Genomic DNA, 49467 nt, shown 5'->3' on the forward strand with positions numbered 1-49467 from the left:
TAAAAGAGTCATTACCATTATGGTAGTGGCTTTTTTTGTTTTTGCAAAATGCGGACAGATCGGGTAACTACCTTTATAATAGAAATATGGAAAAGGAAGTGAATGTTAAGTGGATGCAAATCGACCGCTTGTCCATAAATTAATAAAATTTAAAGAAGCGAACCCTGTTTCTTTTCATGTTCCAGGACATAAAAATGGTGCGTTATCAGGACTGCCAGACGAGATGCGTTCGGCACTCGCGTATGACTTTACTGAACTTGATGGGCTCGATGATCTTCATCAAGCAGTGGGTGTAATTAAAGAAGCAGAGCAGAAGCTAACTGAACTTTATCAATCAGATAAAAGTTTTTTTCTTATAAACGGGTCGACTGTTGGAAACTTGGCGATGATCTATGCAATATGCACTGAAGGCGAAACGGTCATTGTACAGCGAAATGCACATAAGTCTATTTTTAACGCAATAGAGTTAACAGGTGCAAATGCTGTTTTTATCAGCCCAAAATGGGATAGTGTTTCAAAAACTAGTGGAGCGGTATCAGCGAAACAAGTTGAGAAAGCATTATCAAGTTATCCAGAAGCGAAGGCGGTTATATTAACCTATCCAACGTATTATGGAAAAACGGACACAGACTTGGAAGAAGCGATTCGCCTGTGTCACGAGAAAGAAATCCCCGTACTTGTAGATGAGGCGCACGGCGCACATTTTGTTGTTGGAGAACCATTTCCCAAGTCTGCACTTGAACTCGGTGCAGATGTAGTTGTCCATTCAGCACATAAAACATTACCTGCAATGACGATGGCCTCATATTTACATATACGCTCAAAATTGGTTATCCCAGATAAAATAGCTTATTATTTGCAAATGCTACAGTCTAGCAGTCCTTCCTATCTTCTCATGGCATCCCTTGATGATGCGAGAGCATATGCAGAATCCTATGATAAAGAAGATATTGAAGGCTTTATGATAAAGAGAGAGAGCTTCATGAAAAAACTAAATCAAATCGCTCATTTGGAAATAATTGAAACAGAAGATCCACTAAAGCTGATGCTACGAGTGGATGGATATTCAGGATATGATCTTCAGGCTGCGCTAAATCAGGTTGGTGTGTATGAAGAGCTTGCGGATTTATATCAAATCCTTTTAATGCTGCCATTACTAAAAAAAGAACATACTTATGACTTTGAGGAAGTTAGCGAAAAAATTGAAACAGCTATCAAAAATATGATGTCCTCAAATAAAAAAAATGTTCATTTTCCTGAATTGCCAATATATAACGAGGTAATATCGAAGCCCTCTTATAGAAAGAAAGAACTTGATCAATTACAAAAGATGTGGATTCCTTATAAGGAAGCATTAGGGAAAATAGCTGCTGCTTCACTAATCCCATATCCTCCAGGCATCCCATTACTGTTAGCGGGTGAAAGAATCACAGAGTATCATGTGCAAGACCTTTCAAGACTCCTCGAAATTGGCGCAAGATTTCAAGGCTCAGTCCGAATACAAGAAAAACAAATATTTGTCGTAACTAACGAGGCGGAGGAATAAAATGAAACAGAACGGAACATTTATTACTTTTGAAGGACCTGAGGGGGCTGGTAAAACAACAGTTATTTCAAAAATATATGATTTATTGAAAGCAGAAGGTAGACAAGTTATTCTGACACGCGAACCAGGTGGCATTCAAATTGCTGAAAAGATACGAACCGTTATTCTTGATCCAAATAATACGAAAATGGATGCAAAAACGGAAGCCCTTTTATATGCAGCGGCCAGGCGACAACATCTTGTTGAAAAAGTGATTCCCGCATTAAAAGATGGATGTATTATTTTGTGTGATCGATTTATTGATAGCTCACTTGCTTATCAGGGGTACGCAAGGGGACTCGGGATTGATAATGTTCTGCAGATCAATCAATTCGCGATTGGTGAAACGATGCCGGATCTCACTGTGTTTTTCGATATAAATCCAGAAGAGGGTCTGGCGCGAATTGCACAGAATAATAATCGTGAGCTGAATAGATTAGATAAAGAAAATATTAGTTTTCATGAAAAAGTTTATGAAGGTTATCAAGAATTACTTAAAAGGTACCCGAATAGAATTGTCAAGACGGATGCGAGACTTACGGAAACGGATGTAATAGAGAATGTTTGGAAAATTGTAAGGTCGCAACTGATGTAAGTGATGGATTCATGTTATAATAGAGGGAAAGAGGGAAAAAGGAGAGATGACCGTGAAATTAATAGTAGCAGTTGTTCAGGATCAGGATAGTAACCGTCTATCAGCAGCATTGACCAAAAGCGACTTTAGGGCGACTAAACTTGCGAGTACAGGTGGTTTTTTGAGATCGGGAAATACGACATTCTTAATCGGAACAGACGATAGTCTGGTTGACAAAGCTTTAGAACTTATCCGAGAAAATTGTCGTTCACGTGATCAGATGGTTGCACCAGTTTCCCCAATGGGTGGCAATGCAGATTCTTATATTCCTTATCCTGTTGAAGTGGAAGTTGGAGGAGCAACTGTATTTGTTTTGCCAATTGAACATTTCCATCATTTTTAATCCCAATTGATATCTCATAACATAATGAAAACAGCAAATTACGAGACTTCAACTGTTTCTTTATTTTCTTGTCTCGTAATTTGTTGCTTAAGAAAAATATCGATTCCGTGTGTTCGTGAGTAAACACGGTTTTTTAAACACGGAGGTGTGTTATTTTGCAAAGTGATGAGCAAGATTATATGATTATTAATCGCCAAAAACCTGTCATTGATCGGATTTGCGCATCTTATAAGAATGGTAGAATAGGACATGCTTATTTGTTTGAAGGCGACCATGGGACAGGAAAGAAAGCAACTGCGTTGTTTTTTGCTAAATTGCTTCTGTGTAAAAGCCCTATATTGTTTCATCCATGTGAGACGTGTAGTTCCTGTCGTCGGGTTTCGAATGGTAATCATCCAAACGTGAAAATAACTAAACCTGATGGACAACAAATTAAAAAAGAACAAATAGATGATTTGATTATAGAGATGACAAAAAAAGGTTTTGAACAAGGCAGGAAAATTTATATCGTTTCACGTGCAGACCGGATGAATAATTCATCAGCAAATACGCTATTAAAGTTTCTGGAAGAACCAGAGGGTGACGTTACGGCGATTTTGTTGACTGATTCCTATCAGTCTATATTGCCAACAATTCGGTCTCGTTGCCAGCGTATTTCGTTTCTTCCGCCTTCTCGGGAAATGATGATTTCAAAACTTGTTGAAAAAGGAATAACAACTTCGATGGCAGCTACTGTTACAATGGTAACTGCGGATATAGAGGAAGCGATTGTCATCGCGCAAGATGATGCATTTGCGCTAATGCGAAAAACAGTGTTAAAATTGATTATAGCATCAGAACGAAATGTTCATGAGGCATTGTTGTTCATACAATCGGATTGGTCTCGTCATATAAAAGAAAAAGATGATACAGACCGTGCGCTTGATTTATTGTTATATGCATATCGAGATATTGTTGTATTTAAAGCGGGATTGGATTCACTCCATACGTACCCGGACCAACAAGATTTATTTAAAGGTCTGGCAATGAAAATGACGTATAACGAATTATCCGTCGCAATGGAAGCTATTTTACAGGCGAAGCGACAGATGCATGGCAATATGAATCGAATGCTCCTTATGGAACAACTGGTGCTCAAGATGCAGGAGGGGTTACTCGTTGTATAAAGTAGTAGGTGTCCGCTTTAAAAAAGCGGGTAAAATATATTATTTCGATCCATTGGATTATGAGTTAAACGTTGACGAATATGTAATCGTCGAGACGGCACGTGGCGTCGAATATGGAAAAATAGTTATACCTGTAAGAGAAGTTGGTGAAAATGATGTTGTCCTACCATTGAGAAAAGTTGTTCGTCCTTCTTCAGAAGGCGACAACGAAAAGGTAGATGAAAATAGACATGAAGCCGAAAAAGCTTTTAATATAGGTGCTAATAAAATTTCCGAACATAAATTAGATATGAAGCTCGTTGATGTTGAATTTACTTTTGATCGAAACAAGATCATTTTTTATTTCACAGCTGAAGGCCGGGTTGATTTTCGGAATCTCGTCAAAGACTTGGCATCTATTTTCCGGACGCGTATCGAATTGCGACAAATCGGCGTGAGAGATGAAGCAAAAATGCTTGGTGGGATTGGTCCTTGTGGACGAATGCTGTGCTGTTCAACATTTCTCGGTGATTTTGAACCCGTTTCTATTAAGATGGCGAAAGATCAGAATTTATCATTGAATCCATCAAAAATCTCTGGATTATGTGGGCGTCTCATGTGTTGCTTGAAATATGAGAATGATGAATATGAAGAAGCCAAACAACTAATGCCTGATATTGGCGCGCGTATTGACACACCAGAAGGTCCAGGTAGGGTTGTTGGATTGAATTTATTAGAACGTCTATTACAAGTTCAGTTATCAGATGAAGAACATGTTCTTGAGTATACATTGGAAGAGATTATGGATCCGAAAAATAAGATGGCTCATTTAGTAAAATGATGGAGGTGGAATAGTTGAAAGAAAGGAATTTCCTTGACAGGGTAATGGAGTTTGAACAGCAATTGGACTCCATGAGTATACAATTCCGCGAATTGATAGGGTTCATCGCAGAGATGACAGAAGAGAACCATTCGCTTCAACTTGAAAACCATCATCTAAGAAAACGGCTTGAAGATATGGATAAACAAGATGAAAAAAACTTTCAAGAAGAGCAAGTGGAGAAAAAAACGAATGTGGTTGATGTAGGCGAAGGCGTTGATAACCTAGCACGTCTTTATAATGAAGGGTTTCATGTGTGTAATGTTCATTATGGAAGTATTCGCAAGGGTGAAGATTGCCTGTTCTGTCTATCGTTTTTAAATAAACAAAATGTATGAAACTAGCCGATCCTATTGAAATGTAGGCATCGGCTTTTTCTTTTGGAGGGCGTTGGGTTTGACGGTATTAATAGGTGATGAGCGATTGGATTACTTGCTAGCGGAGAATTTGAGGATTATTCAGAGTCCGTCGGTGTTTTCATTTTCGCTTGATGCGGTATTACTTTCTAGATTCGCTCATGTTCCGGGACGATTGGGCAAAGTTGTTGATCTTTGCGCTGGAAATGGTGCAATTCCACTGTTTCTGAGTGCGCGGACGAAAGCGCAGATTACAGCTGTTGAATTACAAGAGCGACTAGCGGGGATGGCTGAAAGAAGTGTTCAGTATAATAAACTTGAGGCTCAAATTGAGATTGTAAATGATGATGTCATCGGAATTGGTAAAAAAATCGGGTATGATCAATATGATTTGGTCACCTGTAATCCGCCATATTTTCCCGCACATGAAGCAAGTGATAAAAATTTAATCGAACCTATTGCCATTGCGCGCCATGAGATTTATTTAACGCTTGATCAAGCGATAGAATCGGCCAGCAAACTCTTGAAACAAGGTGGGCGCGCGGCATTTGTCCATCGACCTGGTCGTTTACTTGATATAATTACGTCCATGCGTGCGCATCGTATTGAACCGAAACGAATTCAACTTGTCTATTCAAAAGCAGGGAAGGACGCGAATACTTTATTGATTGAAGGAACAAAAGATGGGAAGCCTGATTTGAAAATACTCCCACCACTTTATGTATATGACCAAGAAGGTAACTATACTGAAGAAGTGAGGCGTTTACTATATGGAGAAAATGCCTGAACATCTTTTTTACGTACTTGAATGTAATGACGGTTCGTTCTATGCAGGATATACGAATAACTTAGCGCGTAGAATTCGGTTTCATAATGAAGGAAAAGGCGCAAAATACACAAGAGCGAAACGTCCAGTACGATGTATTTTCCTGGAAGCATTTGAAACGAAAAGTGAGGCAATGCAAGTTGAATATCGGTTTAAACAATTAACTAGGAGTGCGAAAGAACGTTATATTAAAAAGGAGGTTATTTGCAATGAAATCACAAAAAAGCGCTGAAATAAACGGTGGAAAGCTATTTTTAGTGGGTACACCCATTGGTAATCTCGAAGATATAACCATCAGGGCTCTCCGAATATTAAATGAAGTCGATGTGATTGCGGCAGAAGACACACGAAATACGATTAAATTATGTAATCATTTTGAGATAAAAACACCATTAATAAGCTATCATGAACATAATTTAGAATCTGGCGGAGAAAAAATTCTATCGATGCTTTCCAATCAACAATCTATCGCGCTCGTTAGCGATGCCGGAATGCCGTGCATCTCTGATCCGGGGGCAGATATTGCCAGTAAAGCAATTCGCGCAGGATTCGACGTTGTTCCAGTTCCAGGAGCAAACGCTGCAATCAGTGCACTTGTGGCATCAGGACTCTCCCCACAACCCTTTTTGTTTTACGGGTTCCTATCACGCGGTAAAAAGGAACGCCGAGTACAAATAGAGGCGTTAAAAATACGACAGGAAACTATATTACTATATGAAGCACCTCACCGGTTAAAAGAGACTTTGCTCGCATTAAGGGAACAAATTGAGGGGACACGAAATATTGTGTTAGCACGTGAATTGACAAAGCGATTTGAGGAGTTTTTACGTGGAACGCTTGAAGAGGCGATTGATTGGGCACAATCTAATACAATACGTGGAGAATTTTGTATTGTTCTCGAAGGAAACGACGGGACAAGCGTGGAAAGTTCCGAAGCAGCGTGGTGGGAAGGACTCAGCATTTCTGAACATGTCGATGCGTTAATTAACGAAAAAGGGATTAGGTCAAAAGAAGCTATTCGAAATGTGGGAGCAGAACGATCCATGAGTCGTCGGGATGTTTATCAGGCCTATCATGTCGAAAAAGATTAAAAAATCCGAAACGAAGATTCCGTCTCGGATAAACATCTTACTTATTTAAACTCTCTTGAATCTGTGTGACGAGTTGTTCGGCACCTTCAGGGCTTAATATCAAGTTTCCATCAAGGAGACTTAAATTATCATCTGAGACAGTACCGGTGATAGAGCATGTCATATTCGGCATATATTTCTTCAAAATAATCTTATCTTCATCCACGTATATTTCTAGGGCATCTTTTTGTGCGATTCCTAGAGTTCTACGTAATTCGATAGGGATAACTACGCGCCCGAGTTCATCGACCTTTCTTACAATACCAGTAGATTTCATTAGAAGAACTCCTTCCCCAACAGTTAGACTGAATTTGTTATTTGGACAATTCTGCATTTGTTATTGTCTGTCATCAATCATACCAATTCATCCAAATATCGTCAATGGTAAAAGCTTAAATTCAGAGTATTATTTTGGAAAAATTAATATCCTAATAATAATGATTATCAAGACTATGAACTATATTTAATTGATAATATGAACCAAATGATTAACATTGTATCCGTTTAATTATTTCGATAGAATAGAATTACATACAACTTTACTGGAGGAATCTTTGTGGTTAAACAAAAAGAAACGTTTTATATTACAACGCCGATCTATTATCCGAGTGGAAAATTCCATATTGGCACGGCTTATACGACAGTTGCATCTGATGCAATGGCGCGTTATAAAAGACTTCGTGGGTATGATGTTCGCTTTTTAACAGGTATGGACGAACATGGACAGAAAATTCAAGAGGTTGCTGAAGCAGCAGGACTCCCGCCTCAAGAGTTTGTAGATGGAATTGCAGAATCGGCGAAAAAGGTTTGGCGCCTGATGGATATTTCTTATGATGATTTTATCCGAACAACCGATCCACACCATAAAGCAAGCGTTGAAAAGATTTTCCAGAAGTTCTTGGATAACGGTGATATTTATAAAGGTGAGTACGAAGGTTGGCATTGTACACCTTGTGAATCCTATTTTGCGGAAACACAGTTAGAAGATGGGAATTGTCCAGATTGTGGTCGCCCTGTTCAAAGAGTAAAAGAAGAGTCTTATTTCTTTAATATGAAAAAATATGCCGATCGACTATTAGCTTACTATAATGAAAATCTCGAATTTATTGAGCCTGCGTCACGGAAAAATGAAATGATTAATAACTTTATTAAACCGGGTCTTGAAGATTTATCGGTTTCAAGAATGTCATTTGATTGGGGCATAAAAGTTCCAGGAGATCCCAAACATGTTATTTATGTATGGGTTGATGCACTGACAAATTATATTACGAAACTCGGTTATCTTTCTGACGATGATTCGTTATTCAACAAATATTGGCCTGCTGATGTACATGTTGTCGGAAAAGATATCGTTCGATTCCACACAATCTATTGGCCAATCTTTTTAATGGCACTTGATTTACCGTTGCCAAAAAAAGTTTTTGCACATGGATTTATTATGATGAAGGATGGAAAAATGTCGAAATCTAAGGGGAATGTTGTGTATCCCGAGATGCTTGTTGAACGCTATGGGCTAGATGCGACACGTTATTTCCTGCTTCGCGAATTGCCGTTTGGACAAGATGGTGTTTTTTCACCAGAATCATTTGTTGAACGAACAAATTATGATCTTGCGAATGATTTAGGGAATTTGTTAAATCGAACGGTTTCAATGATCAATCAATACTTCGGTGGCACAATTCCAACTGAAGGGTTAATCGCTACGGATTATGATCAGTTATTAACTGACTTTATCACGTCAACTGTAGAAAAGTATGAAGCTTCTATGGAAGAGATGCAATTTAGCAATGTACTTGGCGACTTGTGGGCGCTTGTTTCACGGACGAATAAGTATATTGATGAAACGACCCCGTGGGTCTTGGCAAGAGATGAGAATAAGCGCGGGGAGCTTGCGTCTGTCATGAACCATCTTGTGACTTCATTGCGACATATTGCAGTTTTACTACAACCATTTATGACAAACTCTCCAAAGAAGATTGTTGAGCAACTTGGTCTTCCAGAGGAATCATTGAAATGGGAGACGCTTGGTGATTTCAATCATGTTGGCGCAGGTATAAAAGTTGTTGACAAAGGAGTTCCTATCTTCCCAAGACTTGATGCAGAGGTGGAAATCGAGTTTATTCGCGGGGAAATGGCAATTACAGCTCCAAAAGAAGTGAAAGAGACAAAAAAAGATGATTTTCCAGAAGTGAGTGAAGAAATCACGTTCGAAGATTTCATGAATGTGGATTTGCGCGTTGCTACGGTGACTGCATGTGAAAAAATTCCGAAAACCGATAAATTATTAAAAATACAACTAGATCTTGGATTTGAACAACGTCAAGTTGTATCAGGTATTGCTGAATATTACGAACCAGATGCTTTGATTGGTGAGAAGGTAATTGTGGTTGCCAATTTAAAACCGGTCAAGTTGCGCGGCGAATTATCTCAAGGAATGATCTTGGCAGGGAAATCAGAAGGCGTTCTAAAGCTTGCTACGGTTGATCAGGCACTAGAAAACGGAGCGCCAGTAAAATAAGTTAAGGATATTTTATGGTAAATGACGGCGACTATTTCTATGTGGAAAAGTCGCCGTTTTTTATTTTCTGTTTTAATTGTGACGGGATAATACAATCAATTATAAAAACTGTAATGTAAATGTAATATAAATGAGAAGAAAGAAATATTTCGCTAGACTATGATTATTATTGTTATGAGGAGAGAAAAGTATGTATATAGATACGCATGTGCATTTAAATGCAGATCAATTTGAAGAAGATGTGGCCGAGGTTATTACACGCGCACTCGATGCTGGTGTAACGAAAATGGTCGTCATCGGATTTGATCGGAAAACAATTGAGAAGGCAATGGCGTTAACGGAGCAGTATTCGTTTATATATGCTGTTGTTGGCTGGCATCCAGTTGATGCAATTGATTGTACAGAAGAAGACTTAAAATGGATTGAATCGCTTGCAGCGCATCCTAAGGTTGTTGGAATTGGAGAAACTGGGCTTGATTATCATTGGGATAAGTCTCCAAAGGACATTCAACAAGAAGTCTTCAGAAAGCAAATTCGACTCGCTAAAAAAGTCAATCTGCCAATTATCATTCATAATCGAGATGCGACTGCAGATGTTGTTCGTATTTTGAAAGAAGAAGAGGCGGAAACGACGGGTGGCATTATGCACTGTTTTGGTGGAAGTGTTGAAACGGCAAAAGAATGCATTGCCATGAATTTTATGATTTCACTTGGTGGTCCTGTAACTTTCAAAAATGCAAAAACACCAAAAGAAGTTGCAACAGAAATTCCTTTGGACAAGTTATTAATCGAAACAGATGCACCCTATTTGGCGCCGCATCCATACCGTGGAAAGCGCAACGAGCCAGTGTTTGTAAAGCTGGTAGCAGAAGAAATTGCAAGGTTAAAAGGATTGCCGGTTGAAGTAATAGCAGAAGCAACAACAAAAAACGCATTAAAAGTATTTAATATAGATGAATAAAATGGAAATATAATTTCCATACTTTGCATATAAGGGAATTCCTTATTCTACTAATTTAAGAATCTCTATTGGTTGACATGCAAAATAGTAACCTATATAATCACACAGGTGATAGAGGAGGAGTTTTTTTCATGCTAAGTAAAATTATGAAAAGCCTATTCTTAAAGTCATTGAGGAGTAAACAAATCGCAACTTTTATCATTATTCCAACGATATTTGTTACGGTTGTTTCCTTAGCGCTATTTGAAGGTAATAAAAAATCGGTAACAATAGTTGTTAACGGTGAAACCGAAGAAGTGAAGACATATGCATCAACTGTCGGTAAACTTCTATCTGAAAGTGAATTTAAAGTTTCAGAACATGATAGTGTTAGTCCCTCAATAGAATCCCCAATCGAAAATGGTTTATTGGTTAGGTTGGAACAGGCAAAGAAAGTTGCAATTCAAATTGATCAGAAAGAAGACATATATATATGGACGACGGAAAGCACGGTAGGCGATGTATTAGAAGAAGCTGATATCGCGTTAACTGAGTATGATCAGGTAAGTCCGAGTTTAGATGCACCAGTGAAAGACAATATTTCTGTTGCTAAAGCGTATGACTTTACGTTAATCGATGGAAGTGAAAAGAAAAAGTATTGGTCAACTTCGACTACGGTCGCTGACTTTTTAAAGAGAGAAGATATTCAATTGAACAAGTTTGACCGTTTGGAAGGTCAGAAAGATGACATCATTCAACCAGGTTCAACTGTTGAGATTGTTCGCGTAGAAAAGGTCACCGATGTAGTGGAAGAGTCAGCAGATTTTGCGATTGAAACGCGTAATGACCAAAACTTGCTTAAGGGACACGAAAAAGTTGTCCAAGAAGGAAAAAAAGGAACGGTTACAAGGGAATTTGAAGTCGTCATGGAGAACGGAAAAGAAGTTTCCAGAAAATTGGCGAGCGAAAAAACCATTAAAGAACCAGTGAAAAAGGTTGTCGCAATTGGTACAAAAGTTGTTGTCGCAAGTGCAGCGCCAGCCAAAGCGAGTAGTAACAGTGTGAGTGTATCAAGAAGTAAAACACCAGCTGAACCTACTAGTGGAAAAGAGTTTTATGTATCAGCAACTGCATACACGGCTTATTGTAACGGTTGTTCAGGAATCACAGCGACAGGGATCAATTTAAAAAACAATCCAAATTTAAAAGTGATTGCAGTTGACCCATCTGTTATTCCGTTAGGTTCCAAAGTTTGGGTTGAAGGCTATGGCTATGCGATTGCTGGAGATACCGGTGGGGCTATTAAAGGGAAGAAAATCGATTTACATTTCCCAACAAAAGAAGCTGCCTATAAATTTGGACGAAAACAAGTGAAGATAAAGATTATCGATTAAAGATATCCGCCGTAGGACGTTATCGTGTCCTGCGGCTTATTTTGTCTTTTCTTTTACATCTTCCTGTATGCAAGGTAGAATTATGTGAAGAATGGTATGGAAAGAGGACGGCTTGTGAATATAAAAGAAGTGATTGTTGTCGAAGGAAAATCAGATACTGTTGCTGTTAAAAGAGCAACAGGTGCAGACACGATTGAAACAAATGGCTCCGCAATTAATGAAGATACACTTAGACGCATTGAGCACGCTGTGGAAGTTCGTGGCGTCATCGTGTTTACTGATCCAGATTATCCGGGAAGACGAATTCGCGCGATTATAGAAGAGCGCATTCCAACAGTGAAACATGCATTTCTTGCTAAAAAGAAAACTATTGCAAAGAATGGAAAGGGCCTCGGGATTGAACATGCTTCTGATGAAGATATCCGCGAAGCGATTCAGACCGTCTATACAGTAGAAGAACATACAGTGGCTGATATCTCCTTATTAGACTTAATGGAGGCTAAGCTCATTGGACATCCAAATGCTCGTAGAAGAAGAGGTCGACTGAGCGAGTTACTACAGATTGGTCAAGTGAATGGCAAGGGGTTAAAAAAACGGCTTGAAATGTTTCGAATAAGCAAAGAAAGATTTGAAGCTACCTTGACAGTTCTCGATGAGGAGGAAGAAGAGAAATGATGAAAGATATAGCGACTCCGATGAGGACGAAAGAAATTTTAGAACGACATGGTTTTTCATTTAAAAAAAGTTTGGGGCAGAACTTTTTAATAGATCCTAATGTGTTGGAAAATATAGTCGGTACCGCACAGTTATCTGAACGTACAGGGGTGATTGAGGTTGGTCCAGGTATTGGTGCGCTTACAGAACACTTGGCAAGAGCCGCCAAGAAAGTAGTTGCGTTTGAAATAGATGGGCGCTTGTTGCCTGTACTAGAAGATACAATGTCACCTTATGATAATGTGACCGTAATTCACCAAGATATACTGAAGGTGGATCTCGGGCAAGTAATGGCAGAACAGTTTGCGGAATTTGATGAAGTTGTCGTTGTTGCAAACCTGCCATATTATGTGACAACCCCGATTATCATGAAGTTTTTGCTTGAAAAAGTTCCCGTTACAGGCATGATTATTATGATGCAAAAAGAAGTTGCTGATCGAATTACAGCCAAGCCTGGAACAAAGGCGTATGGTTCATTGTCAATTGCTATTCAATTTTATATGGATGCAGAAGTAGCAATGATTGTTCCGAAAACGGTATTTATGCCCCAACCAAATGTTGAGTCTGCAGTTCTTCGTTTGACTAGAAAAGAAACACCGCCAGCAGAAGTCATTGATGAAAACTTCCTTTTTCGGATTTCGCGAGGCTCTTTTGTGCAACGACGCAAAACAATTTTAAACAACTTACAATCCTCATTGGAAGATGGGAAATTGAAAAAAGATTTAATTGTTGAAGCGCTACAGCGTGCAGATATTGATCCAACAAGACGCGGGGAGACCTTATCGGTCGAAGAATTTGCGTTGTTATCAAATGAACTTTATAACGATTTTTTTGTGGATTCGAAGTAAATTCAATTCGGATAGAGGCTCTTTTTGCCTTGTCGAATAAAAATAATGATTGACAAAGATGTTATGATATTGTTAAAATGATTGAATTAATTGACAGAAATCTTAGAATGTGTTATGCTTTTATGTAGTGAGGTGTTAGCGAAATGCCAAAAACATTAGCGGACATTAAGAATTTATTGGATTCTCATCTTGGGAAACGTTTGCACTTAAAGGTAAACGGCGGACGGAGAAGAACGATTGAAAGAACTGGTGTCTTGAGTGAAACGTACCGAGCAGTATTTGTTGTGGAACTGGACCAGGAAGAAAATGCATTTGAACGAGTCTCTTATAGTTATGCAGATATTTTAACCGATGCGGTTGAAATAACTGTGATGGATGGAACAGATCAAACAGCATTTATCGTCAAATAATTTCAGCACTCATGAATTGACTATTATTTTTAAAAGTTTAAAGCACTTATCAAGCATTCGATTTTAGGATGTCTTTGATAGGTGTTTTTTATTTGGTTAGGTTCATACTACGATTGTCAGCCGAAAAGGAGGAAAACCGAATGGCGAAAAAACGCGGAATAATGTCTGAGCAATTGAAAGTAGAAATTGCGAAAGAGCTTGGATTTTACGATGTTGTTGAGCGAGAAGGTTGGGGCGGCATAAAGGCAAAGGATGCTGGAAATATGGTGAAGCGTGCAATTGAAATGGCTGAGCGTGGCGTTTCTGAAGGCAAAGGATCATCATCGTAACATACCCGAAATCCCAAAGCGGTTGACATGAATGAGGACTGTACCAAAGTTGTCGATTGACAACATTGGTACAGTCCTTTTATAAAAAGTCTGAACTACTTAATGCATTCCTAGCATCGTGTGGTAAAATGGGAAACAAAGACATTCAATACTGGAGGGAGCCCGATGCTGCTCTATGAGAAGGCGCCAGCTAAAATTAATTTAACACTCGATGTTTTACATAAACGCGAGGACGGCTTTCATGAAGTTGAAATGGTAATGACAACAGTCGATTTGGCGGATAGTGTTTGGCTCCGATCCACAGAAGACGGTGTAATAACCATTAAAACGTCCGAGCCTTTCATCCCAAACAATCGAAAAAACTTGGCGTATCAAGCTGCAGAATTAATAAAGCGAGAGTATCAGATTACAAAAGGGGTAGAAATCACGCTGGATAAAAGTATTCCAGTCGCTGCAGGACTTGCTGGCGGCAGTTCTGATGCTGCAGCGACATTGCGAGGGCTAAACAGACTATGGAAGCTTAATCTGGACTTAGATAGGCTTGCAGAGCTGGGTGCTGAAATTGGCTCAGATGTATCGTTTTGTGTTTACGGAGGAACGGCCCTTGCAACGAGCCGGGGAGAAGTTATTCAAAATCTACCTCCCCCTCCAAATTGTTGGGTTATTTTGGCGAAACCTACAATTTCAGTTTCAACAGCAGATATCTATGGGAACTTGAAAATCGACAAATTAGCACATCCCGAAACAGCAGAAATGATCGAAGCACTAAAAACTGCTAATTACGAGTTGATGTGCGAGACGCTTGGCAATGTGTTAGAACCGATAACGATGAATCTTTATCCTGAAGTCGTTACATTAAAAGAGCAAATGAAAAAATTTGGCGCAGATGCGGTGCTCATGAGCGGGAGTGGCCCAACGGTTTTTGGATTGGTCAAACACGAATCAAGAGTACCAAGAATTTACAATGGATTAAAAGGATTTTGCCATGAGGTCTATGCGATACGCATGATTGGAGAACGGCATTCTCTTGATTAAACACGTATGTTTATGATAATGTACCAATAAACATTCGTGCTTGAGGAGTAGGTCATATGAAATGGAAAAGAAGTGAAAGGCTCGTTGATATGACACAGCATTTGCTGGATAGTCCACATGAATTAATTCCACTTACGTTTTTTTCAGAACGCTATCAATCAGCAAAATCATCAATTAGTGAGGATTTAACAATTATTAAAGAAACATTTGAGAAAAAAGGTACTGGGAAGTTGATGACAGTCACCGGTGCAGCAGGCGGTGTAAAGTACATACCGCAAATGGACGGGGCGGATATCCGAAATGTCATGTCTTTACTGATGAGTGAACTCAGTCATTCAGATCGACTGTTACCAGGTGGCTATCTATTTATGGCAGATTTGCTTGGAAATCCACGCCTAATGAATCAAATTGGAAAAGTATTTGCAACGGCATTTGCCGATAAAGACATAGATGTGATTATGACAGTTGCTACAAAAGGGATACCCATCGCAAATGCGATTGCACGACATCTGAATGTTCCTGTTGTCATTGTTCGTCGCGACAGTAAAGTAACAGAAGGGTCGACGGTTAGCATCAACTACGTTTCGGGCTCTGCACGTCGAATACAAACGATGGTATTATCTAAAAGAAGTATGTCTAGCGGACAAAATGTACTTCTAACTGATGATTTTATGAAAGCCGGCGGGACAATGTTGGGCATGAAAAGCCTGGTGGAAGAATTCGATTGTCACCTTGCAGGAATTGCCGTACTTGTTGAAGCAGAACATCACGAGGATGTTCTTGTCGATCATTATCATTCGTTTCTCAAATTATGTGAAGTAAATGAGGGAAATCGTACGATTAAAATAAGTGAAGGTAACTATTTTGAGAAAGGTGGAATTTAATATGAAATACGTAGCAACAGACAAAGCGCCAGCAGCTTTTGGTCCTTATGCACAAGCAGTAAGTGTCAATGGATTTATTTACACATCAGGTCAAATCCCAGTCACAACAGATGGGTTGCTTGTTGAGGGGACGATTGAAGAACAAACACATCAAGTATTTGCAAACTTACGTGCCGTGTTAGAAGAAGCAAATTCTTCATTTGATCGAGTCGTAAAGGCGACCGTTTTTTTAACAAACATGGATCACTTTGTTGCCGTAAATGATATTTACGCGGAATATTTCGGAACTCATACACCTGCGCGTTCTTGCGTACAAGTTGCTAGATTACCTAAAGATGCTCAAATTGAAATTGAAGTCATTGCTTTAGCGGGTAAATAAGAAAAAACAGCTCCATCCAGTTTCTTGTCTGGGTGGAGCTGTTTTTATGTTAAAAAAGACGAAAGTTCAGTTTGAAGAGAAAGCTAAGTGTTTTTGAAAAAACTTTAAACGATTTTCACGTTTTAGAAGGAGTTATCCTTCTTCTGTTGAATAGTGTGTAATGGGACTGTAAATAGAACAAGGGAGTGGGAATGAGATGAAAGTAACAGATGTTAGACTAAGGAGAGTAGACACAGAGGGAAGGATGAGAGCGATTGCATCGATAACTTTTGAAAATGCATTCGTTGTTCATGATATTCGAGTGATTGACGGGAATGATGGGTTATTTGTCGCGATGCCAAGCAAACGCACACCAGATGGTGAATTTCGCGATGTTGCTCATCCGATTAATCCAACGATGCGCCTAACAGTACAGGACGCGGTACTTGCGGCGTATCACTTATCATCTGGGGAAGAAAGTTCAATACTCGAAGAAGCAAATGTTTAACGCTATATTATCCACGAAATAATATAGCGGGGGTTAGTATTGTCCTTTCTAAAAGATTAACTATCTACTAAAAGGTTCATTTTTACGTGCGTCGTCTTTTCAGACGAATCTAGAGATTTCATAATCATTATAGAAAAAAGAGGTTTTGGAAAATCATGGCGATTTCCTTAACCTCTTTTTTTATTGCTTATCGGACGGCCGATTCTGTTAATGAAAAAGACGGAAAATCGAATTTATGAATAAAAAATGACAATCATAAATGGCTTAAATGGAATTGTCAATAGAGGAGGGTTGAAAAAAAGGTGAAATTCAGCTATAGTCAAGAGTGAATAAAGTGGGATTGTTTTCGATTTTTATCCCGAAATATAGAGGGATTCTTTCATACATTCCTTTCAATTTGGAGGCTAGTCTATGTCGAATACATTTGCCATCGTTCTTGCAGCAGGTCAAGGAACACGAATGAAGTCCGATTTGTATAAAGTGCTCCACCCTGTCTGCGGAAAGCCGATGGTTGCACATGTAATAGATAATATAAGAAAACTGGAAGCAGAGCGAATTGTTACGATTGTCGGTCACGGGGCTGACAAAGTTGAGGAAACGCTTGGTACTAAAAGCGAATATGTCTTGCAGGATCAGCAACTAGGAACTGCACATGCCGTTTTACAAGCTGAAAGTGCACTAGGAAATCTCGAAGGGACAACCATCGTTGTTTGTGGAGATACACCACTAATCCGCTCAGAAACAATGGCCTCCCTTATAGCCCACCATAAAGAGAGAGGGGCGAAAGCGACCATTTTAACAGCGCATGCCGATGATCCAACAGGCTACGGACGAATCGTTCGTGCGGATAACGGCGAAGTTCTACGGAACGTCGAACACAAAGACGCAAACGAGGCCGAACAATTAGTAACGGAAATAAATACGGGAACGTATTGTTTTGATAATCAAGCTCTTTTTGAAACATTGAAAAAGGTGACGAACAACAATGCACAGGGAGAGTATTATCTTCCAGATGTTATTGGGATTTTACAAGCTGAGGGTGAACGTGTTTCTGCCCATGTTACTGGTGATTTTAGTGAAACTCTTGGTGTGAATGATCGAGTCGTATTATCGCAAGCAGAAACCGTTATGCGAAAGCGTCTAGCAGAGATGCATATGCGAAACGGTGTCACTATTATCAACCCAGAGAACACGTATATTAGTGTGGATGCTGAAATTGGCCGAGATACGATTATACAACCAGGCACGATGATCGAAGGGGCAACAGTAATTGGTGAAAGATGTACGATTGGTCCGAACAGCCAAATCGTAGATAGCCATATCGGCGACGAAACGAAAATCACTTCTTCTGTCATTGAAGAAAGTACAATTGGTTCAAATACAACAGTTGGTCCATTTGCACATATTCGTCCAGAATCTAATTTGGGTAACCATGTGAGAATTGGTAACTTTGTAGAAATTAAAAAATCAACATTCGGAGACGGCAGTAAATCGGCGCATTTAAGTTATATTGGAGATGCAATTGTTGGTAAAGATGTCAATTTCGGATGTGGCACAATTGTTGTCAATTACGATGGCAAGAAAAAACATACGACAATTGTTGAAGACGATGCGTTTATTGGTTGTAATTCAAATCTAATTTCACCAGTAAAAGTCGGAAAAGGTGCTTACGTTGCTGCCGGTTCGACGATAACAAAAGATATTCCTGAAGACTCACTAGCAATTGCTCGAGCGCGTCAAGAAAACAAAGACGGGTATGTTTCAAAACTAAAACTCAACTAAACGGGGGACCATAATGGCTAATCATTATTCAAATGGCAAACTAAAGATATTTTCTTTGAATTCCAACGAAACGCTTGCACGGGAGGTTTCTGAAGAAATTGGACGTCCACTAGGAAAATGTTCTGTTAAACGATTTAGTGACGGTGAAGTCCATATCAATATTGAAGAAAGTATCCGCGGCTGTGATGTCTTTGTAATCCAATCTACGTCGGACCCCGTCAATGAAAACTTGATGGAACTATTAATCATGATAGATGCATTGAAACGCGCTTCTGCTCGTACAATTAATGTTGTCAATCCATATTACGGTTATGCGCGCCAAGACCGAAAAGCACGTCCGCGTGAGCCAATTACAGCAAAATTAGTAGCAAACTTGCTTGAAACAGCAGGAGCAAATCGAGTCATTGCCATCGATTTACACGCCCCTCAAATTCAAGGGTTCTTCGATATTCCAATTGATCATTTAGTTGCAGAACCGATTTTGACAGAATACTTCGAGCAAAAAGGCTTTAAAAAAGATGAGCTTGTCATTGTCTCACCAGATCATGGCGGCGTAACACGAGCTCGAAAAATGGCAGATCGAATGAAAGCGCCAATTGCGATTATCGACAAACGCCGTCCGCGTCCGAATGTTTCAGAAGTGATGAACATCGTTGGACAAGTGGAAGGTAAAACAGCTATTTTGATTGATGATATAATTGACACAGCTGGTACAATAACAGTAGCAGCAGATGCACTTATAGAAAGTGGTGCAGTTGCAGTCTATGCATGTTGTACGCATCCTGTTTTGTCTGGGCCAGCAATCGAACGTATCGACAACTCGCAAATTAAAGAACTGGTCGTAACTAATTCGATTGAACTTCCTGCACATAAACAATCGCCAAAATTGACACAGCTTTCAATTGCCAAACTTTTGGCAAATGCAATCATTCGTGTCTTTGAAAAGAAATCAGTAAGTATCTTATTTGATTGACAACTAAAGGTGTATGCTGTAACCTATAGAACAGTCTAAAATATACAAGAATAAATTAATATACTAACATATTTGAAAGGTGACTATGTAAAATGAGTACTACAATTCAGTCCGAACTTAGAGTAAAAGGACAACATTCTACAATTACTCAACTAAGAACTGCTGGCTTCGTTCCAGCTACTGTTTATGGCTATAATACGGAGGCAACTTCGATTTCTGTAAATGAGCGTGACCTACTAAAAACATTACGCGTAACTGGGCGTAACGGAGTTATGAAACTTCTAGTTGAAGGCAAAGAAGTAAACGTTGTATTAAACGATTACCAATCTGACGCGTTAAAAGGCACAGTCCTTCACGCAGATTTCCTTGCAATCAATATGACAGAAGAACTTGAAGTTAGTGTTCATATTAATCTTATTGGCGATTCTAAAGGCGAAAAAGAAGGCGGAGTTATTCAACAACCAAACTGGGAGTTGGATATCAAAGTTAAACCGTCTGAAATTCCGGAAACATTCGACCTTGATATTTCAGAACTAGAAATTGGTGACACGCTAACAGTAGCGGATATCCGTGAAAAATCTAAGTTTGAAATTCTAAATGATGATGAATACGCACTTGTTACAATTTCAGCTCCACGTACAGAAGAAGAACTAGAAGCACTTGATGAAGCTACTGAAGATGTAAGTGCAGAGCCTGAAGTAATTGGCGCAGACAAAGACGAAGACTAATAATAAGAAATGGCGTGCGGTTTCCCGCACGCCTCTTTTCTATTTAACGAGAAGTTGATGAGTCGAGTTGTCTTGGTTCATCTACTTGATAATTACTTACTTAATATGACTTGCAAAAAGGAAGAGATTATTGATGAAAATGATTATTGGGTTAGGAAATCCGGGAAAGCAGTATGAAAAAACTCGGCATAATATTGGTTTTCATGTCATCGATGAACTTTCAAAAAGATTAAACTCGCCGCCAATGCAATCAAAGTTTAATGGCATGTATTCGGTTATCCATCACGCGGGTGAAAAAATAATTCTTGTAAAACCGCTTACTTATATGAACTTATCCGGTGAATGTGTCCGACCTTTAATGGACTATTATCAGGTTGAACTTGATCAAATCACAGTAATTTATGATGATTTAGACTTTTCACCTGGTGAAATTCGACTTCGCCAAAAAGGTAGCGCAGGTGGTCACAATGGCATGAAGTCAATCATTTCCCATCTTGGAACCGATAAGTTTAACCGCATTCGCATGGGTATTGGTAGGCCGATAAGTGGCATGAAAGTTTCTGACTATGTACTCTCCTCTTTCCGTAAAGACGAAGAATCGATTATTCGTGAAGCAATCTTAAAAAGTGCGGATGCTTGTGAAGCATGGATTGACGCACCATTTCTGGATGTTATGAATAATTATAATGGTAAATAAAGAATAATACAGTCCTTAACCGCCTATACTTTGAGAAAAGGGAGCAGGTGACAAAGTGACAATTCGTTATCATTGTAGACATTGTGAATCAGAAATTGGTTCACTTCCGTTTGAATCGGCAAAAGAGACATTTCGTTTGTTGGAAAAATTGGATCAAGAAGAAAATGATCAATTTCTAACGGTAAGAAAAGACGGTGCTTTGTCTGTGCGTTGCATATGTGAAGAGTGCGAGCGAACGCTTCAAAGCAATCCGGATTATTATACAGTTACTAAGTGGATTCAATAAGATTTCGCTTTGGCGCCTAAAAGACGACCAGAGCTTTTTCTGATTTATATTCACAGAAGCATATGGGATTTGAATAAAATAAAGTGTTCATACCCCTTTATTATGAAAGTTAGGTGTGTACTATTGGAAGCGCTTGTTAATTTATATTTACAAAACAATGAGATTACGAGTCTTGTAGAAGAACTAAGAAAAGGTGAAGACCGTCAACTGATTGCAGGGCTATCAGGCGGAGCCAAGCCAGTATTTTTTGAATCTCTACAGCGATCTATTGAAAAACCGATTCTCATCATCTCACCAAATCTTTTGCAGGCACAGCGCACGTACGAAGATTTGGTGAAAATGCTTGGGGCTTCTTCCGTTCGTCTTTATCCTGCTGAAGAACTAATCGCGGCTGAACTGTCAGTTTCCAGTTATGAATTACGGGCACAGCGGATTGAGACATTAGACCATATGGCGCGTGTCGGCAGCGGTGTCTATATCACTCCAATTGCTGGTATGAGAAAGCTTTTACCAGATAAAGTTCATTGGTTGAAAGATAGTTTACTAGTTGAAGAAGGCGCGACGCTTGATGTTGAAGCGTCGTTGAATAAGCTCGTGACAATGGGTTATGTGAGACAGCCAATGGTTACAGCTCCAGGCGAGTTCGCACTACGCGGTGGCATTTTGGATTTGTACCCAATCCATATGGATGATCCTGTACGCATCGAATTATTCGACACAGATGTCGATTCGATTCGTACATTTTCTGCTGAAAATCAACGGTCAACTGGAAAATTGGCTTCTCTATCCATTCTTCCTGCTTCAGAATATGTTTGGTCAGAAGATGACCTAAAGATAATGGCAGATAAGCTTGAAGTTGAACTTGCAGAAAGTCTCAAGAAAATGAAAGATGTTGAAGCTAAAGAACGATTACGACAAAATGTTACAGCTGATATCGAGCAATTAAAAGATGGTCGTGCGCCAGAAGAAATGTTGAAATATGCATCATTTTCACCAAATCCACCGACGACATTGGGTACTTACTTCCCACCAGACGGTTTAATCATATTTGATGAAATCGGTCGCATAATGGAAGTGCTAGAATCTCTTGAAGTTGAGGAAGACCAATGGTTTGCCTCATTACTCGAGGAAGGCAAAATTGTGCATTCCGCAAAACTCTCGTTTTCCTTCAATGAAGTAAACAAGCAACTATCTCAAGAAAAAATTTATTTATCACTATTTATTCGAACGATGCCTGGAATTGTTGTAAAGAAAACAATTACAGTTTCTTGTAAACCAATGCAACAATTTCATGGCCAAATGCACTTTTTAAGGAATGAGATGGATCGATGGCGGGAAGGGAACTACCATGTATTCCTCATTGCCGACGGAGACGACCGAATGAAAAAAGTTCAATCCATCTTAAAAGATTACGATATGGAAGCGGATTTTTCGGCGGATACTTCAAGCGGTGCGAGTGTCCAAATCATCAACGGTGATTTGTCTGCGGGATTTGAATTGCCCTTCCATCGGATTGCGGTAGTCACCGATGCTGAATTATTTAAAGGAAAACCAAAACGAAAAGCACGTCCTCAAAAAATGTCGAACGCTGAACGGATAAAAAGTTATTCTGAGATTAAACCAGGCGACTATATCGTCCATGCTCACCACGGCATCGGGCGGTATAAAAAACTTGAAACACTTGAAGTCGCCGGTATCTATAAAGACTATCTATACATTGAATATCGCGGAACGGATAAGTTGTACGTCCCAACAGATCAAATCGATCTCATTCAAAGATACATTGCTTCTGGTGAAAGGGAGCCAGCTCTTCATAAACTTGGCGGAGCAGCATGGAAACGTACGAAGAGTAAAGTCTCCGCAGCCGTCAAAGACATTGCGGACGACCTTATAAAACTCTATGCTAAGCGGGAGTCAGAAGAAGGCCATGCGTTTCCAAAAGATGATGATTTACAGCGGTCATTTGAAAATGCTTTCCCCTATGATGAAACAGAAGATCAACTTCGTTCTATTACAGAAATTAAACAAGATATGGAAAGACTTCGACCAATGGATCGGTTACTCTGTGGGGATGTTGGCTATGGGAAAACTGAAGTTGCTATTCGAGCCGCATTCAAGGCTGTTTTAGACGGAAAACAAGTAGCATTTCTTGTTCCAACAACGATTCTTGCACAACAACATTATGAAACAATGAAGGAAAGATTTTCAGGATTTCCAGTAGAAATCTCCTTGATGAACCGGTTTCGGACCAAAAAAGAACAAACAGCTACCTTGAAAGGTTTAAAAGCAGGAACTGTTGATATTGTCGTGGGAACTCATCGGTTGCTCTCAAAGGATGTCGTTTATCATGATCTGGGTCTTCTTGTTGTAGACGAGGAGCAAAGATTTGGCGTAACACATAAGGAGCGTTTAAAGCAGCTTAAAACAAACGTAGACGTTCTGACGCTGACTGCAACACCAATTCCACGTACTCTTCATATGTCAATGCTTGGTGTTAGAGATTTATCTGTCATTGAAACACCTCCCGCAAACCGCTTTCCTGTCCAGACGTATGTCATGGAACATAATTTTTCGCTTATACGAGAAGCGATTGAACGCGAAATGGGGCGCGGCGGACAGGTCTTTTACTTATATAATCGCGTGGAAGACATGACGAAAAAAGTTGAAGAGATTAAACAACTTGTACCTGAGGCGCGTGTAGGGTTTGCCAATGGTCAAATGGGAGAATCGGCACTCGAGTCGACAATTTTGAGCTTTCTAGAAGGTGAATATGATGTTCTAGTGACGACGACAATAATTGAAACTGGTATTGATATACCTAACGTCAATACACTCATTGTTCACGATGCTGATCGAATGGGCTTATCGCAACTTTATCAACTACGTGGTCGTGTAGGTCGTTCAAATCGAGTGGCGTATGGCTATTTTCTCTACAAACGGGACAAAGTATTAACGGAAGTAGCAGAAAATCGGTTACAAGCAATTAAAGAGTTTACTGAACTAGGTTCTGGTTTTAAAATTGCCATGCGTGATTTATCAATCCGCGGAGCAGGTAATTTACTCGGTTCTCAGCAACATGGCTTTATTGATTCAGTTGGTTTCGATCTTTACTCGCAAATGCTACAAGAAGCGATTGAAGAGAAGCAGACGGGTGTTGTTAAATCAGAAATTCCCGATGTTGAAATTTCACTCCAAGTGAATGCTTACATTCCAGACGATTATATACATGACGGATTCCAAAAAATCCAAATGTATAAACGTGTAAAAGCAGTAGAAAGTGAAGAAGATTACGCTGAGCTTGTCGATGAAATGATTGACCGTTTCGGTGACTTGCCTTTAGAAGTGGACCTACTTCTTCGCATCTCGCGCATGAAGGTCTGGGCGAGGGCATCTGGTGTCGAATCGATTAAAAAACAGGGTAAAAAGATTACGATTACCTTGTCTGCCGAAGAGACGGCTACAATAGAAGGTGCAAAATTATTTGCAGACTTGCAGAAGTTTGGTCGCGCTATCGGATATTCAATGGAAGCCGAACAACTACTGTTAACGGTTAACGAACAGCATACAGGTAAGCAAACTGGGTTTGATGTTTTAGAGTCTTTGATGGAATTACTACCTGTTGCAAAAAGAAAAACAGCCACTTTAAAATCCGTCTAAAGGAAACTTTGCATATTTTGTCCAAACTTGAAGCATACTAATACCGTAATAACGACAAGTATCAATTTTGTGGAAAGTGAGGCATTATATGAAAGCAACCGGCATCGTTCGAAGAATTGATGATTTAGGAAGGGTAGTCATTCCAAAGGAAATCCGAAGAACGCTTCGAATTCGGGAAGGAGATCCACTTGAAATATTTACGGATCGAGACGGTGAAGTGATTTTAAAGAAATACTCTCCAATATCTGAATTGGGGGAGTTTGCAAAAGAGTACGCAGAGACGCTTTATGAAACACTTGGCACGCCTACATTGATTAGTGATCGAGATGAGATGATTGCAGTGTCGGGGTTATCGAAAAAAGATTATTTGAATCGACAACTATCACCTAATGCTGAGGAGATAATGGCCGGCCGAAAAATGGTAACAGAAAAGCTCGAAAAATCCATTGAGTGGGTGCCAGGACAAATTGAACAGGTCAAATCTTATTGTATTGCGCCCATTATTTCAGGCGGAGATATGATTGGTGCAGTCTATTTACTGTCCAAAGTCCACTTTATCGGAGAACCGGAACAAAAAGCTGCAGAAACTGCTGCCCATTTTTTAGCGAAGCAAATGGAACAATAAAAAACAGCCTTCAAGAAGTGCAAGTATGCACGGTTCTTGAAGGCTGTTTTATTATCGTGTAAGCAGTAATATGTTGCCGTTTATATGTTTTCAACTAAAGGGATTCGCTTTGTATGGAGAATTACATTGCTTTTAATCCTTGGTATCTATTTAGTAAATTATCCAACTCTTGGCTGCAGCTGACAACACTTGGATGAGTAAATCCGAGAACTTTGGCTTTCATATACATATCTTTTTGTTTCAATTTAATCTGTCCTAACAAGATTTTTTTTCTCATAGTTCCTCTTACCTCCATCACTTTTTTGTTCGTTGCAGTAATGTTTAAATGATGATCGTTTGACACACACAATTTCCATCTTATAATAACTGTTTTAAAAAAAATGTCGAAGTGCGTATGAAAAACAGTATAAAATACAATTGTCACTAATTTGTCACAATTACATGGTATAGATTCAATCAGCATTGAAATATCTAACCAATAAGCGGTGGTATTCTTTTCAATAAATCTATTCCCGTAATTGAATTGACTAAACCTCAATTATCCATTCTTCACGTAATCTCATCAAAATTAGAAGATGTTATACTATATTCATTACATTTGGAATGAGGCGCTATGTATGTCTTCAACAATTTGGAATATGAAAACATTCATGAAAGGTGCATCAATCCTTACGATTTCAGCCATTATTGTTAAGTTACTCGGTGCAGTATACCGAGTCCCCTTTCAAAACCTTGTCGGAGATAAAGGGTTCTATATCTATCAGCAAGTCTATCCATTTATCGGGATTTTTATTGTCTGGACTTCATACGGCTTTGCGGTTGCGGTGTCTAAACTACTTGCGGCAAGTAAGAGTCGCGGAGAATCGAAGGCGATGATGCGCGTTGCATTTATTTATTTGTTTTTATTATCGGTTTCGTTTTTTATCCTATTAACTGTATTCGCACCCTTTTTCGCTCAATCCATGGGCGATCCTGGGCTTGCCTCTCTTCTTCGTGCGGGCGCATATATTGTATTCCTGATGCCTGCGTTAGCGGTTCTAAAGGGGTCGTTTCAATCAGAAGGTCGGATGGTACCCGTTGCCGTGTCTGGAGTCGGTGAACAAGCCGTCCGGGTTGCTGTGATTCTAGTTGGTACATGGATTGCGGTACGTGCAGGCGCATCCCTTTATACGACTGGTGAAATTGCCATGTGGGGTGCAGTGGTAGGAGAATTTGCAGGGGTTGTCATTCTTGCGATTTATTTTAAAAGTGTCTTTAAAGGACCTCCAGAACGAGTAGATACTTGGAAAGTCGTGAAAGAATTAACGGTCGTCAGTTTGAGTGTCAGCGCAAGTTCACTTATTTTGCTGCTCTTTCAACTCGTTGACTCTTTTACAGTCTTTAAAATCCTCCTATCGAGCGGATTGTTAGAAGAGGCGGCAATGAAAACAAAAGGGATATATGACCGCGGGCAGCCACTTGTGCAAATGGGGATATTAGTAGCTACCACGCTGTCGCTGGCTATTGTTCCACTAATCGCCCACCATACAACGAAAAACAAAGGAAAAGGTGCTTTGCCGTTCATCCGCTTAACTTTCCGAACGGCTTTCTTATTTGGTTGGGCTGCGGCTACGGGACTTGCACTCGTCTTACCATATGTAAATGAAATGCTATTTGAGACACGTGCAGGATCATCTGCATTAATCATTTTTTCCATTCAAATATTTTGGCTGTCGCTTATTTTGCCATTAACAGCAATTCTTCAAGGCGCGGGAAAGATAAAGATCCCGTCACTCTTGTTGATAGGTGGGGTAATGGTAAAAATAATGGCCAACCTTCTTCTCGTTCCGATTTTTGGTATTATCGGTGCAGCGATTGCGGGAAATGTTGGTTTTATAGCAATTACACTTGGGCTCATCTTTTACTTTAAAAAGGTTTGGCCAATTGAACTTGCACCACAGCGTTTTTACGGCTGGATATTCACTGCAACGGTATTTATGATTATGGCTGTGTTGCCTTGGATGGGATTGGCAGATCTATGGTTATTGGATGAATTGCCCAGTCGACTTCGTGCAACCATTACGAGTCTCACCTCTGTTGGACTCGGCGCAGTCGTATTTCTTTTCGTGATTATGAAATCGCGTATAATGGCGGAAAGGGAATGGTATCTGCTACCATTTGGAAAACGTTTAGCTACACTGCAATTACTACTTAAAAAGAAAAGGTGATCATATGCACCCCTTAACTATAATTGGCCTTGGTGCCGGAGATCTTGAGCAATTGGCTTTAGGAACATATCGGAAATTAAAAAAATCAAGTTATATCGTATCGCGTACAGATCAACATCCAGCAGTGGCTGAATTACGAGAAGAAGGCATTGAGATTTTTAGTTTTGATGCTATTTATGAAAAGCATGATTCGTTTCAACTTGTATATGAAGAAATCGTCGAAAATCTTCTTCGGTTGTGTCAAGAACATCCAGTAACTTATGTAGTACCGGGACATCCATTGGTCGCGGAAAGAACAGTTCAGCTACTAGTGGAAAAAGAACGTTTAGGCTTAGTCACACTGGAAATTGCAGGTGGAAATAGTTTTCTTGATCCAATTTTTGCAGCGCTCCGAATAGATCCTATTGAAGGTTTTCAATTACTGGATGGAACAGATATGAAGCGGGATGATCTTCATATGTCGCAGCATATTTTAATTGGTCAAGTATATGATGCATTTGTTGCTTCGGAAGTGAAATTAGCACTGATGGAAAAGTACGACTTTGAACATCCAATCACAATTGTGACAGCTGCAGGTTCTAGTAACGAAAAACTAAGAACCGTGCCGTTATTTGAATTGGATCGGGTTACTGAAATCGATAATTTAACGACGGTGTATGTACCGCCTGTCTTTGACATGGAAAATCGCTTGAAAGAATGGTCAACATTTCGAGAAATCATCGTAAAGCTTCGTGCACCCGATGGCTGTCCTTGGGACCGGGAACAAACCCATAAATCATTAAAAAAGTATTTAATTGAAGAGGCCCATGAATTACTCGCTGTGATTGATCAGGAAGACGATGACGGCGTCGTTGAGGAATTAGGGGATGTCTTACTGCAAATCTTTCTTCATGCCCAAATCGGGGAGGGAGATGGATACTTTGCGATGGAGGATATTCTTCAATCAATCGGTTCAAAAATGATTCGTCGCCATCCGCATGTTTTTGGCGATGTAAATGTAGTGAACGCGGAAGAAGTGCTTCATAATTGGCAGGCAATTAAGCAACAAGAAAATCCTCAGCCAGAATCATTATTGGATAATCAGGACCGCGTGTCCTCATCGTTATTAACGTCGTTAAATTATCAAAAAGCAGCAGCAAAAGTTGGGTTTGACTGGCCTGATCTAAACGGTGCTCTTGAAAAATTTGATGAGGAGTGGCAAGAGTTTCAAGAAGAGATTCAAAACGGGACAATAGATAGCCAAACGGACGAGCTCGGAGATGTTCTTTTTACACTTGTGAATGTTGCGCGTTTCTTAAAGCTTTCACCAGAAGAAGCAATGGTATATGCGAATCAAAAATTTAAAAGACGCTTTAATATTGTCGAAAGAGAAGTCAGTCAGCATCGAGGAAGTTTTGGAGACTATACATTAGATGAATTGGAGTCATTTTGGCAATTAGCAAAAAAGGAGGAAAACACTTATGAGAATTGATAAGTTTCTTAAAGTTTCTCGGTTAATCAGAAGAAGAACATTAGCAAAACAAGTCGCTGACCAAGGCCGAATTCAGATTAACGGTCAAGTCGCGAAAGCTTCATCTGTCGTGAAAGAGGGCGATGAAATCGCAATTCGGTTTGGCCAAAAACTCGTGACAGTAAAGGTTGCAATGATTAAGAATACGACGAAAAAAGATGATGCCGAATCCATGTATACGTTGGTAGAGGAAAAGGTAGTGGAGTAAGTTGAAAAACGTTAAAATAATTGGCATGGTGATCTCAGTTATCATTATTGTTTCAATGATTGTCGTGACAATCACAACAAACTTTGGAAATAAGAACGCTACAAATGATCTCGACGAGTACCCAAGTGGATTAATAGAAGATCTTCCAAGTGACAGAGTCGATGAGAGTATAGATTCCGAGCCTGGTCTTGAAAAAAACGAAATCGCGCCTGACTTTGAGCTTGCAACGCTCAACGATAAAACAGCGCGATTGTCGGACTATAGAGGGAAAACAATTATCCTGAATTTCTGGGCATCCTGGTGTCCACCTTGTCGTGTTGAAATGCCCCATATGGAAAATTATTATGAAGCAAACAAGGACACAGAAAATGTAGAAATAATTGCCGTTAATATGACAAAAACAGAAAGAGGCAGCGATAAGATTGATCGAATTGAAGAGTTTGTCAACGATCATAAGTTAAGCTTCCCCATCTTATTAGACGAGACGGGAGAAGTGATAAAACTCTATCAAGTGATGGCGTACCCAACTACGTACATTATAAATCCGGAAGGTGTCATAACGGATGTAGTGATACGTGCTTTAGACGAAGAAATTCTTGCGGAACTTGTGAAGAACAGTAACTAACAAGTCAATCGAGTTGAATACCTAAGTGTGAAGTCTGGCATGTTTTTTTAACTCCCTGCATAAGATGGCTATGAACGTACAAGCAAAGGAGGAAGAATATGCAAATTCAAACAGATAGTCCAACGTATACAATTCCATCGGGTGATCATGTTGTAACAATGCGCAATCGAAAACGAATGGACTTAACTTCGGTAAAGTCTATCGACCGTTTTGACCACGAAGAGTTTCTCGTTCGAACATCTCAAGGGCTCTTGCAAATACGTGGAGAGGAACTGCGCATCGTACACCTTGATGTCGACAAAGGCCTTCTTACGTTAGAGGGGACAGTCGGACTCATCCAATACGATGAAGAAGAATCAGAATCGCGAAATTTCCTCCATAAACTATTTGGATGAGTCTATCCGTACAGTTTCTTAGTCTCCTTGCAATGATTGGAACGGGCATTGTAGGAGCGGGATTCATTGATATGATTGGCATTGGCACAGCGCACGCTGGCAAAAAATCTTTGATTCGACGGCGTGCAGCTGTACTTGAAGTTATTGGCTGGATCATAGTTGGCTTTTGGTCATTCTATATTTTATATATTGTCCGTGCTGGAGAATGGCGTATTTACGATCCATTTGCCCAGCTAAGCGGAATTTTTCTGTACACAAGTTTTATTCATAAGCCTTTTCGCTTTTTTGGAAGAATAGGATTGATTATTTTTTTAAAGCCTTTGTGGTTTGTAATTTATGGTGTTTGTAGATTACTTGTCTGGAAAATTTCCTTAATCGGAAAACTCATTTACTTTCTAATAAGTCCCGTTATTTTAATATTCCATAGATTTCAAAGAAAACTCTTTCAAAGTCGAGAGAAATGATATATAATTTATGGACGTATCTAAAATTGGTTCTTATTTGAAAAGGATGTGCTGGACATGGTGAAAAAACAAAATACAAGATCTTCTGCGACAATTGCTTCCATCAATAAAGAATATGTCCAATCCCTTCAACAAAAAATTGATCGGAAGAAAGCACGGAAAGTTCGTTTGTATCGTAGATTAACAGTCTTCGCGGTCGCTGCAGTCATTATTCTTGGGTTCTTTACACATTCGTTCTTTGAACAAAAAAAGATTTTAGCATTAAAAGAACAAGAAAAAACTGAGCTGCTCTCTGAATTAAAAGAGGTAGAAAATGAACAAGAAATGTTAGTTAATCAGCTTGCAAAATTAGATGACGATGAGTATATCGCTAAGCTTGCGAGACAAGAGTATTTCTTATCCGATAAAAATGAAATTATATTTTCAATGCCAAATAAAAAAGTTGAAGATAAAAAGAAATCTGAGGAAAAAGAGTAGTCTTATTGACACTCTTTTTTTTATTCGTTATAGTAGAAGGTAGTATATCGATTATTTTCATGACTTATGAATATGGTTGGAAGGCTTTTACAAAGCCCGCTTAAATCTTAAGGAGGAGCATTTTTTTTATGTCAATTGAAGTAGATAGCAAGTTACAGGGTAAGGTTACAGGGATTACAAATTTTGGGGCGTTCGTAGAGCTACCGAACGGTTCAACAGGCCTTGTTCACATTAGTGAAGTCGCGGACAGCTATGTTAAGGACATTAATGAACATTTTAAAGTCGGCGATATGGTTGAAGTGAAAGTGATGAATGTTGGAGCAGATGGTAAAATTGGATTGTCGATTAGACGTGCAAAACCAGAATCTGAACGTCCACAACGTCCGCAACGCCCACGCCAAGGAGGAGGAGGACGTCCAGGTGGAGGCCGTCCAAGCGCCGCTGTTCGTCCGGAAAACTTCGAACAGAAAATGGCACGTTTCATGAAAGATAGCGAAGAGCGTCTTTCAACATTGAAACGGGCAACAGAATCTAAACGCGGCGGTCGAGGTGCAAGAAGAGGGTAACTTGCTAGCTGTTTTACAATAAGAAAAATGATTCATATATGTAAGTGGCATGTTAGATTCTATCTGATAGGCCACTTTTTGTTTCTCAGTGTCAAAACTATGTTTTGACAAGGATTTCAAGGTGGAAACTATGAACGCAAGAGCGCGTTCAAGTTTCTTTACTGTTAAATAAAAAACGCGACTTCCATTGGTTATGGAGGTTGCGTTTTTGGTTTTTTGGGAATAGATCTATGGCTCTAAAATTCCGGGTTTTTTCCGGCAGGGCTATTTTCGATAAGTGCCTCGAAAATATGCCTCAGTGTCAAAACTATGTTTTGACTAGGGATTTAAGGTGGAAACTATGAACGCAAGTGCGCGTTCAAGTTTCTTTCTCGAAAATATGCCTCAGTGTCAAAACTATGTTTTGACTAGGGATTTAAGGTGGAAACTATGAACGCGAAGTGCGCGTTCAAGTTTCTTACTCAAAAATATGCCTCAAGATCAAAACCTCGTTTTGATAAGTACTTTAAGGAAGAAAAAGTCGGCTAAGTTCGCCGATTGTTCTTTTATGGCGGCGGAGGGAGTCGAACCCCCGACCTTACGGGTATGAACCGGACGCTCTAGCCAGCTGAGCTACGCCGCCTTATTTTTCACAACAGATTGTATCTTACATTGCTCGGTGAAAAATGTCAAGGTGCGTAGAAAAAGAAAAACAGTTCGGAAAGAGTCGAAAAGTTTAGTTGATTTACTACCATGAACAGACAAATTCTTTTCCACTCCCTATGTATACTCAGACATACGTCAGCATAAGGGGGATGGAAAATGAAGTTAACAAGTAATTTGGAAAGACCAGTTTCTCAAGTGATACGGGAAAATATCGAGGAAGTTAGAAAAAAGAAAACGCAAATCATGATGGGGACTTTGTTTTTACTTGGTTCATTTTTCTTAGCACAAGCGGTGTTGTTTGATGCCGCAGTTCCTTTTTTCTTACCAATTTGGGCATTAGCGGCTGCTCGTTTTAGAAAATACTTAATTTGGGTCTTTATAGGCGGTATGGCAGGCAGTGCATTTTTAGGTATTGGACAAGCAGTTATACATTTGCTTCAACTAATTTTATTCACAAGTATTATTCGTTATCAAATTTCACAAAAATCCATACAACTTACTGTGGCTTTATGTATTTTTATTGTTCAGTTTGGTTGGCAGTTTATGATGTATGCGGGGCAACTACCATTGGAGATTCAACTGGTTATTGGATATGAAGTCGTCTTGGCATTATTTATGACATTCTTTTTGTTTGTTGCCTTTCCGCCAGAGAATCGTATTTTTTTCGGGGAATGGTCATCTGAGCGACTAGGTGCGGCTTGTGTAATTGGTGCGATGGTGCTCACAGGCATGAAAGGTGTAGTGATCGGTTCTATTTCGATTGCAGGTGTTCTCATACACCTAACGATACTTCTAGCGGCTTCTACGGGCGGGTTGTTATTTTCCACAACGGCCGCAATGATTATTGCGGCCGTTATGGGGATTGCAGAATTATCATTTACAGGAATGATTGCAGTCTATGGAATAACCGGTTTTTTTGCAGGTGCACTGAAGCGATATGGTAAATTAGGGATTGCTTTTGGAGGGGTTATTGTTTCTCTGTTTTTCTTTATGTATGACTTAACTTTGCCGATCGACAGTACTCATTTTTATACGATTGGTGTTGCGACACTCATTTTTTTGTTAATCCCATCAAAAAAAACTCAACCTTTAAATAAAATATTTTTTCCTGAAGTCATAGACAACTCGAAGAAAAGACAGGAGTGGGTTTCTGAACGGCTCGATGAACAACTTAATGATTTTCAGCAGTTTACAGAGTTTATGTCTTCATTAGTCGAGGAGCAGGGTTTGGATAATGGAAATTCAAAAAGAGTCGGGATAAAAACGCCTGTTGTCTGTAACGCTTGTTTTCGCTATTCGAAATGCTGGGATAGCGAAGATGGTGATATGGCAGAGCTAATTAGCGAATGGGAAACGTCTTATTCATTGACAAAAAAAGCTGCGCGACATCGTGTTGAAGAGAGGATTAAGTATAAATGCATTCGTTTTACTGGGCTTACGGCAGAGTTAGAAGAAACTTCTGCAAATCGTCTTTTAAGCGGACAATTGCAACACGGTCGTAAAATGTTGGCACTCCAATTAAGAGATTTGGGTAATCACTTAGATGAATTAATGAAAGAAATTAAAGGCGATTTGTCCGTTCATATAACTGCAGAAGAAGAGCTTGGTAAAGAATTGGACAAATTAGGAATTGAACACTTTCAAATTGATGTTTTATCGGAAGAACGCGGCGCGCGTAAAATTGTTTGTAGTTTACCGGAGCGCAAATCTGATTTTGAAACGGATACGATGGTAGCGGAACGTTTGATATTGCCGATATTGGAAGAGTTATACGCCGAACCTTTTCAAGTTTCCAAATCTGTCTTAAAACATGAGCCCTTTACGCATATTCGCGTCACGCTTTCATCAGCGGTTCGTTATCTATTCGATTATGGAATTGTTGCAACGTCCGGTGAAAAAACATTCCGCGCAGGTGATGCTTACGAGGTTTTCCAGATTCATGAAGGTCTAACAGCAGTTCTCCTATCAGATGGTATGGGGCAGGATATCAAAGCGTACCAAGAAAGTAGAAAAGTAATTCGGTTGATGAGAGAATGCTTAAATCGTAAAATGGATCCTGAAACGGCCATGCACACCTTGCATTATATGATGTCCTTAAATGGACTGGATGATATGTACGCAACGATTGACTTGGCGCTGATCGATTTACAAGAAGGTAAGTTGTGGGCTTGGAAGGCAGGTTCCATGAGCACTTATATTAAACGTGGTGATGATTATTTTAGAATTGATAGTATGTCTGTGCCCGTTGGATTTCTACCATCATTCTCAGTGAAAGCAAACCAAGTGAAATTAAAAGCTGGTGATCTATTAGTGATGATGACAGACGGGATTTTTCAAGGAGATGTAGCGCTCGAGTTACAAGAAAAGGTGCTATACGGTATACTTGGAAAATACGGTCATTTACATTGTGAAGAAGTCGCACATCGAATTGTGAATGAAATGGAAAGACGATTTCGCGCAGTCGATGATGATCGAACGGTTCTCGTGATTAAAATTGATCATGTCCTTCCAGAGTGGGCAAGTTTTACACCCTATTCACAAGTGGCCGCTCGATAATGTTGAAAGTAGGTGAAGATGTGGAAGCATTTAACAAGTTGATATTGAATTTTATCAAAAAAGAATCGCTGATTAAACCACGAGACCGTGTTCTCGTAGCGTGTTCAGGTGGTGTTGATTCAATGGCACTGCTCCACTTCTTTGCCAATCACCGAAAGGAACTCGAAGTTGAAGTTGCCGCCATTCATGTAGACCATATGTTGCGCGGAGAAGAATCTGCTTTAGAAGGTGACGTCGTAAAGAACATATGCAAGCAACTGGACGTCTCTTTTTTTAGTGGTCAAGTACCAGTGCTAGAAATTCTTGAAAAAGAAGGTGGTAATGTACAGGCGGTATGTCGAGAAGGAAGGTATAATCTATTTGATAAAATAATGCGCGAAGAAGATTATACAATCCTGGCAACAGCGCATCATGCTGAAGATCAACTTGAAACTGTCGTGATGCAAGTGATAAAAGGGCTAATACCTTCAGGGATTCCGACTAAAAGAACGCTGAACAACGGCTTACTCATTCGACCCTTCCTCCCAACGAGAAAAGAGACGCTTTATAAGTATATAAAGGAAAATGATTTGCTGTTTTGCGAAGATCCGTCTAATCAAAGCGATGCCTATATGCGAAACCGTATCCGGCAGCAAGTTATCCCGCACTTGATTTGTGAAAATCCGAAAGCTCCGGAAAGAGTTGCGGCCATGGTGGAGGAATTACAAGAAGATGAAGCATTCCTATGGGCTACCGCGAAAGAACAATTAGACAAGATGATTGATTTTACAACTGAAGGACTTCCGACAATTAGCAAACAATCCTTATTAAGCATGCCAACTGCTTTACAAAGGCGAATGATTAAATTACTATTAGGGTATCTTTATGATAATAATAAAGTCCTCGTTCGTTATAAATATACACTCATCGAACAGTTGTTATCTCATCTCAAATCCGAGGATGGAAACGTCTCGATTGATCTCCCATCAGGTTACCGCTTTTTAAGAGAATACGATAAGTTGACATTCGAAACAAAAAAGTCAATTTCAAATCCTTCAGCTATGGTAAAAGTCCTACCATTGGGCAAAAAAATAAAATGGCGCAATCAGTGTTGGATTTACTGGGCAGAAATAGATCAGGTGCAACCAAATCTATTAGTTCAAGCAAAGGAAATTATGTACTTTAGTCTGTCGGATGTTTCACTACCACTTTCGGTTAGGAATAGAAAAGCAGGTGACCGGATTTTGTTAACGGGAATGAAGAATCCGAAACGATTGTCAAGATTGTTTATCGATGAAAAAGTAAAATTATCATTACGTGACGAATTGCCGATTGTCGTCACGAACAATGAAGAAGTGTGTGCAGTACTTGGTGTGCGTTATGGCGCTATGTTTTCTAAAAAAAGATTGGAAACAAGCCAGTACATATTTTTATCAGGAGAATATTAAATCACTATTAAGGAGGAGTTTCGATGCTCGCCAAGGACATTGAAGAAGTACTGATTACCGAAGAAGAAATCCAACAAAAGATTGATGAGTTAGGTGCCGCACTGACTGAAGAATATCAAGATAAGTTTCCGCTTGCAATTGGTGTACTTAAAGGTGCTTTACCATTTATGAGTGATTTAATTAAGCATATTGATGCCTATATTGAACTTGATTTTATGGACGTTTCCAGTTATGGAAATGCAACTGTATCGTCTGGTGAAGTGAAAATCGTCAAAGACTTAAATACAAGCGTCGAAGGACGGGACGTATTGATCATTGAAGATATTATAGATAGCGGGAAAACATTAAGCTATCTCGTAGATCTGATGAAGTATCGTAAAGCAAATTCCATAAAGATCGTAACACTACTAGACAAACCAACTGGCCGAAAAGTAGATTTAGAAGCTGATTACATCGGTTTTAATGTGCCAGATGCATTCGTAGTAGGATACGGTTTAGACTATATGGAGAAATATCGCAATCTACCTTATATCGGAGTATTGAAAAAAGAAATTTACTCTTTTTGAAGCTTTCCGAACCACCCCGAAAAGGGGTAAGGGAAAGCTTTTTTTACGTAACAATTATAATGCGTTTTCTTTGTAGAATGAAGATTACTTATGGTAAGATTTACAATAGTTTTCTGTTTAACGAAATGAGGAGGCCTAGGGATGAATCGAATACTTCGATACTTTCTACTATACGGACTAATTTTCTTGGCTTTAATGGGAATATTTGGTTCGCTGAATAAAACAAACCCGAAAATCAAGCCGATTTCATACAATGAATTTCGGTCAGCACTTGAAGAAGGAAATGTAATAAGCGCCACAATTCAACCCGATCAGCTCGTTTATGAAGTGAAAGGCGAGATGAAAGGCTATGAAGAAGGCGAAACATTTGTAACGAATATTCCGCAGTCGCATGATGCATTGCTCAATGATATTGATGAAGTTGCATCGTCGGCGTCGGTTAAGATTGAATATTTAAAAGCACCAGAAACGAGCGCGCTCGTATCATTTTTCACGGGACTCGTTCCATTTATCATTATTATTATTCTGTTCTTCTTCCTGTTGAATCAGTCACAGGGTGGCGGCGGCGGTAAAGTAATGAATTTCGGTAAGAGTAAGGCGAAGCTCCATACAGATGATAAAGAGAAAGTCAGTTTTGATGATGTAGCCGGAGCCGATGAGGAAAAAGCAGAGCTTGTAGAAGTTGTTGACTTCCTCAAAGACGCACGTAAGTTTATCGAAGTTGGCGCACGTATTCCACAAGGGATTCTCCTTGTAGGACCTCCAGGTACAGGTAAAACATTGCTTGCACGTGCGGTTGCAGGTGAAGCAGGAGTACCATTCTTCTCAATTTCAGGTTCTGACTTTGTTGAGATGTTTGTAGGGGTCGGTGCATCACGAGTTCGTGATCTATTTGAAAATGCGAAAAAGAACGCACCATGTATTATCTTCATTGATGAAATTGATGCAGTTGGACGTCAGCGCGGGGCAGGACTTGGCGGCGGACATGATGAACGTGAACAAACGCTTAACCAATTACTAGTTGAAATGGATGGTTTCGGTGAAAATGAAGGAATCATTATCATTGCAGCTACAAACCGCCCAGATATCTTAGACCCAGCACTTCTACGTCCTGGACGTTTTGACCGTCAAATTACAGTAGGTCGTCCAGATGTAAAAGGAAGAGAAGCGGTTCTTAAGGTACATGCTAGAAATAAACCATTTGACGACACCGTAAATCTTAAGGCGCTTGCACAGCGTACACCAGGTTTTTCTGGTGCTGATCTTGAGAACTTGTTAAATGAATCTGCACTTGTTGCAGCAAGACGTAACAAGAAGAAAATCGACATGTCTGATATTGATGAAGCAACTGACCGCGTAATTGCGGGACCTGCTAAATCCAGTCGAGTAATCTCTAAAAAAGAAAGAAATATTGTTGCATTCCACGAAGCGGGTCACGTAGTTGTTGGACTCATACTCGACGAAGCGGATATTGTACACAAAGTAACAATCGTCCCTCGTGGGCAAGCGGGCGGATATGCCGTTATGCTTCCGAAAGAAGATCGATACTTTATGACGAAACCGGAACTCCTTGATAAGATTTCTGGACTTCTCGGAGGGCGTGTTGCAGAAGAAATCGCGCTTGGCGAAGTTTCTACTGGCGCACATAATGACTTCCAACGTGCAACTGGAATCGCAAGATCTATGGTAACTGAATATGGAATGAGTGATAAACTAGGTCCATTACAATTCGGTCAATCCCAAGGTCAAGTATTCCTTGGAAGAGACTTTAGTTCCGAACAAAATTATTCCGAGTCAATTGCATATGAAATTGATCAGGAAATGCAACGTATCGTAAAAGAAGAATATGAGCGTACGAGACAAATACTGACAGAAAATCGTGATTTGCTTGACTTAATTGCTACGACTCTTCTAGAAGTAGAAACGCTTGATGCTGAGCAAATTAACCACTTGAAAGATCACGGGACTTTACCAATCCGTCCATATGACAATAATGGTGAAGAAGAAAAAGAAGAAAAAGAAGAAAAAGAAGAAGTGCCTTCTGAAAAAGAAAAAGATGAAACAGTTATCACAGATTCAACAGGCGCTCCATCAGATCCATCAATTGGCAATTTGCCAAAAGAAACAGGATATGAAAGTCCACCAAATCCGTTTGACGAAAAACGAAGAGATTAAAAAAATGAAAGCTGGCCCTTTTCGAAGCGGTCAGCTTTTTTTAAATCAATGATTTGTGGTATGATATGTTGAAAATTGTAACAGTTAGTGAGGAACCTAAAATGATCTTAGTGTTGGATACAGGAAATACAAACATTGTCCTCGGCGTTTACGACGAAGGTAAACTCAAATACCATTGGCGCATGGAAACATATCGTCAGAAAACAGAAGATGAGTATGCGATGCAAGTCAGATCGCTTTTCGCCCATGTCGGTTTAACCTTCAGTGCAATTCATGGAATTATCATCTCATCAGTCGTCCCACCGGTCATGTTTCCACTTGAGCAAATGTGTAGAAAGTATTTCAACATAAAGCCGCTCATTGTTGGACCAGGGATAAAAACAGGTTTGGATATTAAATATGAAAATCCGCGTGAAGTAGGCGCAGACCGAATTGTCAATGCTGTCGCAGCTATTGAAGAATACGGAAGTCCACTTATCATTGTCGATTTTGGTACAGCTACGACGTATTGCTATATAAACAGTAACGGTGGATATATGGGGGGCGCGATTGCTCCTGGTATAGGAATTTCTATGGAAGCTTTATTTGACCGCGCTTCTAAATTACCAAGGATTGAATTAGCACGTCCAGACAATGTTGTTGGGAAAAATACAGTCTCGGCGATGCAAGCTGGAATTGTATTTGGCTATGTTGGTCAAGTTGAGGGTATTGTTGCGCGCATGAAAGCACAAAGTAAGGTAGTACCAACAGTTATTGCAACTGGTGGTTTGGCTGACTTAATTGCCAGCGAAACAACGGTTATTGATAAAGTTGATAACTTTTTAACACTTAAAGGACTACACCTTATTTATCAAAGAAACATATAAAGAATTACCCGATGTGAAGGAGTAGGAAAAAATGAAGGATTATTTAGTAAAAGCACTCGCATTTAATGGAACAATTCGGGCTTATGCCGTTAGGTCTACTGATACGATTAATGAAGCACAAAAACGTCATAATACTTGGCCGACAACAAGTGCCGCAATTGGCCGTTCTATGACAGCGGCAGTTATGATGGGGGCTATGTTAAAAGGTGAAGATAAATTAACGATTAAAATTGAAGGGGACGGACCGATTGGACCAATGGTAATTGATTCAAACGCGTACGGAGAAGTTCGTGGTTATGTAACAAATCCGGAAGTTCACTTTGAGTTAAATGAATCAGGGAAACTTGACGTCAAGCGTGCGGTTGGAACAACGGGGATGTTGTCGGTTGTGAAGGATTTAGGTCTTCGTGAATTCTTTACAGGCCAAGTTCCACTTGTATCTGGTGAAATTGCAGAAGATTTTACAGAGTATCTTGTCGTTTCCGAACAAGTTCCATCTGCAGTTGCACTTGGTGTGCTTGTGAATCCGGATAATTCAATAAAAGCAGCCGGCGGATTTATCATTCAGGTCATGCCTGGCGCAACAGAAGAAACGATCGATATTTTAGAAGGAAAAATCGCGACGATGGAACCGATCTCAACAATGATTGATAACGGACTGTCACCTGAAGAGATATTACATTCAGTTTTAGGCGAGGAAAATGTTGAAATTCTTGACAAATTGGATGTTTCATTCGAATGTAATTGCTCAAGAGAACGTTTTGGCAATGCAATTATTGGTCTCGGGGAAGTAGAGATTCGCGAAATGATTGAAGAAGATGGCCAAGCTGAAGCGAATTGCCATTTTTGTTTAGAGTCATATATTTATGATGAAAAGGAATTAGAAGGGTATATCCATGAAATTCAATCAAGAACCTAAAGGTGATGGAACGAATTCGGGAACCCGAAGATTAAAAGAGAAACCGCTATTAATCGTCATTGGCATTCTTCTGCTCAGTAATATCGTGTGGTTTATCGCGTGGACAGTAACTGATAAATCATGGGAATCTGAAGAAGTAGTAGCTGAGATTGATGGTGAAGCGATAAAACGTGAAACTTGGATGGCTGCAATGGAAGAAAAGATTGGTCGCGAAACTTTAGTTGAACTAGTGAACTACAAAGTAATGGAAGCTGCGGCTGAAAAGTACAAGATTAAAGTATCTGATAAGGAAGTCGATCTAGAACTCGCACTTGTTCATTCAGCTGACGATCAAGTGCTCAAAGGAATATCTACTGAGGAAGAGCGTGAAAGAATGCGTACCTCTATTATTTTGGAGGAAATCCTAACGGTAGATATCGTGATTGATGATCAAGCTATTCAAGCCAGCTATGAGAATCAGTCATCACTTTATAATACGCCGGATGCTTACCGGACTGCCATCATTGTTCTTTCTACCAAAGAAGATGCTGAAAATGCACGAATTGAATTGACGGAAGGGTCTAACTTTAATGTTTTGGCAAGGGAACGCTCAGTTGATGCTTCTTCTGCAAATCTTGGAGGCGATCTTGGGTATATTCACGAGGCAAAAGAGGCTATAGATCCTCACATCATTGAAACGGCTTCATCATTGAAACCGAATACAACAAGTGACATCCTCGAATTGGCAAACGGTGATTTTGCAATCCTTCATGTGAGCGACATCATGAAGGGGAAAGCATTTAAATTAAACGAAGTGAAAGATCATATTAAACGAAAACTTGCGATGGAACAACTAACCGAAACAGTGAGTGTAGAATCCTTTTGGAAGGAATTCGATACAACCTGGTTTTACGAATAAAATTTAGTGAAAAAGCGTGGATGGGAATTTTAACATTTCCTTCCACGCTTTTTTAATTTAAATATTCTTGGATTACTTCTAAAAAGTTGGGGAAGTAATAGAATAACAGTGGCGATATAACATTTGACACCATGTACAAACTCGTAGTAGGATTAATGGTATAAAACATATCAAAATAGTAGGAATTAGGAGAGGGTAATATGACAATGGTTGGAAACTCAGTTGCCGATTTAGTTGGAAAAACACCACTTGTGAAGTTGAATCGACTGACGGGTGCAGATGATGCTGATATTTATTTGAAATTAGAATATTATAACCCTGGATCTAGTGTGAAGGATCGAATTGCGTTAGCAATGATTGAAGCAGCTGAAAAGTCTGGTGACCTACTAGCGGGTGGTACGATTATTGAACCCACAAGTGGTAATACAGGAATTGGATTAGCAATGATTGCAGCTGCTAAAGGATATAAAGCTGTTTTAGTTATGCCGGATACCATGAGTATGGAAAGACGAAACTTATTGCGTGCATACGGCGCCGATTTAGTATTGACACCAGGTGCAGAAGGTATGAAAGGTGCCATCGCTAAAGCTGGAGAACTTGCCAAAGAAAATGATTGGTTTATGCCCCAACAATTCAATAATGCAGCGAATCCTGAAATACACCGTTTAACAACTGGCCCAGAAATTGCAGATGCGTTAGATCGTGTTGATGCATTTGTTTCGGGTATAGGTACGGGTGGTACAATTACGGGTGTAGGAAGCGTATTAAAAGAACGTTTCCCTGATGTGAAAATTATTGCAGTAGAACCAACGGATTCTCCTGTCCTGTCAGGTGGCCAACCTGGTCCGCATAAAATCCAAGGAATTGGTGCTGGATTTGTTCCAGAAGTACTTGATACAGATATTTATGACGAAATTATTCTTGTATCAAACGAAGATTCATACGAAACAGCGAGACGTACGGCGCGTGAAGAAGGAATTCTCGGTGGTGTTTCGTCAGGAGCGGCAATTTTCGCAGCACTTCAAGTCGCTAAAAAACTTGGAAAAGGCAAGAAAGTAGTTGCCATTCTCCCATCTAACGGAGAACGTTATTTAAGCACTCCGCTTTATCAATTTGATGATTAATGCATTGTCATAATAAGGTGTTGTTGCCTTTTTGACGATTTTCTAGATATATCATAAAAAAATATCCCAAAGGTGAAGGAAATGATGACATTTCCTTCACCTCTTTTTGTTTTAGTTTTTATGCACAAAATAGCGAATTTGCGTTAAGATAGAGATATCAATCGGTACCGAGGGGGAATAGTAAGATGACGCGACAAGTACCGGCCTTCACGGCTAATACAATGACAGAAGAGCAGTTTTTTAATGCCTATCAACAACTTGCTTATGCGAACGAGGAACATATTCTGCTGGAAAGTGGCCGCGGGGGTAACTTATCAATTGCCGGCATTAATCCATTAGCCATACTTCAAGCGGTCGAAGGCGATTCTTTAAAAATATCATGGCGCGATGGTACTGAAGAAATTCGACAAGGTGATCCACTCGACCAAATCACTCAGTTTGTTGCGAATTATGAAATCGATTATATTCCGGAGCTTCCTGAATTTCAAGGCGGCGTATTAGGATTTATTAGCTATGATTACGTGCGAAGATACGAACAAATTCCGGAGGATACAGTAGATTATTTAAAAACACCGGACTTATTCTTTTATTTATTTGATGAGTGGGCAGTTCTTGACATCGAAGCGAAAACTGCCTATTTTATAACACTTCCAGGAAATGACTTGAATCCCTCTGACGTTATGAATAAATGGACAATAGCAGCTGCAACAGCATCTGTAGAAAGTGTTTCACCAGATGCATTGGAACCTTCAGATGATCTAACAGTGTCTGTGACTGGTCCGCAATTTGAAAAGATGGTGGAAGATGTACAGGAATACATTGCAAAAGGCGATGTGATTCAAGTAAATCTTTCCGTTAGACAATCGAAATCATTAACAGTACATCCACTTGCGTTATACAAAGCGCTTCGTTCGGTTAATCCATCACCTTATATGGTTTCAATGGGTGCATCCACATTTTCAGTCGTGTCCAGTTCTCCAGAATTACTTTTGAAAAGGCGTAGAAACGAGTTAACAACACGTCCAATTGGTGGAACAAGACCAAGAGGTGAGACAGTCGAAGAGGACATTACCCTCGAAAAAGACTTGCTGTCGGATGAAAAAGAAAAAGGCGAACATATCATGCTTGTTGAGTTAGAAATAGAAGACTTGGAAAAAGTTTGCGAGAAAAACACAGTAGAAACCAATGAATTTATGGTCGTCGAACGTTACTCGCACGTCATGCATCTTGTATCAAATGTTCGAGGTTCCGTCGCACCGGAAACTTCAAATGCAGATATCGTAAAAGGTGTATTCCCAGGTGGCACAATTACAGGGGCACCAAAGCTTCGCACAATGGAAATTATTGAGGAGCTCGAACCAGAACGGAGAGGTCTATATACAGGATCGATTGGTTGGTTCGGTTTTCATGGAGATTTTGAATTGAATGTCGTGATTCGCACAGCATACATACAAAATGGCATCGCACATATTCAAGCGGGAGCGGGCTTGGTAGCAGATTCAATTCCTGAAAATGAATATTTTGAGTCCTTAGCGAAAGGAAAAGCGTTATGGTTAGCGAAATCAGTAGCTGAAAAGGCATAGAAGAAAAGGAGACTAACTTCATGTTATGTTGGATGAATGGTGAGTTCAAACCTGCGGCAGAATTAAAAATATCTCCGTTCGATCACGGTTTTTTATACGGAGTCGGTTTTTTTGAAACTTTTCGGACATACGATGGCAAGTTGTTTTTATTTCAATCTCATATGGAGCGCTTAAACAAAGCACTTTGCGAATACCGGATAACTCTACCTTACGAAATAGATGAAATTATAGCGGCTGTAAAAAAGCTAAATGCGGCTGCAGGTGGGATAGACGGTTATTTCCGTTTGAATGTCTCAGCAGGTGTTCATGATATTGGACTTGCACCATCTTCATATCCTGCACCGACTGTCATTTTATTTAGAAAAGAATTACCTATAACGGCTTCTGTTACTGAAAAAAAGGGTGTCTGGTTGGAGACAATTCGAAATAACCCGGAAAGCACAATGCGTCATAAATCGCATAGTTTTCTTAATAACGTCCGAGGTAGATTAGAGCTTTCGTCATTAAAAGAACATGAAGGATTGTTTCTCAACCATGATGGGTTTGTCGCGGAAGGAGTGACATCCAATGTGTTTTGGATGAAAAACGGAAAGCTATTCACACCTGCGATAGAGACTGGCATTTTACCTGGAACAACCCGTGCGTTTGTGATGGATCTTGCAAAATCTGCAGAAATAATCGTGCACGAAGGATTCTACACAAAACAAGATGTTGAAAATGCTGACGAAATATTTGTAACGAACGCGATTCAAGAACTTGTGCCCCTTGCATCAATAGAGGGAATCGCATTACCCGGTAATACCGGAATTTATTATCAAAAATTATTCGATTTATATAGAAAAGTGATAGATGATATGAAAGCAGGTAAAAACTGATGGCGTTAACACATACAAAAGAAATCTACCGGTTTGGGGAAGTCCAAATTGATTTTCGACAAGAAACAGTGATTATGGGGATTTTGAACGTAACACCAGATTCGTTCTCCGATGGTGGAAAATATAGCCGAATTGACGCAGCGCTTAAGCATGCAGAAAAAATGATGAAAGACGGTGCGAAAATTATTGATATTGGCGGCGAGTCGACTCGTCCAGGACACGCACCTGTTTCACTTGAAGAAGAACTAGAGCGAACTGCGCCTGTCATAGAAGCAATCACCAGTGAATTGAATTGTGTTGTTTCCATAGATACATATAAAGCGGAAGTTGCAGAGGCTGCGATGAAAGCTGGTGCGCATATTATTAATGATATATGGGGTGCCAAACGTGAGCCGGAAATTGCAAAAGTTGCTGCTTCATACAATGCGCCGATTATACTGATGCATAATCGCGAACAAGCAAACTATGAAGGCGTGTTAATGGATGAAGTGATAGCAGATTTGAATGAAAGTATAGAAATTGCAACGAATGCTGGTGTTTCTACAGAAAACATATGGTTGGACCCAGGGATTGGATTTGCAAAAAACACAGCACAAAATATCGCTGTGATGCAAGGATTGCAAAAAATAGCCGAACTCGGTTATCCTCAATTGCTCGGAATATCACGAAAGACGATGATTGGAAAGGTTTTAGATCTACCTGTAGAAGAACGCCTCGAAGGAACAAGCGCAGCGGTTTGTTTTGGGATTGAAAGAGGCTGTCATATTATCCGCGTTCATGACGTAAAAGAAATTGCGCGTGCCGTTAAAATGATGGATGTCTTAACAGGTAAGGTTACATATAGGGAATAGGAGAATGCATAATGGATTATATTCATTTGAACGAAATGGCGTTTTACGGTTACCACGGCGCATTGCCGGAAGAAACTAAACTTGGGCAGCGTTTTCGATTAACGGTATCGCTAGCGACAAATCTTGAAGAAGCGGGGCAGACTGATAATCTTGATAAAACCGTAAATTACGCGGAAGCTTATGAGCTTTGCAAGGAAATTGTAGAAGGTAAACCATTAAAACTAATTGAAGCCGTTGCAGAAAAGGTTGCGGGAGAGTTATTGAACCGCTATCCTACCAAGATTTCAGGAGTGCGTGTAGTTCTCATTAAACCAGATCCGCCGATACCTGGACATTATACATCTGTATCCGTTGATATTACCCGTGGGATATTCAAATGAACCACGCATTTATATCGATTGGATCAAATATTGGCGAGCGTTCAAACCACTTAAAAAATGCTGTTCGGGCATTGCATTTGCAGGAAAATATAGTGGTATTGTCGGTTTCATCTATCTATGAAACCGCACCGGTTGGCTTCACCGATCAATCTGACTTTTTAAATATTGTCATAGAGGTAAGTACAACATTAGATCCTCATCAATTACTAGGTGTTTGCCAGAAAATTGAACATGACTTAGGAAGAATTAGAACACTAAGATGGGGCCCGCGAATTGTCGACCTCGATATTTTACTTTATAATACCGATAATATTATAACGGATAATCTAATTGTCCCGCACCCACGAATGCATGAACGGGGGTTTGTCCTGATACCTCTTCTTGAAATTTCGCCGGAAGCTGCTGATCCAGTAACGGGTCAACAATACAAGGAAGCGATAGCAGTTCATGATCAAGGTGTTTTACTGCAACAAAAATTGAGCGGTGTCGAAGATTTTATCAAATAAGGATAGATGAGTCGACTGGCGAGTTAGATGGTTTTGTTGAAGGAGTAGCGGAGTGAGAACAAACGGCTTTGAGCGAAAGTGCTAGCTAATTATAAGTTCGAGCTACCGCGAATTGTGGTAGCTCTTTTATTTGTGTACAATAGGGATATAATCAAAACATGAATTGTAGCATGTAATTTATCGGAGGAGTGAATGAAATGTCTAATCTTGATGATTTAAACGACCAACTTCTGGTGAGACGACAGAAGATGCAAGATATAAGAGAAAGTGGACTAGATCCATTTGGTTCGAAATTTGAGCGAACGCATTTATCTTTAGAGATTCGCGAAAAATATGAAGGATTCACGAAAGAAGAGTTAGAAGAAGCTTCATATGAAGTGAAAATTGCCGGCCGTATTATGACTAAGCGTGGAAAAGGGAAGGCGGGATTTGCTCATCTACAAGATTTGGACGGACAGATTCAAATTTACGTTCGAAAAGATGCTATAGGTGAAGAAGCATACAAACTTTATAGCAGTACTGACCTTGGTGATATTATTGGTGTTGCTGGGACAGTGTTTAAAACGAATGTTGGAGAACTATCGATAAAGGTTAAAGAGTTTACCTTCTTGACCAAAGCACTTCGTCCGATGCCTGAGAAATTCCATGGCTTACAAGATATCGAACAACGTTATCGTCAACGTTATTTAGACTTGATTTCTACAGAAGGCAGCAAAGAAACATTTATTCTACGTAGCAAAATAATTCAATCGATGAGGCGTTACCTAGATGATCAAGGATTCCTCGAAGTTGAAACGCCAATGTTGCACGCAATTGCGGGAGGAGCATCAGCGCGTCCATTCATTACTCACCATAATTCATTAGACATGACGCTTTATATGCGTATCGCTATTGAACTCCATTTAAAGCGGTTAATCGTAGGTGGTCTTGAGAAGGTGTATGAAATTGGGCGTGTATTCCGTAACGAAGGAACTTCAACTCGTCACAATCCTGAATTCACAATGATTGAACTGTATGAAGCGTATGCAGACTACGAAGATATAATGGCGCTAACCGAAAACATGGTCGCACATATCGCACAAGACGTCCTCGGAACTATGGAAGTTACTTATGGCGAGGACATCATTAATTTAGCACCGGGTTGGAAGAGACTTCACATGGTGGATGCTGTTAAAGAATATACAGGTGTTGACTTCTGGAAAGAGTTGACTAAAGAGGAAGCTCACGCAATTGCAAAAGAGCACGGAGTAGAAGTAACTCCAATGATGGAAGTGGGACATGTACTCAACGAATTCTTCGAACAAAAAGTTGAAGAAGAATTAGTGCAACCAACATTCATCTTTGGACATCCAGTTGAAATCTCTCCACTCGCGAAAAAGAATCCGGTAGATGAGCGTTTCACAGATCGATTTGAATTATTTATTGTGCGTCGTGAACATGCGAATGCATTTACAGAACTTAATGATCCAATCGATCAGCGTCAACGTTTTGAGGCGCAACTTGTAGAAAAAGAACAAGGAAATGATGAGGCACACGATATGGACGAAGACTTCATTGAAGCCTTAGAGTATGGACTACCACCGACTGGTGGACTTGGGATTGGAATCGATCGCCTTGTCATGCTACTTACGAATGCACCTTCAATACGGGATATTCTTCTTTTCCCACAAATGCGTCCGAGAGATTAACTATATAGAAGTAACACTGAATTAATTAATTGAATTTCAATTTATAAAACGTATTCTTTAAAATGGAAATAGCTGTGCGAGGCCGTTAACAACGAGCTTCGCACGTTTATTCCTATGAGGTAATAAAGTTAGTGATGAAAAGTTTTGAAAAACTGTTGCATTGTAGATCAATGCCTGTTATAGTTATGAATGTCGCCAAAACACCACGTAAACAACGAAAAAGATTTTATAAAAAGTTGTTGACATGTGTGAAACGGTTTGATATGATATAAGAGTTGCTGTTGCGAGACGGTAACACAGAAACGAATATGTAAGTAGAGTTCTTACTTAATATAATGAACCTTGAAAACTGAACAGCAAAACGTCAAGAT

51 protein-coding genes and 1 tRNA gene are annotated in these 49467 nt (G+C 39.7%); 49 read left to right on the forward strand and 3 right to left on the reverse strand.

Annotated features, from left to right (window positions below):
• Nucleotides 1-109 precede the first annotated feature (109 nt).
• The 9 genes from AC25Y1_RS17610 (at nucleotide 110) to rsmI (ending at nucleotide 6860) form a co-directional block, all read left to right on the forward strand.
• Entirely contained in the window at nucleotides 110-1546 is a 1437-nt protein-coding gene (locus AC25Y1_RS17610; RefSeq protein ID WP_488149312.1) for an aminotransferase class I/II-fold pyridoxal phosphate-dependent enzyme, read from the forward strand.
• A 1-nt stretch (nucleotide 1547) separates the two neighbouring features.
• Nucleotides 1548-2180, forward strand: coding sequence for a dTMP kinase (gene tmk / locus AC25Y1_RS17615; RefSeq protein ID WP_488149313.1), 633 nt, complete (start codon nucleotides 1548-1550; stop codon nucleotides 2178-2180).
• A 52-nt stretch (nucleotides 2181-2232) separates the two neighbouring features.
• Nucleotides 2233-2562, forward strand: coding sequence for a cyclic-di-AMP receptor (locus AC25Y1_RS17620; protein ID WP_488149314.1), 330 nt, complete (start codon nucleotides 2233-2235; stop codon nucleotides 2560-2562).
• A gap of 155 nt (nucleotides 2563-2717) precedes the next feature.
• The gene (gene holB, locus AC25Y1_RS17625; protein ID WP_488149315.1) at nucleotides 2718-3728 is read left to right on the forward strand and encodes a DNA polymerase III subunit delta'; all 1011 of its coding nucleotides are present in this window, start codon (nucleotides 2718-2720) and stop codon (nucleotides 3726-3728) included.
• Nucleotides 3721-4548 carry a PSP1 domain-containing protein gene (locus AC25Y1_RS17630; protein ID WP_488149316.1) on the forward strand — a complete coding sequence of 276 codons (828 nt, stop codon included), beginning with the start codon at nucleotides 3721-3723 and terminating at the stop codon, nucleotides 4546-4548. Before holB ends, AC25Y1_RS17630 begins: the two co-directional genes overlap by 8 nt.
• Before the next feature lie 14 nt (nucleotides 4549-4562).
• On the forward strand, nucleotides 4563-4925 hold the full coding sequence (gene yabA, locus AC25Y1_RS17635; RefSeq protein WP_488149317.1) for a DNA replication initiation control protein YabA: 363 nt from the start codon (nucleotides 4563-4565) through the stop codon (nucleotides 4923-4925).
• Nucleotides 4926-4983: 58 nt separating this feature from the next.
• Nucleotides 4984-5730 (forward strand): tRNA1(Val) (adenine(37)-N6)-methyltransferase, encoded by a 747-nt coding sequence (locus AC25Y1_RS17640; protein ID WP_488149318.1) that lies wholly within the window; start codon nucleotides 4984-4986, stop codon nucleotides 5728-5730.
• Nucleotides 5714-6001, forward strand: a complete 288-nt coding sequence (locus AC25Y1_RS17645) for a GIY-YIG nuclease family protein (protein ID WP_488149319.1) — start codon at nucleotides 5714-5716, stop codon at nucleotides 5999-6001. Before AC25Y1_RS17640 ends, AC25Y1_RS17645 begins: the two co-directional genes overlap by 17 nt.
• Nucleotides 5979-6860, forward strand: a complete 882-nt coding sequence (gene rsmI, locus AC25Y1_RS17650) for a 16S rRNA (cytidine(1402)-2'-O)-methyltransferase (protein WP_488149320.1) — start codon at nucleotides 5979-5981, stop codon at nucleotides 6858-6860. Before AC25Y1_RS17645 ends, rsmI begins: the two co-directional genes overlap by 23 nt.
• A gap of 37 nt (nucleotides 6861-6897) precedes the next feature.
• Here rsmI and abrB read toward each other — a convergent pair whose 3' ends face one another.
• On the reverse strand, nucleotides 6898-7176 hold the full coding sequence (gene abrB, locus AC25Y1_RS17655) for a transition state genes transcriptional regulator AbrB (protein WP_488149321.1): 279 nt from the start codon (nucleotides 7174-7176) through the stop codon (nucleotides 6898-6900).
• Between the two features lie 279 nt (nucleotides 7177-7455).
• Here abrB and metG point away from each other — a divergent pair, with 279 nt between their 5' ends.
• From metG to spoVT, 18 genes are all read left to right on the forward strand, one after another.
• Nucleotides 7456-9417, forward strand: coding sequence for a methionine--tRNA ligase (metG, locus tag AC25Y1_RS17660; RefSeq protein ID WP_488149322.1), 1962 nt, complete (start codon nucleotides 7456-7458; stop codon nucleotides 9415-9417).
• 190 nt (nucleotides 9418-9607) lie between these two features.
• On the forward strand, nucleotides 9608-10378 hold the full coding sequence (locus AC25Y1_RS17665; RefSeq protein WP_488149323.1) for a TatD family hydrolase: 771 nt from the start codon (nucleotides 9608-9610) through the stop codon (nucleotides 10376-10378).
• A gap of 131 nt (nucleotides 10379-10509) precedes the next feature.
• On the forward strand, nucleotides 10510-11751 hold the full coding sequence (locus tag AC25Y1_RS17670) for a ubiquitin-like domain-containing protein (protein ID WP_488149324.1): 1242 nt from the start codon (nucleotides 10510-10512) through the stop codon (nucleotides 11749-11751).
• 114 nt (nucleotides 11752-11865) lie between these two features.
• Complete coding sequence (rnmV, locus tag AC25Y1_RS17675; RefSeq protein WP_488149360.1) at nucleotides 11866-12426, forward strand: ribonuclease M5; 561 nt, start codon at nucleotides 11866-11868, stop codon at nucleotides 12424-12426.
• Entirely contained in the window at nucleotides 12423-13313 is an 891-nt protein-coding gene (gene rsmA, locus AC25Y1_RS17680) for a 16S rRNA (adenine(1518)-N(6)/adenine(1519)-N(6))-dimethyltransferase RsmA (RefSeq protein ID WP_488149325.1), read from the forward strand. The genes rnmV and rsmA overlap by 4 nt, the downstream gene beginning before the upstream one ends.
• A gap of 143 nt (nucleotides 13314-13456) precedes the next feature.
• On the forward strand, nucleotides 13457-13723 hold the full coding sequence (gene veg, locus AC25Y1_RS17685) for a biofilm formation stimulator Veg (protein ID WP_488149326.1): 267 nt from the start codon (nucleotides 13457-13459) through the stop codon (nucleotides 13721-13723).
• A 140-nt stretch (nucleotides 13724-13863) separates the two neighbouring features.
• Entirely contained in the window at nucleotides 13864-14052 is a 189-nt protein-coding gene (locus AC25Y1_RS17690) for a small, acid-soluble spore protein, alpha/beta type (RefSeq protein ID WP_488149327.1), read from the forward strand.
• Nucleotides 14053-14220: 168 nt separating this feature from the next.
• Entirely contained in the window at nucleotides 14221-15087 is an 867-nt protein-coding gene (gene ispE / locus AC25Y1_RS17695) for a 4-(cytidine 5'-diphospho)-2-C-methyl-D-erythritol kinase (protein ID WP_488149361.1), read from the forward strand.
• A gap of 56 nt (nucleotides 15088-15143) precedes the next feature.
• Nucleotides 15144-15971 carry a pur operon repressor gene (gene purR / locus AC25Y1_RS17700; RefSeq protein ID WP_488149328.1) on the forward strand — a complete coding sequence of 276 codons (828 nt, stop codon included), beginning with the start codon at nucleotides 15144-15146 and terminating at the stop codon, nucleotides 15969-15971.
• A 1-nt stretch (nucleotide 15972) separates the two neighbouring features.
• The gene (locus AC25Y1_RS17705) at nucleotides 15973-16350 is read left to right on the forward strand and encodes a RidA family protein (protein ID WP_488149329.1); all 378 of its coding nucleotides are present in this window, start codon (nucleotides 15973-15975) and stop codon (nucleotides 16348-16350) included.
• A 196-nt stretch (nucleotides 16351-16546) separates the two neighbouring features.
• Nucleotides 16547-16837 carry a septation regulator SpoVG gene (gene spoVG, locus AC25Y1_RS17710; RefSeq protein ID WP_488149330.1) on the forward strand — a complete coding sequence of 97 codons (291 nt, stop codon included), beginning with the start codon at nucleotides 16547-16549 and terminating at the stop codon, nucleotides 16835-16837.
• 411 nt (nucleotides 16838-17248) lie between these two features.
• Nucleotides 17249-18619, forward strand: a complete 1371-nt coding sequence (gene glmU, locus AC25Y1_RS17715; protein WP_488149331.1) for a bifunctional UDP-N-acetylglucosamine diphosphorylase/glucosamine-1-phosphate N-acetyltransferase GlmU — start codon at nucleotides 17249-17251, stop codon at nucleotides 18617-18619.
• 13 nt (nucleotides 18620-18632) lie between these two features.
• Nucleotides 18633-19592 carry a ribose-phosphate diphosphokinase gene (locus AC25Y1_RS17720; protein ID WP_488149332.1) on the forward strand — a complete coding sequence of 320 codons (960 nt, stop codon included), beginning with the start codon at nucleotides 18633-18635 and terminating at the stop codon, nucleotides 19590-19592.
• A 92-nt stretch (nucleotides 19593-19684) separates the two neighbouring features.
• Nucleotides 19685-20320, forward strand: coding sequence for a 50S ribosomal protein L25/general stress protein Ctc (locus tag AC25Y1_RS17725; protein ID WP_488149333.1), 636 nt, complete (start codon nucleotides 19685-19687; stop codon nucleotides 20318-20320).
• 133 nt (nucleotides 20321-20453) lie between these two features.
• A complete protein-coding gene (pth, locus tag AC25Y1_RS17730; protein WP_488149334.1) occupies nucleotides 20454-21017 on the forward strand; it encodes an aminoacyl-tRNA hydrolase in 564 nt (187 codons plus the stop codon).
• Between the two features lie 55 nt (nucleotides 21018-21072).
• The gene (locus tag AC25Y1_RS17735) at nucleotides 21073-21303 is read left to right on the forward strand and encodes an anti-sigma-F factor Fin (RefSeq protein ID WP_488149335.1); all 231 of its coding nucleotides are present in this window, start codon (nucleotides 21073-21075) and stop codon (nucleotides 21301-21303) included.
• A gap of 123 nt (nucleotides 21304-21426) precedes the next feature.
• The gene (gene mfd, locus AC25Y1_RS17740; RefSeq protein WP_488149336.1) at nucleotides 21427-24960 is read left to right on the forward strand and encodes a transcription-repair coupling factor; all 3534 of its coding nucleotides are present in this window, start codon (nucleotides 21427-21429) and stop codon (nucleotides 24958-24960) included.
• An 88-nt stretch (nucleotides 24961-25048) separates the two neighbouring features.
• Nucleotides 25049-25585 carry a stage V sporulation protein T gene (gene spoVT, locus AC25Y1_RS17745; RefSeq protein ID WP_488149337.1) on the forward strand — a complete coding sequence of 179 codons (537 nt, stop codon included), beginning with the start codon at nucleotides 25049-25051 and terminating at the stop codon, nucleotides 25583-25585.
• Nucleotides 25586-25706: 121 nt separating this feature from the next.
• On the opposite strand, the gene AC25Y1_RS17750 is transcribed toward spoVT, so the two are convergent.
• Nucleotides 25707-25862 (reverse strand): Spo0E family sporulation regulatory protein-aspartic acid phosphatase, encoded by a 156-nt coding sequence (locus AC25Y1_RS17750; protein ID WP_488149338.1) that lies wholly within the window; start codon nucleotides 25860-25862, stop codon nucleotides 25707-25709.
• A 340-nt stretch (nucleotides 25863-26202) separates the two neighbouring features.
• On the opposite strand from AC25Y1_RS17750, the gene AC25Y1_RS17755 reads away from it, so the two are divergent.
• The 8 genes from AC25Y1_RS17755 (at nucleotide 26203) to AC25Y1_RS17790 (ending at nucleotide 32037) form a co-directional block, all read left to right on the forward strand.
• Complete coding sequence (locus tag AC25Y1_RS17755) at nucleotides 26203-27792, forward strand: putative polysaccharide biosynthesis protein (RefSeq protein WP_488149339.1); 1590 nt, start codon at nucleotides 26203-26205, stop codon at nucleotides 27790-27792.
• 4 nt (nucleotides 27793-27796) lie between these two features.
• Entirely contained in the window at nucleotides 27797-29263 is a 1467-nt protein-coding gene (yabN, locus tag AC25Y1_RS17760) for a bifunctional methyltransferase/pyrophosphohydrolase YabN (protein ID WP_488149340.1), read from the forward strand.
• A complete protein-coding gene (locus tag AC25Y1_RS17765) occupies nucleotides 29253-29510 on the forward strand; it encodes an RNA-binding S4 domain-containing protein (RefSeq protein ID WP_488149341.1) in 258 nt (85 codons plus the stop codon). Before yabN ends, AC25Y1_RS17765 begins: the two co-directional genes overlap by 11 nt.
• A gap of 1 nt (nucleotide 29511) precedes the next feature.
• The gene (locus tag AC25Y1_RS17770) at nucleotides 29512-30135 is read left to right on the forward strand and encodes a peroxiredoxin family protein (protein WP_488149342.1); all 624 of its coding nucleotides are present in this window, start codon (nucleotides 29512-29514) and stop codon (nucleotides 30133-30135) included.
• A gap of 98 nt (nucleotides 30136-30233) precedes the next feature.
• Nucleotides 30234-30530, forward strand: a complete 297-nt coding sequence (gene yabP / locus AC25Y1_RS17775; RefSeq protein ID WP_488149343.1) for a sporulation protein YabP — start codon at nucleotides 30234-30236, stop codon at nucleotides 30528-30530.
• Entirely contained in the window at nucleotides 30527-30994 is a 468-nt protein-coding gene (yabQ, locus tag AC25Y1_RS17780) for a spore cortex biosynthesis protein YabQ (RefSeq protein WP_488149344.1), read from the forward strand. Before yabP ends, yabQ begins: the two co-directional genes overlap by 4 nt.
• Before the next feature lie 57 nt (nucleotides 30995-31051).
• The gene (locus AC25Y1_RS17785; protein ID WP_488149345.1) at nucleotides 31052-31471 is read left to right on the forward strand and encodes an FtsB family cell division protein; all 420 of its coding nucleotides are present in this window, start codon (nucleotides 31052-31054) and stop codon (nucleotides 31469-31471) included.
• Nucleotides 31472-31599: 128 nt separating this feature from the next.
• Entirely contained in the window at nucleotides 31600-32037 is a 438-nt protein-coding gene (locus AC25Y1_RS17790) for a S1 domain-containing RNA-binding protein (RefSeq protein ID WP_488149346.1), read from the forward strand.
• A 548-nt stretch (nucleotides 32038-32585) separates the two neighbouring features.
• On the opposite strand, the gene AC25Y1_RS17795 is transcribed toward AC25Y1_RS17790, so the two are convergent.
• Nucleotides 32586-32659 (reverse strand) — tRNA-Met (locus tag AC25Y1_RS17795).
• A 179-nt stretch (nucleotides 32660-32838) separates the two neighbouring features.
• Between AC25Y1_RS17795 and AC25Y1_RS17800 the strand changes: the two genes are divergently transcribed.
• From AC25Y1_RS17800 to lysS, 14 genes are all read left to right on the forward strand, one after another.
• Entirely contained in the window at nucleotides 32839-35238 is a 2400-nt protein-coding gene (locus AC25Y1_RS17800) for a SpoIIE family protein phosphatase (RefSeq protein ID WP_488149347.1), read from the forward strand.
• Nucleotides 35238-36665 carry a tRNA lysidine(34) synthetase TilS gene (tilS, locus tag AC25Y1_RS17805; RefSeq protein WP_488149348.1) on the forward strand — a complete coding sequence of 476 codons (1428 nt, stop codon included), beginning with the start codon at nucleotides 35238-35240 and terminating at the stop codon, nucleotides 36663-36665. The genes AC25Y1_RS17800 and tilS overlap by 1 nt, the downstream gene beginning before the upstream one ends.
• Before the next feature lie 23 nt (nucleotides 36666-36688).
• A complete protein-coding gene (gene hpt / locus AC25Y1_RS17810) occupies nucleotides 36689-37231 on the forward strand; it encodes a hypoxanthine phosphoribosyltransferase (protein ID WP_488149349.1) in 543 nt (180 codons plus the stop codon).
• Nucleotides 37232-37372: 141 nt separating this feature from the next.
• Nucleotides 37373-39406, forward strand: a complete 2034-nt coding sequence (gene ftsH / locus AC25Y1_RS17815) for an ATP-dependent zinc metalloprotease FtsH (protein ID WP_488149350.1) — start codon at nucleotides 37373-37375, stop codon at nucleotides 39404-39406.
• A 101-nt stretch (nucleotides 39407-39507) separates the two neighbouring features.
• The gene (locus tag AC25Y1_RS17820; RefSeq protein ID WP_488149362.1) at nucleotides 39508-40272 is read left to right on the forward strand and encodes a type III pantothenate kinase; all 765 of its coding nucleotides are present in this window, start codon (nucleotides 39508-39510) and stop codon (nucleotides 40270-40272) included.
• Nucleotides 40273-40303: 31 nt separating this feature from the next.
• Nucleotides 40304-41191 (forward strand): Hsp33 family molecular chaperone HslO, encoded by an 888-nt coding sequence (gene hslO / locus AC25Y1_RS17825; RefSeq protein ID WP_488149351.1) that lies wholly within the window; start codon nucleotides 40304-40306, stop codon nucleotides 41189-41191.
• Nucleotides 41169-42089, forward strand: a complete 921-nt coding sequence (locus AC25Y1_RS17830) for a peptidyl-prolyl cis-trans isomerase (protein ID WP_488149352.1) — start codon at nucleotides 41169-41171, stop codon at nucleotides 42087-42089. Before hslO ends, AC25Y1_RS17830 begins: the two co-directional genes overlap by 23 nt.
• 200 nt (nucleotides 42090-42289) lie before the next feature.
• Complete coding sequence (gene cysK, locus AC25Y1_RS17835) at nucleotides 42290-43213, forward strand: cysteine synthase A (protein WP_488149353.1); 924 nt, start codon at nucleotides 42290-42292, stop codon at nucleotides 43211-43213.
• 185 nt (nucleotides 43214-43398) lie between these two features.
• Complete coding sequence (locus tag AC25Y1_RS17840; protein WP_488149354.1) at nucleotides 43399-44796, forward strand: anthranilate synthase component I family protein; 1398 nt, start codon at nucleotides 43399-43401, stop codon at nucleotides 44794-44796.
• 20 nt (nucleotides 44797-44816) lie between these two features.
• Nucleotides 44817-45671, forward strand: a complete 855-nt coding sequence (pabC, locus tag AC25Y1_RS17845; RefSeq protein ID WP_488149355.1) for an aminodeoxychorismate lyase — start codon at nucleotides 44817-44819, stop codon at nucleotides 45669-45671.
• Nucleotides 45671-46522, forward strand: a complete 852-nt coding sequence (gene folP, locus AC25Y1_RS17850) for a dihydropteroate synthase (RefSeq protein ID WP_488149356.1) — start codon at nucleotides 45671-45673, stop codon at nucleotides 46520-46522. The genes pabC and folP overlap by 1 nt, the downstream gene beginning before the upstream one ends.
• Before the next feature lie 11 nt (nucleotides 46523-46533).
• Complete coding sequence (gene folB / locus AC25Y1_RS17855) at nucleotides 46534-46902, forward strand: dihydroneopterin aldolase (RefSeq protein WP_488149357.1); 369 nt, start codon at nucleotides 46534-46536, stop codon at nucleotides 46900-46902.
• Nucleotides 46899-47408, forward strand: a complete 510-nt coding sequence (gene folK, locus AC25Y1_RS17860) for a 2-amino-4-hydroxy-6-hydroxymethyldihydropteridine diphosphokinase (protein WP_488149358.1) — start codon at nucleotides 46899-46901, stop codon at nucleotides 47406-47408. Before folB ends, folK begins: the two co-directional genes overlap by 4 nt.
• 197 nt (nucleotides 47409-47605) lie before the next feature.
• Complete coding sequence (gene lysS, locus AC25Y1_RS17865) at nucleotides 47606-49096, forward strand: lysine--tRNA ligase (RefSeq protein ID WP_488149359.1); 1491 nt, start codon at nucleotides 47606-47608, stop codon at nucleotides 49094-49096.
• Nucleotides 49097-49467 lie beyond the last annotated feature (371 nt).

The sequence above is a fragment of the Sporosarcina sp. Y1009 genome (assembly GCF_057669865.1).

What these genes read in the sequence shown, in the direction of transcription:
- tmk (WP_488149313.1), top strand. Translation starts at nt 1,548, where the DNA reads ATGAAACAGAACGGAACATTTATTACTTTTGAAGGACCTGAGGGGGCT.
- AC25Y1_RS17645 (WP_488149319.1), top strand. Translation starts at nt 5,714, where the DNA reads ATGGAGAAAATGCCTGAACATCTTTTTTACGTACTTGAATGTAATGAC.
- rsmI (WP_488149320.1), top strand. Translation starts at nt 5,979, where the DNA reads ATGAAATCACAAAAAAGCGCTGAAATAAACGGTGGAAAGCTATTTTTA.
- abrB (WP_488149321.1), bottom strand. Translation starts at nt 7,176, where the DNA reads ATGAAATCTACTGGTATTGTAAGAAAGGTCGATGAACTCGGGCGCGTA.
- AC25Y1_RS17665 (WP_488149323.1), top strand. Translation starts at nt 9,608, where the DNA reads ATGTATATAGATACGCATGTGCATTTAAATGCAGATCAATTTGAAGAA.
- AC25Y1_RS17670 (WP_488149324.1), top strand. Translation starts at nt 10,510, where the DNA reads ATGCTAAGTAAAATTATGAAAAGCCTATTCTTAAAGTCATTGAGGAGT.
- rsmA (WP_488149325.1), top strand. Translation starts at nt 12,423, where the DNA reads ATGATGAAAGATATAGCGACTCCGATGAGGACGAAAGAAATTTTAGAA.
- veg (WP_488149326.1), top strand. Translation starts at nt 13,457, where the DNA reads ATGCCAAAAACATTAGCGGACATTAAGAATTTATTGGATTCTCATCTT.
- AC25Y1_RS17690 (WP_488149327.1), top strand. Translation starts at nt 13,864, where the DNA reads ATGGCGAAAAAACGCGGAATAATGTCTGAGCAATTGAAAGTAGAAATT.
- purR (WP_488149328.1), top strand. Translation starts at nt 15,144, where the DNA reads ATGAAATGGAAAAGAAGTGAAAGGCTCGTTGATATGACACAGCATTTG.
- AC25Y1_RS17705 (WP_488149329.1), top strand. Translation starts at nt 15,973, where the DNA reads ATGAAATACGTAGCAACAGACAAAGCGCCAGCAGCTTTTGGTCCTTAT.
- spoVG (WP_488149330.1), top strand. Translation starts at nt 16,547, where the DNA reads ATGAAAGTAACAGATGTTAGACTAAGGAGAGTAGACACAGAGGGAAGG.
- glmU (WP_488149331.1), top strand. Translation starts at nt 17,249, where the DNA reads ATGTCGAATACATTTGCCATCGTTCTTGCAGCAGGTCAAGGAACACGA.
- AC25Y1_RS17720 (WP_488149332.1), top strand. Translation starts at nt 18,633, where the DNA reads ATGGCTAATCATTATTCAAATGGCAAACTAAAGATATTTTCTTTGAAT.
- AC25Y1_RS17725 (WP_488149333.1), top strand. Translation starts at nt 19,685, where the DNA reads ATGAGTACTACAATTCAGTCCGAACTTAGAGTAAAAGGACAACATTCT.
- pth (WP_488149334.1), top strand. Translation starts at nt 20,454, where the DNA reads ATGAAAATGATTATTGGGTTAGGAAATCCGGGAAAGCAGTATGAAAAA.
- spoVT (WP_488149337.1), top strand. Translation starts at nt 25,049, where the DNA reads ATGAAAGCAACCGGCATCGTTCGAAGAATTGATGATTTAGGAAGGGTA.
- AC25Y1_RS17750 (WP_488149338.1), bottom strand. Translation starts at nt 25,862, where the DNA reads ATGAGAAAAAAAATCTTGTTAGGACAGATTAAATTGAAACAAAAAGAT.
- AC25Y1_RS17755 (WP_488149339.1), top strand. Translation starts at nt 26,203, where the DNA reads ATGTCTTCAACAATTTGGAATATGAAAACATTCATGAAAGGTGCATCA.
- yabN (WP_488149340.1), top strand. Translation starts at nt 27,797, where the DNA reads ATGCACCCCTTAACTATAATTGGCCTTGGTGCCGGAGATCTTGAGCAA.
- AC25Y1_RS17765 (WP_488149341.1), top strand. Translation starts at nt 29,253, where the DNA reads ATGAGAATTGATAAGTTTCTTAAAGTTTCTCGGTTAATCAGAAGAAGA.
- yabP (WP_488149343.1), top strand. Translation starts at nt 30,234, where the DNA reads ATGCAAATTCAAACAGATAGTCCAACGTATACAATTCCATCGGGTGAT.
- yabQ (WP_488149344.1), top strand. Translation starts at nt 30,527, where the DNA reads ATGAGTCTATCCGTACAGTTTCTTAGTCTCCTTGCAATGATTGGAACG.
- AC25Y1_RS17785 (WP_488149345.1), top strand. Translation starts at nt 31,052, where the DNA reads ATGGTGAAAAAACAAAATACAAGATCTTCTGCGACAATTGCTTCCATC.
- AC25Y1_RS17790 (WP_488149346.1), top strand. Translation starts at nt 31,600, where the DNA reads ATGTCAATTGAAGTAGATAGCAAGTTACAGGGTAAGGTTACAGGGATT.
- AC25Y1_RS17800 (WP_488149347.1), top strand. Translation starts at nt 32,839, where the DNA reads ATGAAGTTAACAAGTAATTTGGAAAGACCAGTTTCTCAAGTGATACGG.
- tilS (WP_488149348.1), top strand. Translation starts at nt 35,238, where the DNA reads ATGTTGAAAGTAGGTGAAGATGTGGAAGCATTTAACAAGTTGATATTG.
- hpt (WP_488149349.1), top strand. Translation starts at nt 36,689, where the DNA reads ATGCTCGCCAAGGACATTGAAGAAGTACTGATTACCGAAGAAGAAATC.
- ftsH (WP_488149350.1), top strand. Translation starts at nt 37,373, where the DNA reads ATGAATCGAATACTTCGATACTTTCTACTATACGGACTAATTTTCTTG.
- AC25Y1_RS17820 (WP_488149362.1), top strand. Translation starts at nt 39,508, where the DNA reads ATGATCTTAGTGTTGGATACAGGAAATACAAACATTGTCCTCGGCGTT.
- hslO (WP_488149351.1), top strand. Translation starts at nt 40,304, where the DNA reads ATGAAGGATTATTTAGTAAAAGCACTCGCATTTAATGGAACAATTCGG.
- AC25Y1_RS17830 (WP_488149352.1), top strand. Translation starts at nt 41,169, where the DNA reads ATGAAATTCAATCAAGAACCTAAAGGTGATGGAACGAATTCGGGAACC.
- cysK (WP_488149353.1), top strand. Translation starts at nt 42,290, where the DNA reads ATGACAATGGTTGGAAACTCAGTTGCCGATTTAGTTGGAAAAACACCA.
- AC25Y1_RS17840 (WP_488149354.1), top strand. Translation starts at nt 43,399, where the DNA reads ATGACGCGACAAGTACCGGCCTTCACGGCTAATACAATGACAGAAGAG.
- pabC (WP_488149355.1), top strand. Translation starts at nt 44,817, where the DNA reads ATGTTATGTTGGATGAATGGTGAGTTCAAACCTGCGGCAGAATTAAAA.
- folP (WP_488149356.1), top strand. Translation starts at nt 45,671, where the DNA reads ATGGCGTTAACACATACAAAAGAAATCTACCGGTTTGGGGAAGTCCAA.
- folB (WP_488149357.1), top strand. Translation starts at nt 46,534, where the DNA reads ATGGATTATATTCATTTGAACGAAATGGCGTTTTACGGTTACCACGGC.
- folK (WP_488149358.1), top strand. Translation starts at nt 46,899, where the DNA reads ATGAACCACGCATTTATATCGATTGGATCAAATATTGGCGAGCGTTCA.
- lysS (WP_488149359.1), top strand. Translation starts at nt 47,606, where the DNA reads ATGTCTAATCTTGATGATTTAAACGACCAACTTCTGGTGAGACGACAG.